Annotated in this window: 49 protein-coding genes and 2 pseudogenes (2 of these 51 only partly in view); 28 read left to right on the top strand and 23 right to left on the bottom strand. The window is 67.0% G+C overall.

All coding sequences use genetic code 11. The features are described 5' to 3' along the window. On the top strand, positions 1–907 hold the 3' portion of the coding sequence (locus tag EYZ64_RS01275; protein WP_135451525.1) for an ATP-binding protein. The gene continues 1,745 nt to the left of window position 1, outside the view; 907 of the gene's 2,652 nt are visible here — the last part of the coding sequence; the start codon falls outside the window, past its left edge; its stop codon occupies positions 905–907. A gap of 7 nt (positions 908–914) precedes the next feature. Here the strand turns inward: EYZ64_RS01275 and EYZ64_RS01270 are convergent, their stop codons facing one another. Further along, positions 915–1,481, bottom strand: a complete 567-nt coding sequence (locus EYZ64_RS01270; protein ID WP_286174543.1) for a TetR/AcrR family transcriptional regulator — start codon at positions 1,479–1,481, stop codon at positions 915–917. 85 nt (positions 1,482–1,566) lie between these two features. On the opposite strand from EYZ64_RS01270, the gene EYZ64_RS01265 reads away from it, so the two are divergent. Continuing rightward, positions 1,567–4,617, top strand: a complete 3,051-nt coding sequence (locus tag EYZ64_RS01265; protein ID WP_135451523.1) for an MMPL family transporter — start codon at positions 1,567–1,569, stop codon at positions 4,615–4,617. Positions 4,618–4,734: 117 nt separating this feature from the next. On the opposite strand, the gene EYZ64_RS01260 is transcribed toward EYZ64_RS01265, so the two are convergent. The 3 genes from EYZ64_RS01260 to EYZ64_RS01250 form a co-directional block, all read right to left on the bottom strand. Then, a complete protein-coding gene (locus EYZ64_RS01260) occupies positions 4,735–6,564 on the bottom strand; it encodes a phosphoenolpyruvate carboxykinase (GTP) (RefSeq protein WP_135451522.1) in 1,830 nt (609 codons plus the stop codon). A 156-nt stretch (positions 6,565–6,720) separates the two neighbouring features. Beyond that, positions 6,721–8,208, bottom strand: coding sequence for a hypothetical protein (locus EYZ64_RS01255; RefSeq protein WP_502702920.1), 1,488 nt, complete (start codon positions 8,206–8,208; stop codon positions 6,721–6,723). Beyond that, complete coding sequence (locus EYZ64_RS01250; RefSeq protein WP_353653656.1) at positions 8,205–9,047, bottom strand: P-loop NTPase family protein; 843 nt, start codon at positions 9,045–9,047, stop codon at positions 8,205–8,207. The genes EYZ64_RS01255 and EYZ64_RS01250 overlap by 4 nt, the downstream gene beginning before the upstream one ends. 286 nt (positions 9,048–9,333) lie before the next feature. Between EYZ64_RS01250 and trmB the strand changes: the two genes are divergently transcribed. The 3 genes and pseudogenes from trmB to mmpL3 all read left to right on the top strand — a co-directional run bounded on the left by trmB (position 9,334) and on the right by mmpL3 (position 13,716). Then, positions 9,334–10,134, top strand: a complete 801-nt coding sequence (gene trmB, locus EYZ64_RS01245) for a tRNA (guanosine(46)-N7)-methyltransferase TrmB (protein ID WP_167858062.1) — start codon at positions 9,334–9,336, stop codon at positions 10,132–10,134. Beyond that, a complete protein-coding gene (locus EYZ64_RS01240) occupies positions 10,131–10,826 on the top strand; it encodes an NYN domain-containing protein (protein WP_135451519.1) in 696 nt (231 codons plus the stop codon). The genes trmB and EYZ64_RS01240 overlap by 4 nt, the downstream gene beginning before the upstream one ends. A 78-nt stretch (positions 10,827–10,904) precedes the next feature. Beyond that, a pseudogene (mmpL3, locus tag EYZ64_RS01235) lies at positions 10,905–13,716 on the top strand (trehalose monomycolate exporter MmpL3). A 72-nt stretch (positions 13,717–13,788) separates the two neighbouring features. Here mmpL3 and EYZ64_RS01230 read toward each other — a convergent pair. Beyond that, the gene (locus tag EYZ64_RS01230; RefSeq protein WP_135451518.1) at positions 13,789–14,922 is read right to left on the bottom strand and encodes an AI-2E family transporter; all 1,134 of its coding nucleotides are present in this window, start codon (positions 14,920–14,922) and stop codon (positions 13,789–13,791) included. A gap of 71 nt (positions 14,923–14,993) precedes the next feature. Here EYZ64_RS01230 and EYZ64_RS01225 point away from each other — a divergent pair, with 71 nt between their 5' ends. From EYZ64_RS01225 to EYZ64_RS01215, 3 genes are read left to right on the top strand one after another with little or no spacing between them, the layout of a single operon-like run. After that, the gene (locus tag EYZ64_RS01225) at positions 14,994–16,088 is read left to right on the top strand and encodes a lysylphosphatidylglycerol synthase transmembrane domain-containing protein (RefSeq protein ID WP_135451517.1); all 1,095 of its coding nucleotides are present in this window, start codon (positions 14,994–14,996) and stop codon (positions 16,086–16,088) included. A 9-nt stretch (positions 16,089–16,097) separates the two neighbouring features. Beyond that, positions 16,098–17,297, top strand: coding sequence for a M23 family metallopeptidase (locus EYZ64_RS01220; protein WP_135451516.1), 1,200 nt, complete (start codon positions 16,098–16,100; stop codon positions 17,295–17,297). Beyond that, complete coding sequence (locus EYZ64_RS01215) at positions 17,284–17,649, top strand: DUF3054 domain-containing protein (protein WP_135451515.1); 366 nt, start codon at positions 17,284–17,286, stop codon at positions 17,647–17,649. Before EYZ64_RS01220 ends, EYZ64_RS01215 begins: the two co-directional genes overlap by 14 nt. On the opposite strand, the gene EYZ64_RS01210 is transcribed toward EYZ64_RS01215, so the two are convergent. Next, positions 17,643–18,644 carry a helix-turn-helix transcriptional regulator gene (locus EYZ64_RS01210; RefSeq protein ID WP_135451514.1) on the bottom strand — a complete coding sequence of 334 codons (1,002 nt, stop codon included), beginning with the start codon at positions 18,642–18,644 and terminating at the stop codon, positions 17,643–17,645. The two genes, EYZ64_RS01215 and EYZ64_RS01210, sit on opposite strands and share 7 nt — an antisense overlap. A gap of 63 nt (positions 18,645–18,707) precedes the next feature. Here EYZ64_RS01210 and EYZ64_RS01205 point away from each other — a divergent pair, with 63 nt between their 5' ends. Continuing rightward, complete coding sequence (locus tag EYZ64_RS01205; protein ID WP_135451513.1) at positions 18,708–19,952, top strand: FAD-dependent oxidoreductase; 1,245 nt, start codon at positions 18,708–18,710, stop codon at positions 19,950–19,952. 15 nt (positions 19,953–19,967) lie between these two features. Here the strand turns inward: EYZ64_RS01205 and EYZ64_RS01200 are convergent, their stop codons facing one another. The 4 genes from EYZ64_RS01200 to EYZ64_RS01185 form a co-directional block, all read right to left on the bottom strand. Continuing rightward, positions 19,968–21,305 (bottom strand): HAMP domain-containing sensor histidine kinase, encoded by a 1,338-nt coding sequence (locus EYZ64_RS01200; protein WP_135451512.1) that lies wholly within the window; start codon positions 21,303–21,305, stop codon positions 19,968–19,970. A 24-nt stretch (positions 21,306–21,329) separates the two neighbouring features. Continuing rightward, positions 21,330–21,998, bottom strand: a complete 669-nt coding sequence (locus EYZ64_RS01195; protein ID WP_167858061.1) for a response regulator transcription factor — start codon at positions 21,996–21,998, stop codon at positions 21,330–21,332. 76 nt (positions 21,999–22,074) lie between these two features. Further along, on the bottom strand, positions 22,075–22,455 hold the full coding sequence (locus EYZ64_RS01190; protein WP_167857664.1) for a heme-binding protein: 381 nt from the start codon (positions 22,453–22,455) through the stop codon (positions 22,075–22,077). A 169-nt stretch (positions 22,456–22,624) separates the two neighbouring features. Continuing rightward, positions 22,625–23,182 (bottom strand): hemophore, encoded by a 558-nt coding sequence (locus tag EYZ64_RS01185; RefSeq protein WP_135451510.1) that lies wholly within the window; start codon positions 23,180–23,182, stop codon positions 22,625–22,627. 271 nt (positions 23,183–23,453) lie between these two features. Between EYZ64_RS01185 and EYZ64_RS01180 the strand changes: the two genes are divergently transcribed. From EYZ64_RS01180 to EYZ64_RS01170, 3 genes and pseudogenes are all read left to right on the top strand, one after another. Further along, positions 23,454–26,312 carry an MMPL family transporter gene (locus tag EYZ64_RS01180; protein ID WP_135451509.1) on the top strand — a complete coding sequence of 953 codons (2,859 nt, stop codon included), beginning with the start codon at positions 23,454–23,456 and terminating at the stop codon, positions 26,310–26,312. Positions 26,313–26,704: 392 nt separating this feature from the next. Then, positions 26,705–27,187 (top strand): annotated as a pseudogene (locus EYZ64_RS01175) (XRE family transcriptional regulator); the annotation flags it as partial. A 12-nt stretch (positions 27,188–27,199) separates the two neighbouring features. Next, on the top strand, positions 27,200–27,610 hold the full coding sequence (locus EYZ64_RS01170) for a CoA-binding protein (RefSeq protein WP_135451508.1): 411 nt from the start codon (positions 27,200–27,202) through the stop codon (positions 27,608–27,610). Here EYZ64_RS01170 and EYZ64_RS01165 read toward each other — a convergent pair. Further along, positions 27,607–29,103, bottom strand: coding sequence for a PucR family transcriptional regulator (locus tag EYZ64_RS01165; RefSeq protein WP_135451507.1), 1,497 nt, complete (start codon positions 29,101–29,103; stop codon positions 27,607–27,609). The two genes, EYZ64_RS01170 and EYZ64_RS01165, sit on opposite strands and share 4 nt — an antisense overlap. 82 nt (positions 29,104–29,185) lie before the next feature. Here EYZ64_RS01165 and EYZ64_RS01160 point away from each other — a divergent pair, with 82 nt between their 5' ends. Both EYZ64_RS01160 and EYZ64_RS01155 read left to right on the top strand, forming a co-directional pair. Beyond that, positions 29,186–30,436: an NAD(P)/FAD-dependent oxidoreductase gene (locus EYZ64_RS01160; RefSeq protein ID WP_135459714.1), complete on the top strand. Its 1,251-nt coding sequence runs from the start codon at positions 29,186–29,188 to the stop codon at positions 30,434–30,436. A gap of 16 nt (positions 30,437–30,452) precedes the next feature. After that, on the top strand, positions 30,453–30,839 hold the full coding sequence (locus tag EYZ64_RS01155) for a Rid family detoxifying hydrolase (protein WP_135451506.1): 387 nt from the start codon (positions 30,453–30,455) through the stop codon (positions 30,837–30,839). A 41-nt stretch (positions 30,840–30,880) separates the two neighbouring features. Here the strand turns inward: EYZ64_RS01155 and EYZ64_RS01150 are convergent, their stop codons facing one another. Both EYZ64_RS01150 and EYZ64_RS01145 read right to left on the bottom strand, forming a co-directional pair. Beyond that, on the bottom strand, positions 30,881–31,570 hold the full coding sequence (locus EYZ64_RS01150) for a hypothetical protein (protein WP_135451505.1): 690 nt from the start codon (positions 31,568–31,570) through the stop codon (positions 30,881–30,883). Then, entirely contained in the window at positions 31,567–32,166 is a 600-nt protein-coding gene (locus tag EYZ64_RS01145) for a hypothetical protein (protein ID WP_135451504.1), read from the bottom strand. The genes EYZ64_RS01150 and EYZ64_RS01145 overlap by 4 nt, the downstream gene beginning before the upstream one ends. A 65-nt stretch (positions 32,167–32,231) precedes the next feature. On the opposite strand from EYZ64_RS01145, the gene EYZ64_RS01140 reads away from it, so the two are divergent. Then, the gene (locus EYZ64_RS01140; RefSeq protein WP_135451503.1) at positions 32,232–34,217 is read left to right on the top strand and encodes a M13 family metallopeptidase; all 1,986 of its coding nucleotides are present in this window, start codon (positions 32,232–32,234) and stop codon (positions 34,215–34,217) included. A gap of 39 nt (positions 34,218–34,256) precedes the next feature. Then, entirely contained in the window at positions 34,257–34,649 is a 393-nt protein-coding gene (locus tag EYZ64_RS01135) for a DUF4240 domain-containing protein (protein WP_167857663.1), read from the top strand. A 59-nt stretch (positions 34,650–34,708) separates the two neighbouring features. On the opposite strand, the gene EYZ64_RS01130 is transcribed toward EYZ64_RS01135, so the two are convergent. Both EYZ64_RS01130 and EYZ64_RS01125 read right to left on the bottom strand, forming a co-directional pair. Then, on the bottom strand, positions 34,709–35,719 hold the full coding sequence (locus EYZ64_RS01130) for a L,D-transpeptidase (RefSeq protein ID WP_135451501.1): 1,011 nt from the start codon (positions 35,717–35,719) through the stop codon (positions 34,709–34,711). A 142-nt stretch (positions 35,720–35,861) separates the two neighbouring features. Then, a complete protein-coding gene (locus tag EYZ64_RS01125) occupies positions 35,862–37,109 on the bottom strand; it encodes an MFS transporter (protein ID WP_135451500.1) in 1,248 nt (415 codons plus the stop codon). 188 nt (positions 37,110–37,297) lie between these two features. Between EYZ64_RS01125 and EYZ64_RS01120 the strand changes: the two genes are divergently transcribed. Then, positions 37,298–37,597 carry a thiamine-binding protein gene (locus EYZ64_RS01120; protein ID WP_135451499.1) on the top strand — a complete coding sequence of 100 codons (300 nt, stop codon included), beginning with the start codon at positions 37,298–37,300 and terminating at the stop codon, positions 37,595–37,597. On the opposite strand, the gene EYZ64_RS01115 is transcribed toward EYZ64_RS01120, so the two are convergent. Both EYZ64_RS01115 and ricR read right to left on the bottom strand, forming a co-directional pair. Then, positions 37,594–37,821 carry a hypothetical protein gene (locus tag EYZ64_RS01115; protein WP_135451498.1) on the bottom strand — a complete coding sequence of 76 codons (228 nt, stop codon included), beginning with the start codon at positions 37,819–37,821 and terminating at the stop codon, positions 37,594–37,596. The genes EYZ64_RS01120 and EYZ64_RS01115 overlap by 4 nt on opposite strands. A 2-nt stretch (positions 37,822–37,823) precedes the next feature. Further along, positions 37,824–38,129 carry a copper-sensing transcriptional repressor RicR gene (gene ricR / locus EYZ64_RS01110; protein WP_064933699.1) on the bottom strand — a complete coding sequence of 102 codons (306 nt, stop codon included), beginning with the start codon at positions 38,127–38,129 and terminating at the stop codon, positions 37,824–37,826. A 98-nt stretch (positions 38,130–38,227) separates the two neighbouring features. On the opposite strand from ricR, the gene EYZ64_RS01105 reads away from it, so the two are divergent. From EYZ64_RS01105 to EYZ64_RS01095, 3 genes are all read left to right on the top strand, one after another. Continuing rightward, positions 38,228–38,683, top strand: coding sequence for a hypothetical protein (locus tag EYZ64_RS01105; RefSeq protein ID WP_135451497.1), 456 nt, complete (start codon positions 38,228–38,230; stop codon positions 38,681–38,683). A gap of 66 nt (positions 38,684–38,749) precedes the next feature. After that, positions 38,750–40,450, top strand: a complete 1,701-nt coding sequence (ilvD, locus tag EYZ64_RS01100; protein WP_135451496.1) for a dihydroxy-acid dehydratase — start codon at positions 38,750–38,752, stop codon at positions 40,448–40,450. 185 nt (positions 40,451–40,635) lie between these two features. Beyond that, positions 40,636–41,805: an ankyrin repeat domain-containing protein gene (locus EYZ64_RS01095; RefSeq protein WP_135451495.1), complete on the top strand. Its 1,170-nt coding sequence runs from the start codon at positions 40,636–40,638 to the stop codon at positions 41,803–41,805. Here EYZ64_RS01095 and EYZ64_RS01090 read toward each other — a convergent pair. Further along, complete coding sequence (locus EYZ64_RS01090; protein WP_135451494.1) at positions 41,774–44,383, bottom strand: LuxR C-terminal-related transcriptional regulator; 2,610 nt, start codon at positions 44,381–44,383, stop codon at positions 41,774–41,776. The two genes, EYZ64_RS01095 and EYZ64_RS01090, sit on opposite strands and share 32 nt — an antisense overlap. 186 nt (positions 44,384–44,569) lie before the next feature. After that, on the bottom strand, positions 44,570–45,010 hold the full coding sequence (locus tag EYZ64_RS01085) for an SPW repeat protein (protein WP_135451493.1): 441 nt from the start codon (positions 45,008–45,010) through the stop codon (positions 44,570–44,572). A 136-nt stretch (positions 45,011–45,146) separates the two neighbouring features. Here EYZ64_RS01085 and EYZ64_RS01080 point away from each other — a divergent pair, with 136 nt between their 5' ends. Both EYZ64_RS01080 and EYZ64_RS01075 read left to right on the top strand, forming a co-directional pair. Next, positions 45,147–46,601: a hypothetical protein gene (locus tag EYZ64_RS01080; protein ID WP_135451492.1), complete on the top strand. Its 1,455-nt coding sequence runs from the start codon at positions 45,147–45,149 to the stop codon at positions 46,599–46,601. Positions 46,602–46,629: 28 nt separating this feature from the next. Beyond that, entirely contained in the window at positions 46,630–47,607 is a 978-nt protein-coding gene (locus tag EYZ64_RS01075) for an NAD(P)H-dependent flavin oxidoreductase (RefSeq protein WP_135451491.1), read from the top strand. Between the two features lie 75 nt (positions 47,608–47,682). On the opposite strand, the gene EYZ64_RS01070 is transcribed toward EYZ64_RS01075, so the two are convergent. Continuing rightward, positions 47,683–48,393 carry a TetR/AcrR family transcriptional regulator gene (locus EYZ64_RS01070; protein WP_135451490.1) on the bottom strand — a complete coding sequence of 237 codons (711 nt, stop codon included), beginning with the start codon at positions 48,391–48,393 and terminating at the stop codon, positions 47,683–47,685. Between the two features lie 28 nt (positions 48,394–48,421). On the opposite strand from EYZ64_RS01070, the gene EYZ64_RS01065 reads away from it, so the two are divergent. Genes EYZ64_RS01065 through EYZ64_RS01055 form a run of 3 tightly spaced genes read left to right on the top strand, consistent with a single transcriptional unit; the run spans position 48,422 to position 52,228 of the window. Beyond that, positions 48,422–49,570 carry an oxygenase MpaB family protein gene (locus EYZ64_RS01065; RefSeq protein ID WP_286174541.1) on the top strand — a complete coding sequence of 383 codons (1,149 nt, stop codon included), beginning with the start codon at positions 48,422–48,424 and terminating at the stop codon, positions 49,568–49,570. 1 nt (position 49,571) lies between these two features. Next, the gene (locus tag EYZ64_RS01060) at positions 49,572–51,263 is read left to right on the top strand and encodes an aldehyde dehydrogenase family protein (RefSeq protein ID WP_135451489.1); all 1,692 of its coding nucleotides are present in this window, start codon (positions 49,572–49,574) and stop codon (positions 51,261–51,263) included. A 29-nt stretch (positions 51,264–51,292) separates the two neighbouring features. Continuing rightward, positions 51,293–52,228, top strand: a complete 936-nt coding sequence (locus EYZ64_RS01055; RefSeq protein ID WP_135451488.1) for a phosphotransferase family protein — start codon at positions 51,293–51,295, stop codon at positions 52,226–52,228. Positions 52,229–52,235: 7 nt separating this feature from the next. On the opposite strand, the gene EYZ64_RS01050 is transcribed toward EYZ64_RS01055, so the two are convergent. Then, positions 52,236–52,808, bottom strand: a complete 573-nt coding sequence (locus EYZ64_RS01050; protein WP_135451487.1) for a TetR/AcrR family transcriptional regulator — start codon at positions 52,806–52,808, stop codon at positions 52,236–52,238. 139 nt (positions 52,809–52,947) lie between these two features. Here EYZ64_RS01050 and EYZ64_RS32280 point away from each other — a divergent pair, with 139 nt between their 5' ends. From EYZ64_RS32280 to EYZ64_RS01035, 3 genes are read left to right on the top strand one after another with little or no spacing between them, the layout of a single operon-like run. Continuing rightward, positions 52,948–53,670, top strand: a complete 723-nt coding sequence (locus tag EYZ64_RS32280) for a class I SAM-dependent methyltransferase (protein WP_135451486.1) — start codon at positions 52,948–52,950, stop codon at positions 53,668–53,670. Beyond that, positions 53,576–53,962: an MmpS family transport accessory protein gene (locus tag EYZ64_RS01040; RefSeq protein ID WP_286174540.1), complete on the top strand. Its 387-nt coding sequence runs from the start codon at positions 53,576–53,578 to the stop codon at positions 53,960–53,962. The genes EYZ64_RS32280 and EYZ64_RS01040 overlap by 95 nt, the downstream gene beginning before the upstream one ends. Beyond that, positions 53,959–56,859, top strand: coding sequence for an MMPL/RND family transporter (locus EYZ64_RS01035; protein WP_135451484.1), 2,901 nt, complete (start codon positions 53,959–53,961; stop codon positions 56,857–56,859). Before EYZ64_RS01040 ends, EYZ64_RS01035 begins: the two co-directional genes overlap by 4 nt. Before the next feature lie 93 nt (positions 56,860–56,952). On the opposite strand, the gene EYZ64_RS01030 is transcribed toward EYZ64_RS01035, so the two are convergent. Then, the gene (locus EYZ64_RS01030) at positions 56,953–57,609 is read right to left on the bottom strand and encodes an O-methyltransferase (RefSeq protein ID WP_135451483.1); all 657 of its coding nucleotides are present in this window, start codon (positions 57,607–57,609) and stop codon (positions 56,953–56,955) included. Positions 57,610–57,631: 22 nt separating this feature from the next. Further along, positions 57,632–57,671 carry the 3' portion of a TIGR04338 family metallohydrolase gene (locus EYZ64_RS01025; RefSeq protein ID WP_135451482.1) on the bottom strand. The gene runs 431 nt beyond the window's last position, so the window shows 40 of its 471 coding nt (coding positions 432–471); the start codon falls outside the window, past its right edge; it ends in the stop codon at positions 57,632–57,634.

Here is a 57,671-nt window from a genome sequence, read left to right as displayed (position 1 = left end):
CCTGGCCTGGGTCGAGGAGATCCTCCCGACGGCCCAAGCAGCACACCATCCGAGACTGGCTCAACTCTTCGTGGGCGCCACCAACTGTGCCGCGTTGGGACGCGTCGACGACTTCAACGAGTACGCCGAAGCCAGCCGGGCGGCGATCGGCAGCGGAGAATTCGACGATGTCGGCGACGAGTTCTCGTGCGTGGTGGCCGCCGGATACAACACGACGGGCCGGCCCGACCGGGCAATCGAGTGGTGCCGGGCAACGATCGCTCGCCTACCCCAGCGCCACACCGCCAACCAGACCGTCCTGGCGGTGACATTGGCTGTCTGCGGAGCCACCGCGGAAGCGATGAACGAGTCGGCGCGGCTGCCCACCGACGCCGAGAGCCTCGCCAACCCCGCCCTGGCGGGTGCCGCGCTGCTCGGGTACGGCTGGGCCCGCCGGGAGACTGAGCCCGCAGTTGCCTACCAGGCCCTCCGCCGAGGGTGGCAGCTCGCCCAGGAAAGCGGCGATCGACAGCAGACATCGATCTTCGCCTGCCTGCTGGCCGGGCTCGCCGCCGACCGCGGCCAGCTGACTGATGCTTTCGACTACATCACCCAAGCCATCCGGCACTACTACGACTCCGGCACCGTCGAACTGATGCGCAACGCACTGGGACTGCTCACCGCACTGCTCGACCGGCTCGGCGGACACCAACCGGCAGCCACCATCAGCGGCTTCGCCTCGACCGCGATGGCGCGCGCGGGCTTCCCCGAGATCGACGCCGCCATCGCGGATCTGAAAGAAGTTCTCGGTGAAGACCGCTACCGGTCACTTGCGTCGGCCGGCGCAAGCATGACCACCACCGAGGTTGCCGACTACGCATTCGAACAGATCGGCCGGGCCCGGTCCGAATTGGGCACCGCGGGGTAACCCCCAGTCAGTCCGCACCGATCCCACGCAGCAGCAACATCAGGCTGGTGCAGGCGTCGTCGAGGGGCTGCAGCGACCTCGCGCTGCGGCACTGGATGATGGCACCTTCCAGTGAGCTGACGATGAAGCTGCCGAGGGAGGCCGCAGTGGTGGCGTCAACACCCTTGGATTCGATCGACTCCGCGATCACCCGGGACCAATCAGCAAACACCGCGGCCGAGGCCTCCCGCACCACGAGCGCATCCGGACCGGCCTGCGCGGCCGCCACGATGGGACACCCCCCAGTGAAGTCACTGTCGATCAGGTTCTGCTTCCACCCGGCGACAAAGGCGCCGATGACGTCCTCGGCAGGCAAGGTCTGTGTCAGTTCTTGGATCCTGGCGGTGATGATCCGTCCGGCCTCCAGCGTGGCCTGTTCCATCAGTTCAGTTTTTCCGGTTGGAAAGTGCTGGTAGATCGACCCGCGAGCGGTGTTGCTGCGTTCCAGCAGATCGCTGAGACCCGTCGCGTGTACCCCGTACTCACGCATCAGCTCGATGGCGCTCTGAATGAGACGCTCGCGCGGGCCTGCCACCGCCGCCACCCTCTCCATTTCCGAAATAGACCAGTTGGTCCATCCTAGTCGACCACTCATAGACCGATTGGTCTACGATGCCCGAATGCACAATCTGGCGGTCTTCGGCAAACTCTCCAGGGTCTGCGCGAAGCATGCGTGGTTGATTCTCGGGGCGTGGCTGGCCCTGGCCGGCGTACTCAACCTGGCCATCCCCCAGCTGGAACGCACGGTGGCCGAGCACTCCGCGCCGTTCACTCCGGAAAGCCCGACCACCGAGACCCTGCGGCAGATGTCGCGCGACTTCGGCGTCCCCGATACCACCGCCGTCGGCAGCATCGTGGTGTCCAGCGACCGCGTCCTCAACCCGGCCGACACCGCGTACTACCGCGATCTGGTATCGCGGTTGGTGGCAGACAAGGACGACGTCGCGTATGTGCTCGACACTTACGGGACGCCGGGGCTCGAGGGAATCGGCCTGAGCCCCGACGGGAAAGCCATCCACCTGATCGTCGCCACCACCGGCGACGTCGGCTCCACCCGTGCGCACCGGTCCACCGAGAACGTCCGCGCCGCAGTCGATGCACTCCCCCGCCCATCGGGGCTCGATGTGCATTTCACCGGGGCCGCACCGACTCTGTCGGATCTGTTCTCCGCCATCGACACCTCGCTGGCCATCATCACGGTGGTCTCGGTGGTTCTGATCACGCTGCTGCTGCTCGCTGTCTACCGGTCGCTGATCACTTCGATGATTCCCCTTCTCACCGTGGGTATTTCGCTGGCGGTCGCGCGGCCGGTCATCTCCCTGCTTGGCGGCCATGATCTGCTGACCGTCTCGAACTTCACCATCGCCCTGGTGACCGCGATGGTGCTGGGAGCGGGGACCGACTACGGCATCTTCCTGCTGGCCAACTATCACGAGGGCAGACGCCGCGGGCTGGCCGTCGACGACGCGGTTGCCCGGTCCGGTGCGCACACCGCGGGTATCGTCATCGCCTCCGCGCTGACCATCGCCGGTGCCGGAATGGCCATGGTATTCACCAAGATCGGGATGTTCCGCACCGCGGGACCTCCGATCGCCCTGTCGATCGCGATAACCATGGCAGTCAGCCTGACGCTGACCCCCGCGATCATGGCGCTGTGGGGGCGGCGCGGATACGCCGAGCCCCGCCCGCTCGATGAACGACGCTGGCGCAAGCGCGGCGCCGCCATCATCCGTCGTGCACCGGCGCTCGTCGCGGCGTCCTTGGCGTTTCTCATCGCCATGAGCTCAGTGCTGTTCACCTTCGAACCGAACATCGACGAGAACGCGATGCAACTGCGCGCCACCGACAGCAAGCGCGGATACGAGGCCGTCTACCGCCATTGGGGCGTCAACGAGGCGGCTCCGGAGTTCATCACCATCCGGACCGACCACGACATGCGCAACACCAACGACCTGGCCGCCCTGGATCTGATCGCCATGTCGATCGGCAACCTTCCGCAGGTGGCCTACGTTCGGTCGATCACCCGGCCCGAGGGAAAACCGCTGCCCGAGACGGCCATCGGCTCGCAGACCGCGCAGGTCGGCGCCGGCCTGGCCGATGCCCACGACCGCGTCGAAGAGGCCATCCCGCAGCTGAAACGCCTCGCCTCCGGCGTGACCCAACTGCACGACGGATCAGCGGATGCGGCCGCCAGGCTCCCCGAACTCACCGACGGCGCCCGGTCCCTCGTCGACTTGGCGCGCAACCTGCTCGGCACGCTGGAATCCGCCGATCGGGTGGTCGGCAACCTCTCCGGCGGGTCACTGGACGTGGTGACCGCCGTGCGCAGCATCTCCAACGCCACCGATTCCCTGGATCGGGTGGTCGACGACATCGACTCCGCCCGAGAGCGATTGGCGGCTCCCACGGCCGCATTGCACGCTGTGTTCGATCCGCTCACCGGGCCGGAGCCGTCGGCCGCCTGCGCGGCAGACAGCTCATGCCTGCGCGCCAGGCAGGCCTTCGCCGACCTCAACGCGGCCACCGGCGGACGCGCCCAGCTGGCAATCGACGGATTGACCCTCGTCGCGCCCCTGGTCCCCGAAGGACCGGTGACCACGGCTCTGGACACGCTGCCCGACCTACGGGCGGCGATCAAGAAGCTGCGGGCCATGCTCGATCAACTCGGCACCCGCACCCCCGAGCAGACCCGTCAGGAACTGAGCCGGCTGTTGTCCGGGATCAATGAACTCACAACAGGTTTGGGCCGTCTGACCGCGGGCCTGGGCCAGGTCAAGACCGGTACCGACACCATGGTCACACTGACCACCGAACTCAGTGCGGGGCTGTCACGCGCCTCGGACTTCCTGCATCGGATGTCGGCCGACACCAGCACCGGCGCGGGGCGGGGCTTCTATCTGCCAGAGGAGGGCCGCACCGACCGCCGCCTCACCGCCGGTGAGCAATTGCTCATCTCCCCGGACGGTCGCAGTGCACGCATGATGGTGGTCTGGGCGGTGAATCCGTATGGCGCCGAGGCGATGGGCGCGGTACCCGACGTCATCGCCGCGGCGAACAATGCCGCGACGGGAACCGTGCTGGAACATGCCCAGATCGAATCAACCGGCCTGGCCTCGCTGTCCCAACGTCATGTCGACCAAACCTGGCGTGATTTCGCACTTTTCGGCGTCGTCGCGGTAGCGGCCGTGCTCCTGGTGCTGATCGTGATGCTCCGCAGCCTGGTGGCCCCGGTCCTGATGATCGCCGCGGTGGTGCTGTCCTTCGGAGCCGCGGCAGGGATGTCCACCCTGATCTGGCAACACCTGATCGGCATCAGCCTGGACTGGTCGGTGTTCCCCGTGTCGTTCATGGCACTGGTCGCGGTCGGCGCCGACTACAGCATGCTGTTCGCCGCCCGCATCCGCGAGGAATCCCACAGTGGAGTGATCAGCGGCATCATCCGCGGATTCGGCAGCACCGGCAGCGTGATCACCACCGCCGGAGTGGTTTTCGCGATCACCATGTTCGCGTTGACGAGTGGGACGGTGCTCAACTTGGTGCAGATCGGATCCACGATCGGCATCGGGTTGCTCCTCGACATCACGGTGGTGCGCACCTATCTGGTTCCCGCTGCGATGAGCCTGCTGGGCGAGCGCATGTGGTGGCCCTCCCGCGAGACGGCACGCGCGTAACGCTACGGCGGAGATTCGTGCCGAAAATCGCCACAGCGTTACATACGTGATGCGCAACGCTTTCACACAAAAACGCGCACCCTCGTGAAATCACGAGGGTGCGCGTAATGCTGAAAACTAGGACTCTTCGGCCAGGCGGTGCTTGAGGGCGTCGAACTCGTCCTTGATGCCGGTGGGCAGCTTCTCACCGACGAACTCGAACCACTCCTCGATCAGCGGGAGCTCGGCCCGCCACTCCTCGGTGTTGACGGCCAGCGCCTCGTCCACGTCGGCCGGATCCACATCGAGCCCGGACAGGTCCAGATCGGCGGCCGTCGGCACGATGCCGATCGGGGTGCTCTTACCGTCGGCCTTGTGCTCGATGCGCTCGATGGCCCACTTCAGCACGCGGCTGTTCTCGCCGAAGCCCGGCCACAGGAAGCGGCCGTCGTCGCCGCGGCGGAACCAGTTGACGAAGAACACCGCAGGCAGCTTCGACTCGTCGGCGTTCTTGCCGATGTTGATCCAGTGCTGGAAGTAGTCACCGACGTTGTAGCCCAGGAACGGCAGCATGGCCATAGGGTCGCGGCGCACTGTACCGACCTTGCCCTCGGCGGCGGCGGTCTGCTCGGAGCCGAGAGTGGCGCCGATGAACACACCGTGCTGCCAATCGCGGGCCTGGGTCACCAGCGGGACCGTGGTCTTGCGACGGCCGCCGAACAGGATCGCCGAGATCGGCACGCCCTGCGGGTCGTCCCACTCCGGCGCCAGCGTCGGGCACTGCGAGATCGGGGTGCAGTAGCGCGAGTTCGGGTGCGCGGCCTTGGATTCCGTCTCGCGCAGGAACCAGTCGTTGCCCTTCCAGTCGATCAGGTGGTCGGGTTCGCCCTCCAGGCCTTCCCACCACACGTCGTTGTCGTCGGTCTTGGCCACATTGGTGAAGACGGTGTTGCCTGCGGCGATGGTCTTCATCGCGTTGGGGTTGGAATCCCAGTTGGTGCCGGGTGCGACGCCGAAGAAACCGAACTCGGGGTTGACGGCATACAGGCGGCCGTCCTTGCCGAACCGCATCCAGGCGATGTCGTCACCGACGGTCTCGGCACGCCAGCCGGGGATGGTCGGCTGCAGCATCGCGAGGTTGGTCTTGCCGCAGGCCGACGGGAATGCCGCGGCGACGAAGTAGGCCTTGTTCTCCGGGGAGATCAGCTTGACGATCAGCATGTGTTCGGCGAGCCAGCCCTCGTCATGGGCCATCGCCGAGGCGATCCGCAGCGAGTAGCACTTCTTACCCAGCAGAGCGTTGCCGCCGTAGCCCGAGCCGAAGCTCCAGATCTCACGGGTCTCCGGGAAGTGGGTGATGTACTTGGTGTCGTTGCACGGCCACGGCACGTCCTTCTGGCCGGGCTCCAGCGGCGCACCGATCGAGTGCAGCGCCTTGACGAAGAAGCCGTCGTCGCCGATCTTGTCGAGCGCGGCCTGACCCATCCGGGTCATCGTGCGCATCGAGACCACGACGTACTCGGAGTCGGTGATCTCCACACCGAGCTTGGGATCCTCCGCGTCCAGCGGACCCATGCAGAACGGCACCACCCACATGGTGCGGCCGCGCATCGAGCCGCGGTACAGGTCGCTCATGAGCCCGCGCATCTTGGCGGGTTCCATCCAGTTGTTGGTGGGGCCGGCGTCGATCTCACGCTCGGAGCAGATGAAGGTGCGAGACTCGACGCGGGCGACGTCGGACGGATCGGAGAGCGCCAGGTACGAGTTCGGCTGCTTCTCGTCGTTCAGCTTCTGGAAGGTACCCGCCTCGACCAGGTGAGCGGCCAGCCGGTCATACTCCTCAGCGGACCCGTCGGCGAAGACCACCCGATCCGGTTGAGTCAGCTCTGCGACCTCCTGGACCCAGGCCAGCAGACCCTGATGTTTCGTCGGTGCGGTGTCCAGACCCGGAATGGTCGCTGAGGTCATCAAATTCTCCTGCGTAGGTTTGTGGAACCCAAGCCACGTCACGACGCGGTCACGGCTACCCCTTGGGTAGAGGTTAACTCGGGTGACATACCCACGGTGAACCAGTGGTATGTCCGATCACTCACAGGAACGATTCAGATCAACGTTATCAGGTGGTTACTCGCCAGTAGCGTCGCTGTTGCCGTACAGATCCGCCCGCACGGCGTTCAGCGCCCGCTGTAACGGCGGGATCCGTCGGTCTCTCTGGGCCGCCGCCCGCGCGGTCGCGATGGCATGTTCACGCAGTTCGGCGTCCATCGCGGCGGTCTTCTCGGCCACCGCGGCCGCCTCGGTTTCCTCACGGGCCGCCAGCTCGGTGGTGAGCGCAGTCTCCGCGGCCAGGACCCGCTTCGCGACGAGCTCTTCGACCGCCGAACGGAGGGTGGTGGTGATCTCGCCGACCCAGCGATCCAGCACCGCCCGGTCGTGCAACAACCCACGGGTGCCGACCACCCAGATCGCCAGCAGCAGGCCCACCACCGCCCCGACCACCAGGCCGGCCACGGCCAGTCGCGGGGCCGCACCCACCAGTACCCGGCTGACCGCCACCGCCACACCCAGCCCGAAGCCGGCGCCCAGGACGAGCATCAGCCGGGTCTCGAGGGTCCGGGATTTCAGCTGGGGCGACGGCAGGTCGGGGACCCGCGCCGGGGCGGGCGATTCAGGTTCCGTCAACTCAAGTTCGTCCGCCATTCCGCGCAGGTGGGCGGTGACGCCCTCGTCGACCTCACCGACGACCTCGTGCGCGCGTTGCCGCGCGTAGTCCTCGAACGTCTCGATCCGGCGCCGGCCGATGCCCGCGACATCCTCCTGCAATTCGGTGCGCACCGAGTTACACCGGTTGCGGGCGAAATAGCCGAGCTGAACCCTGGCCTGCTGCAATTGACTGCGCAACGCGATGCTGCGCTCGGTACGGGTCAGCCTGCGGGCCCTGGCCACCTCGGCGCGACGCTCCCGCAACACGTCGACGCGGGCCTGGCGGTCGGCGCCGGACCCGTCGGCCTCATACCGGAGGATGACCGCTTCCAGTCGAGTTTCCCAGGCGCGCAACCTGTTCCGGCGCGCGATATCGGGATCGGCGAGCTGGCCGGCGAGCAGTTCGACGAGCTCATCGAGCTGCGGCTCACCGAGATCGGGCGCCGCCGCCACCCCCACCCAGGGCATGCGTTCGTAGCGCGCGTCGCGCTCGCCCAGGATTTCCGCATCGGCGTCGCGCACATCGCGCCAGTCGCGGTACGCATCGATCTTGGACACCACGCCGATCACCAGATCGGTGTATCGCGACGCCAAATCGACCAGGGCACAATCTGATTCAGTAACCGGGGCGGCTGCCGAAACCACGAACACCACAGCCGCCGGCGCCTCGCCGGCCACCAATTCAGTGGATTCCACGAAAGTCGTCTGCGGCATCCGCTCCCGCAGTGCCGCCATCACGCTCGTCGATCCGGCCAGCCACGGACCGGCCACCAGCACCGCATCGCGGGTTTCCACCCCCGGCGAGTTCAGGCCCGGGTCGATCGCGGCCACCACGGCGTCCGCCTCGGCGATTTTTGCTCCTCGCGTGCCCGCCGCCGCCTGATCCCGGGCCGTATCCACGTCGGTCACCGTCGGCTACCCGTCGCACCCAGCAGTCGCAGGGAACCTCGCACGATGTCGTCACCGCACCGTCGATGCAGGGCATTCACCGGACCGTCGCGGTATTGCCGCCAGCGGCGGGCGCGACAGAGATGGGCATTGTGATCGTCACCGGGGCCCACCGTCAGCCCTTCGGCCTGCACGACGTCGACGGCGGCGGCCATCACCGCGATCACCGTGTCATCGGCGGCCAGGAAACGCCCCACCGCCGGGCCGCCGACCGCACGCAGCTCAGCCAGTGCCGACCGCACCCGCCGGTACCGGACCGACGCGGCCGCCGCATCGATGGCCGCCAGCACCCGGTCCACCTCGCTGAGCCGTCGCCACAGCCCCGGCAAGGTCTCGGCGTCGACGCCGCGGCTCAACGCCAGCGTGGTGTGGGCGATCCCGAACCGGTCAAGACGTTCCAGCAGCTCGGTACGCACCTCACGCTGCACCCGGTGCGAACCGGCAACGAAGCCGTCGGCCGAGGTCAGGTCGGCAGGCTCGCGGGTCAGCAGCCGCAGCGCATCGAGCAGGTGCGGCCCGGGCGCCCGGGCCACCGCCAGCAGTGCCACCATCGGCACGACCGGCACCCCGGCCGGGTTCTGCAGGCGCTGTGCCCTTCGGTGTGCGGTCGCGACCGGGCCATCCGGCCCCGACCCGGCCAGATCAGCCTTGTTGAGCACCACGACCGTCGGCCGGCCCGCCCGGCGCAGCTCCTCGAGCAGGGCCTCGTCCTCGGGTTTGAGCACCTCGGCGATCACCAGCACCGTGACGTCACCGGCCGCACCGGTCTCGAGGCCCGCACCCGCCAGAGCGGCAGTCACCGTGCTCACCCCCACGCCGCGACGCCCGCGCACATCCACACATAGCGGAGCCGACACCCGCGCACAGATCTCCGCCAACCGCGCATCGCCGTCACGGTCGGCAAAGCGTGCGAGCTCGTCTGCGAAAATCTGGCAGCCTTCCCTACGTGGTCACCGGCGCATCCGGGTGCCCCACGAAAAATCGTGACACGGGCCGCGGGCGCGCGCGAACAGAGGTTTACGCCTTAACAGTAGGAGGCAACTGTTGGGTATCAATCTCTACCACGATGCGAGCACATCGCCGCCGATAAGAGACCATGGACGGATGCACCCGTCCAGGTCCGATGTCGGTGGGCCGGCGCCGGCAGATGAAGCGGCCGACGTGCCGCCCGCCCAGCCGCACCGTTTTCCCCGGGTGACCAGCTTCCGTACCCGGCGGTCGACGCTGTCGCCCGCCCAGCAACAGACCTGGAATCGGCTGTGGCCTGAGCTGGGCATCCAAGCCCGTGACGAGGATTCGCAACCCGTCGTCGACGTTGACACCGCGGCGTGGTTCGGCCGCTCGGCCCCGCTGATCCTGGAGATCGGCTCAGGCACCGGCACCTCAACGCTTGCCATGGCCCAGGCCGAACCCGATCTCGACGTGATCGCGGTGGAGGTCTACCGCAAGGGTCTGGCCCAACTGCTCAGCGCGATCGACCGCTCCGGAGAAACCTCATCCCCCGTCACCAACATCCGCATGGTCCGCGGGGACGGCGTCGACGTGCTGGAGCACATGTTCGGCACCGGGACCCTGACCGGGGTGCGGGTGTTCTTCCCGGATCCCTGGCCCAAGGCCCGTCACCACAAGCGCCGTCTGCTGCAGCCGGCCACGGTGGCCCTGATCGCCGATCGGCTGCGGCCCGGCGGAATCCTGCATGCGGCCACCGACCACGCCGGGTATGCCGAGCACATTGCCGAGGTCGGTGACGCCGAACCACTGTTGCGCCGGGTCGACATAGGGGCCACACACCTGCCGATATCGGTCGAACGCCCGGTCACCAAGTACGAGCGCAAAGCCCTGGCCGGTCCCGACGTCACCGAGCTGGTCTGGGAGAAACGGCCATGAGTGTGACCGAAGACATGCAGAACGAGTCCGCGCAGGTGGAGGCGGGTGCCACTGCCACCCCCGCGCGCCGCGTATTGCTCGTGTGGGACGCCCCCAATCTGGACATGGGACTGGGCGCGATCCTCGGCGGCCGCCCGACCGCCGCGCACCGTCCACGGTTCGACGCTCTGGGCCGGTGGCTGCTGGGGTACACATCAGATCTGGTCTCCGAAGCCGGCGATGACGAGGATGTATCGCTGGAGCCGGAGGCCACCGTCTTCACCAACATCGCCCCAGGTAGCGCCGATGTGGTGCGCCCGTGGGTGGAGGCGTTGCGTAACGTGGGTTTCGCCGTCTTCGCCAAGCCGAAGATCGACGATGACAGCGATGTCGACAGCGACATGCTCGAGCACATCGCCCTGCGTCGCAGAGAAGGACTGGCAGCGGTCCTCGTGGCCTCGGCTGACGGGCAAGCGTTCCGCCAGCCCCTGGAAGAAATCGCCCGTGCAGGCACCCCCGTGCAGGTGCTCGGATTTCGCGAACATGCGAGCTGGGCGTTAGCGTCGGATACCTTGGAGTTTGTCGATCTGGAGGACATTCCTGGTGTGTTCCGGGAACCGTTGCCACGGATCGGACTGGACTCGCTGCCCGAGCAGGGAGCATGGCTGCAGCCGTTCCGGCCGCTGTCATCGCTACTAACCGCACGTGCGTAACAACTGAAGACCTACGTCCAGTCCGTGCGCGGGTCACCACAAGTTTTAAAGCGAAATATTGAAGCGTTAGGAGCCTAAGTGTTCGCCTGGTGGGGTCGAACGGTGTACCAGTTGAGGTACATCGTCATCGGTGTCATGGTGGCGCTGTGCCTAGGTGGCGGCCTCTATGGCGCCAGTCTCGGAGAGCACGTCACTCAGAGTGGTTTCTACGACGAGGGCAGCCAGTCGGTCCAGGCGTCGCTGTTGGGCGACGAGGTTTACGGCCGTGACCGGACCAGCCATATCGTCGCCATCCTGACGCCGCCGGATGACAAGAAGGTCACCGACAAGGCGTGGCAGAAGAAGGTCACTGCGGAACTGGACCAGGTGGTCAAGGATCACCCGGACCAGATAGTCGGTTGGGTGGGTTGGCTCAAAGCCCCCGACACCACCGACGAACTCGTCAACCAGATGAAGACGCAGGACCTGAAGCACACCTTCATCAGCGTGCCGCTCAAGGGCGACGACGACGACACGATTCTGAAGAATTACCAAGTCATCGAGCCTGACCTTCGGAAGGTCAACGACGGCGACATCAAACTGGCCGGGCTGAACCCACTGGCCAGCGAGTTGACCGGCACGATCGGCACCGACCAGAAACGCGCCGAGCTGGCAATTGTGCCATTGGTCGCCGTGGTGCTGTTCTTTGTGTTCGGCGGAGCGGTCGCTGCGGCCCTGCCCGCCATCATCGGTGGCCTGACGATCGCCGGCGCTCTGGGCATCCTGAGACTCACCGCCGAGTTCGGGCCCGTGCACTTCTTCGCCCAGCCGGTGGTGACGATGATGGGCTTCGGCATCGCCATCGACTACGGCCTGTTCATCGTCAGCCGGTTCCGAGAGGAGCTGGCCGAGGGCTATGACACCGAGGCCGCGGTACGAAGATCGGTGATGACGTCGGGACGAACCGTCGCGTTCTCCTCGGTGATCATCGTGGCGTCCTCGCTGCCGCTGCTGCTGATCCCGCTCGGCTTCCTGAAATCGATCACCTACGCCATCATCGCCTCAGTACTGCTGGCGGCATTCCTGTCGATCACCGTGCTGCCCGCAGTGCTGGCCATCCTGGGACCCAGAGTCGACGCACTGGGTGTGACGACATTGCTGAAGGTGCCGTTCCTGGCCAACTGGCCGTTCTCCCGGAAGATCATCGACTGGTTCGCCGAGAAGACCCAGAAGACGAAAACCCGCGAAGAAGTCGAACAGGGCTTCTGGGGCAAGCTCGTCAACGTCGTGATGAAGCGGCCCATCGCCTTCGCCACCCCGATCCTGGTCGTGATGACCCTCCTCGTCATCCCGCTCGGCCAGCTCGCGCTTGGCGGTATGAGCGAGAAGTACCTGCCGCCGGACAACTCGGTGCGCATGGCCCAGGAGGAGTTCGACAAACTCTTCTCCAGTTTCCGGACCGAGCCGCTGACCATGGTCATCCAAAGTGACGACGGCAAACCGGTCACCGACCAGCAGCTCGCCGAGCTACGTTCCAAGGCCGCGACGGTCTCCGGCTTCACCGACGCCGACAACCCGTCCAAGATGTGGCAGGAACGCAACGCACAGGAAAGCGGAACCAAGGATCCGTCGGTGCGCAGTATCCAGAACGGCCTGGTCAACAGCAGCGACGCACCCGCGAAGATCAACGAACTGCGAGCCCTGCCCGCACCCCACGGCACTCAGGTCTACGTGGGCGGCACGCCGGCTCTGGCGCAGGACAGTATTCAGAGCCTGTTCGACAACCTGCCGCTGCTGGCGGTGATCCTGGTCCTCACCACGACGGTGCTGATGTTCCTGGCGTTCGGATCCATCGTGCTGCCGATCAAGGCCGCCCTCATGAGCGCACTGACACTCGGGTCCACGATGGGCATCCTGACCTGGATGTTCGTCGAAGGTGGTCATGGATCCGGGCTGCTCAACTACACCCCGCAACCACTGATGGCACCGATGATCGGGTTGATCATCGCAGTGATCTGGGGTCTGTCCACCGACTACGAGGTCTTTCTCGTATCCCGCATGGTGGAGGCCCGGGAACGCGGCATGTCCACCGCGGAGGCCATCCGGATCGGTACCGCGACCACCGGCCGCCTGATCACCGGTGCGGCCCTGGTGCTGGCAGTGGTGGTCGGTGCATTCGCCTTCTCCGACCTGGTGATGATGAAGTACCTGGCCTTCGGTCTGCTCATCGCTCTGCTGTTGGACGCCACGGTCATCCGTATGTTCCTGGTGCCCGCCATCATGAAGCTGCTCGGTGACGATTGCTGGTGGGCTCCGCACTGGATGAAACGCGTCCAGGAGAAGCTCGGCCTCGGTGAGACCGAACTGCCCGACGAGCGCAAGCGTCCGATGGCTCAGGAGTCCGGCGAGGACCCACGCGCCCTGGCCGGCGTCGGCGCCCTGCCGGCACCGCGGCCGCACGATCCGACCCATCCCGCGGCCGAGCCCATGCGCCCGCAGATGCCGCGGACCAATGCGCCCTCGGCCGCAGGTACCGCGCGGATCAACCCGCCCCAGGCCCAACCCCAGGCCCAGGCCCACCAGCAGCCCAATCAAGAACCGGCCACCACCAAGTTCGCGATGGCGCGCAACGCCGTGCGCAACGCGGTGAACACGGCGGTCAACACGGTCAACACCGCGGCGGGTAACACCAGCGCCGGCACCGAGCGCACGCCGCAGCCGACCGGACGGTGAGAGCGCACCGACGACGGCGTTCGGCGCACAGCGGCCGGGGCCGGTGCCGGGTCCGAATCCGCGCCAGCGTGATCAGGACCCGTCGACCCAGAAGTTCGACCGCCGCGACGACGAACCCCCTCGTCGCGGCGGCGGGATGAGCGCGCAGGATCTGCTGCGTCGCGAGGGCCGGCTGTAAGAACTCGCCGATCGAATGTCGGCTTGTGCTCGATGATTCGCTGGAATCTCGACGACAAGCCGACATTCGGCGCTAGTCGTCTGCTTCGTCCGGAGGAACCCCGACGACGACACCCTCTGCCTCCGCCAGTTGCGCTTCCTCGGCGTCCGGGTCCTCGGCCAGCAGGACCCGGGTCGCGCTGTTGATGAACGCCACCGTGGGCACCGCGAGCAGAGCGCCGACAATGCCGGCCAGCACACCGCCGCCCGCGATGGCCAACACCACCGCCAGCGGGTGGATCGACACCGCGCGCCCCATCACCAGTGGTTGCAGCACATGGCCTTCCAGCTGCTGCACCGCGATGATCAGCCCCAGCGTGATCAGGGCGTAGACGAATCCCTTGGCCAGCAGCGCCACCACCACCGCCAGGAATCCGGCGACGACGGCACCGACCAGCGGGATGAAGGCACCCATGAACACCAGCGAGGCCAGCGGCAGCGCCAGTGGGATACCCATGATCGCCAAGCCGGTACCGATGCCGAGCGCGTCGACCAGGGCCACCAGGAACGTCGCTCGCATGTAGCCGCCCAACGAGTGGAAGCCGGCCCGCCCGGCGTCACGAACCCGCTCACGCACATGGGTCGGAAACACCTTGGTGACGAACGCGAAGATGTTGCGGCCGCCCTGGAGCAGGAAGATCAGCGTGAACAGCACCAAGAGCGCGCCGGTGAGAAGTTCGGTGAGGGTGCCCGCGGTGGACAACGCCCCGGTGGTGAGCTTCTCCTGGTTGCGTTGCAGCGCCTCGATCGCGGTGTTGCCGGCCTGGTCGATCTGCTCCTTGCTCAGCTGCAGCGGGCCGTTGATCAGCCAGTTGCGCAGCCCGTCGATGCTTCGGGTCACCTGCTCCACGAGTTGTGGTGCGCCCTCGATGAATTGGGAGATGACGAAGCTCAGGATGCCGCCCACCACAGCGAAGCTCGCGAGCAGAACCAGCGCAACGGCGGCGCCGCGCGGGGCACCGCGGCGGTCCATGAAGTCGACGGCGGGCAGCAGCAACGCCGCGACCATGGTGGCCAGCGCCACCGGCACCACGATCACCTCAAGGTGTTTGATGAGCCACAGCAGTGCCACGACGGCCGCGAATATGACGAGCAGCCGCCATGACCAGGCCGCAACCTTGCGGACGAACGGCGTAACGGCCTCATCAGCAACAGGATCCAGTGCCATCTCGGTAGCGTAATGCGGCGCGCCCAGCAACCGGCGATGTCGACACGACCTGCGCGGTTACCCTGTAGGGCGTGTCACAGGACGCGCCGGCCGACACGGCCCGGGCCCGGGCCGGCTCAACGCGCGGCAAGTACTGGTGGGCCCGATGGGTGGTCATCGCACTCGCGGTCACGGTTCTCGCCGTCGAAGTGACCCTGGTCTGGGACCAGCTCGCGAAGGCATGGCGCAGCCTGCTGACCGCAAATGGATGGTGGGTGCTTGCGGCGGTGGGCGCAGCGATGGCCTCGATGCACAGCTTCGCCCAGATCCAGCGGACCCTGCTGCGCTCGGCGGGTGTGCCCGTCAAGCAGTGGCGGTCGGAGGCCGCGTTCTACGCCGGTAACGCACTGTCGACCACCATGCCCGGCGGCCCGGTGCTCTCGGCGACGTTCGTATACCGCCAACAACGCATCTGGGGTGCCTCACCACTGGTGGCCTCGTGGCAGCTGGTGATGTCGGGCGTGCTGCAGGTCGTGGGCCTGGCACTGCTCGGCCTCGGTGGAGCACTCCTGCTCGGCGCCAGCAAGAACCCGCTGTCACTGATCTTCTCGCTCGGCGCGTTCCTCGCGATCATCTTGCTGGCCCAGGCCGTGGCCACCAGACCCGAGCTGATCGACGGCATCGGGGCCAAGGTGCTGTCGTGGGTTAATTCGTTGCGCGGCAAGCCTTCAGACGCCGGGCTGACCAAATGGCGCGAGATCCTGCAGCAGTTGGAGTCCGTCAACCTGGGCCGACGGGACCTCGCGGTGGCGTTCAGTTGGTCGATGTTCAACTGGATCGCCGACGTGGCCTGCCTGGCGTTCGCCTGCTACGCCGCGGGCGGTCACCCGTCACTGGCCGGCGTCACCGTCGCCTACGCCGCGGCCCGGGCGGTGGGCTCGATCCCGTTGATGCCGGGCGGTCTACTGGTGGTGGAGGCCGTCCTCGTGCCCGGGCTGGTCTCCTCCGGACTGACGCTGGCCTCTGCCATCTCCGCGATGCTCATCTACCGGCTGGTCAGCTGGATCTTCATCTCCACGATCGGCTGGGTGGTGTTCTTCTTCATGTTCCGCACCGAGAAGGACATCGACCCCGACGTGAACACGGACACGGCAACCGACTCTTCAAAACCCGAATCCGAATGCTAGGAGACGTCTATGCGAGTCCGGTACCCGATCGCAGTACTCGTCCTGACTTTGGCCGGGTGCTCGTCGGCGCAGACTCCCCAGTCGGAGTCCACCACAACCACCACCCCGCCGCCGGCTGTCACACCGGTAGTGGGATCAGTTCTGGCAGAACCGGTTCCGGTTGCGGCCACCGACGGCCGCACCCACCTGGCCTACGAGCTGATGTTGACCAACACCTCGCCGGCCAATGTCACCCTCAACTCGCTGAGCGCCACCACGGCCGACCGCAAACTACTCACCCTGTCCGGGGACAGCCTCAAGTACTGGACCAGGGCCGTGGGTAATTCCGCCGTCGGAACCAACGTGCTCGGCCCCGGCCAGAGCGCCTACGTGTGGCTGGACGTCGTCGCCGACGATCCGACGCAGGTGCCGGGAGAACTCAACCACGAACTCGGGATCACCATGGCCAAGCCGATGCCGCCACTGGTCCCGCCGACCCTGACCGAGTCGGTGGCGCCGGTGGCGGTGCAGACCCGAAAGCCGGTATCCATCGTCCCGCCGCTGACCGGCGAGAACTGGTTGGACGCCAACAGTTGCTGCGATATGACGCCGCACCGCATGGCGCTGAATCCGATCAACGGAAAAGTCTGGGCTGCAGAACGATTCGCGATCGACTATGTGCAGCTCGGCGCCGATGGGCGGCTGTTCACCGGGGATCGGGCCAAGGTCGCGAGCTACCCGTATTTCGGCTCCGAGATCCACGCGGTGGCCGACGGACCGGTGGTCGCGGTGCTCGACGGACTGAACGAGCAGGTCCCCGGTGTCACGCCGAGCGGCCTCACCTTGCAGCAGTACGGCGGCAACCACATCGTGCAGGACATCGGGGACGGCAACTACGCCTTCTACGCCCACCTGCAACCGAACAGCCTCAAGGTCAAGCCCGGAGACAAACTCAGCGCCGGGCAGGTCATCGGCGCCTTGGGCAACTCCGGCAACTCCGATGCACCGCACCTGCACTTCCATGTGATGGACGGGCCGGATCCGTTGGCGTCCAATGGCTTACCATTTACCTTCAAATCGTTCCGGCTCGATTCGCGGCTGACCTCGCTGGCCGCCGCCGATGCGCTCTTCGACGGCAAGCCGGCCGCACGGCAACCGGGCTTCGCCGAGCGCGACCAAACCGACGTCAGCCCACTGGTACTGGATGTGATGACCTATGCGACGAGCTAGCGCACTAGCCCTCCTCACCGACCTCATCTGCGTCGTCGTGTTCTGCACGATCGGACGGCGCAGCCACGCCGAGGGCCTCACGGTGGCCGGCGTGGCCGAGACAGCGTGGCCGTTTCTGACCGGGACCCTGGTGGGTTGGCTGCTTTCCCGCGGCTGGCAGCGTCCGACGTCGTTGGCGCCCACCGGCATCGTGGTGTGGATCAGCACGGTGGTGGTCGGCATGGTGCTGCGCAAACTGACCTCGGCCGGCGTGGCCGTCAGCTTCATCGTCGTCGCCTCCCTGACAACCGCGCTGCTGCTGTTGGGCTGGCGCGCGGTGGCCATGGCCGGGGATCGAATCCGGAATCACTGACAGCTTCCGGCGACAGCTTCCCATCTCCGGATGAGGCGGCGGCAGGCCTGGACGAGCTCAGCGGGTCTCACCTCGGTGAGGTCGGTATCGAAGGTGGCGAGAATTCCCGCCACACCAGCCCAGGACCAAGCGCCGACGGTCAGTCGACAATGCTCCGCATCGAGGTGCTCGACGACCGATCCTCCGGGCGCAAAGCGCGCGACCGTTTCGGTGGGCAGGTTGAGTCGAGCTGTTCCCGTGCACTCCCATCTGGCCGGGGTATCCCCTCTGTCGTGGCTGGTCATGACAAACTGCGCGACGTCCCCGCCGGGCAGATCTCTCGGTGTGAACGGGATGCCGGTCGGTGGGTGCAGATGCAGACGGTCGAGGCGATGTACGCGCCACGCGCCTCCTGCCGGATCACGGCCGACCAGGTACCAGCGGGCGGCCCAGACCACCAGGTGGTGGGGTTCGATGCGGCGGGCCGGGGCGAAATCGGCATCGGCCGGGTCCGCGCGGGTGCCGTCGGATCTGAGCGTCTCGGCGACGAGCAGGTGGCGGTTCCGGACTGCGCTGCCCACCGCCCTCAGCGCCTCGGTGTCAATCGGGGGCGCGGCGAACTCCCAGTAGTTCTGCACGCTGGTCAGCTGCAGCGACTCCATGGCAGCGCGCAACCTGGCAGGCACGATCTGCTTGAGAGTCTCCAGAGCCCGGGCGGCGTCGTCTCCGAGCCCGAAAACGGTGCCGGGGGCGGTCTGTAACGCCACCGCGACCGCGAGGGCCTGACCGTCATCGAACAACTGCGGCGGCAGCGCGTGACCGGCGCCCAGCTGATACCCACCCTCCGGGCCGTGCACAGTCGCGATCGGATAGTCGAGCAGGCGCAATGTCTCGATGTCGCGCCTGACCGTACGTTCGCTCACGCCGAGCCGGGAGGCGAGTTCACCCAGCGGCCAACGACGCCGGGTCGCGAGCAATGAGAGCAGACGCAGCGTTCGCCGTGAGGTATCGGCCATCGTCACATCATGCTGCCCCGGTCGTGGCCATTTGGTGTCCACTACTGGTGACACTGTCGCGGGATGCGCATCGTGGTTGTCGGAGGCGGGATCGGTGGGCTGGCGCTGGCCGCCGGACTGCGTCGGAACGGGTTCGCCGTGAAGGTCTTCGAACGTGACATCGACGTGGCGGCGACCGGCGGTTATCACATCACGCTCGACAGTCGGGCCCAGGACGCGTTGCGGAAACTGGTCGCGCCCAACGTATTCGAACGACTGTTGACATCGGCTTCGGCTCTGCGACTGCGGGAGCGCGACGTGTTCTGGGACCGGCGCGGCCGGCTACTGGGGCGAGGGCCGGATCTGAGCGAGAGCCGAAGCGTGGACATCGACCGCATCACCCTGAGAACGCTCCTGGCCGAAGCGGTAGGCGCCGACCTTGTGTTGGGGCGGACCGTCTCCGGCGTCGGCCGCACCGACGACGGCCACCCACTGGTCGAGTTCTCCGACGGTTCGACAGTCGGGTGCGACGTACTGGTAGGCGCGGACGGCACCCACTCACTGGTTGCCCGTCACCTGGCCGGCAGCCAGACGAACGAACCGGCCGGCATCATCGGCTTCTCGGGGCGAACCGCCGCCGGCGACCTCAATCCGCTTGAGCGGCAACGGTTCGGACCGCGATCAGCCTTCGCCATCGGTCCTCGGGGCGCGGCGCTGTATGTCGGTTTTCTCGACCCGGTGGGCAACGCCGTACTCGAGGCAAAGGAACCCCGCGCGGCGTTGACTACCGGGCCCACCTATATCTGGGGTGCGATGTTCACCGAATCCGCAACCACCGATGCCCTGCGCGAACTACGCGGCGCCCACCTGCAGACTGCGCTGCTGGACGGCTTCCGGGGCAACGGGTGGAGCATGCGCCCACTCGAGATCATTGCCAAATCCGATCCCGGCAGCATCGCCGCATTCCGGTTCAACGCGGCGTCGTCGCGGGCCGCCGACCTCGCGCCGTGGCCGGCCGGTCCCATCACCGCCCTCGGCGATGCTGTGCACGCGACCCCGCCGACCGCCGGGATGGGGGCCGGCGCCGCCATTCGCGACGCGGCGAGCCTGGTTGCACACATGTGTGAGTTCGCCGCCGGTGATCTTTCCCTCGCCGTCGCCATCAGCCGGTTCGAGGCAGACATGCGGATTCGCGGCAGCGAGGTGTTGACCATGGCCATGAAGACCGTCCGCCTCATCCGGGCCACGGATACCCGGCTCGGAGCACCCGTCGCGGCGGCGGCCGCCCCCGTACTTGCCGCCGTCAACCGGCTCACGCACAGACGCTGAAGCCGCTCGCCGGAGTCAGTCGATTTGATCGGGCTCTGCCGACGAGATCGCTACCGTCAAGGTGGCCCGCAGGCCGCCGAGCGGCCCGTCGGACAACGTGATCTCACCGCCGTGCAATTGAGCCTGCTGGGCGACCAGGGCCAGGCCGAGCCCGGATCCGCCCGCCATCGCGGTGCTGCCCCGGCGGAACCGGCCCAGTACGGTCTCGTGCTCCTCGACCGGTAGTCCACGCCCGTTGTCATCGACGATGATGATGAGGTGCCCGTCGCCGCGGTGGGCGGTCAGGGTGATCCGGGTCGCCTCGCCATGGACGATCGCGTTACGCACCAGGTTGTCCACCGCGATACGCAGCCCACCGGGCCAGCCCATCACCAGGCCGATGTCGTCGGCCACGTGCACGTCGATCTGGATATGCTCGCTCCCCCGGGCGTTCTCCCTGACCACCCGGTCGAGCAGATCGGCGATGTCGATCAATTCGCGGTCCTCGGCCTGGGCCAGTTGCCCCGACGCGAGTTGACCCAGCGCGGTGATGATGGCCTCGACCCGGCGTTGCGCCCTGGACAGGTCGGCCACCACTTCGTCGCGCTCGGATTCCGGCAGGCTGTGAATGCGCAGCGTGTCCAGGTCGGCGCGCATCGCGGTGAGCGGCGTGCGCAGCTCATGCGCGGCGTTGGCGGCGAAATCCTGAGCGGCCTGAAGGGAATTGGTGGTGGCACGCTGCGCGGCGGCCAAGCGGGTGAGCATGCCTGACATGGCCTCCGACAAGTCCTCGGCCTCCCGCACGCCGCGCACCTTCGGCATCGTGTCGGTGCCGCTGTCCAGCTTCGAGGTGTGCTCGGTGAGCTTGCGCAGCGGCCGGATGGCCGGCCCGGCGAGTAGCCACCCCAGCCCGCCTGCCACCAGCACGGTGGCCACACCGAATCCGGTGTACAGCGGAATCCTGTTGGGGCTCAGCAAGATACTGTCCGCGCGGATGCCGATGGACATCAGTACCCCGCCGTGCTGGTCCACATGGACGGTGCGCACCCGGTAGTCGACTCCGTTGACCTGGACGGTCTCGGTGCCCGGCGGCAGCGCCGGCAACTGGAAACCCCGCTGGAACACCACCTGCCCCGTCGACCGCGACCGGCCGGTGGTCAGCACCCCGCGCGTGGGATCCTGCAGATGCTCGGGGTTGATGCTGGCGTCGACGATCGAATCGAGCCTGCGGTCCAACTGCGCGGAATCGTTGTTGGCCAGCACCACCGAGGTCAGGATGGTGAACAACGCCACCACGGCGGCGGCCGCCAGCGCCGCGGCCACCGCGACCCTGGTACGCAGTGACGCCGAGCGGATCAGGCTGAAAAGCCTCACCTGACTCCGGTTCTCATGGCGTCCTCACGCGTCTTCCCGCAGCACGTACCCGATCCCGCGAACGGTATGGATGACGCGCGGCACGTCAGGCCCTTCGAGCTTGCGCCGCAGGTACGAGATGAAGACGTCGGCCACGTTGGTGTCGACGTCGAAGTCGTATCCCCAGACCAACTCGAGGAGCCGCTGCCGGGACAGCACCACACCGGTGTTCTCCGCCAGCACGGCCAGCAGGTCGAACTCGCGCTTGGTCAGGTCGACGCGTTCCCCGCCGACGAACACCAGTCGGCGGGCGGTGTCGATGGTCAACGGCCCGACGGTCATCGTGTCCGACGGCCGCTCGGCATGGCTGGCCCGGCGCAGCAGTGCGTTGAGCCGGGCCACGAGCTCGCCGAGGTCGAACGGCTTCGTCAGGTAATCGTCCGCGCCGGCTTCCAGTCCCGCGATGCGGTCGTTGACCGTGTCGCGGGCCGAGAGCACGCAGATCGGGATCTCATTGCCCAATGCCCGCAGCGCGGTGACCACGGCGACACCGTCGAGTTCCGGCATCTGGACGTCGAGAACGAGCGCGTCGTGCGACTCGTTCGACAACAGGCGCAGTGCCTCCTTGCCGGACGCCGCGACCCGGACGTCGAACCCCGAATGCCGCAGTCCGCGGGCAACCGAAGTACGCACATCCGGGTCGTCGTCGACCATCAGCACTGTGCGATTCGCACTCTCGGGCGTCACGTGTCCTTCACCGCTGGCGGGGGTTACTTCCACCCGCACTCGGTTACGGGATGGCCGGAGCCGGAGCTTCGCCGCAGCGGTTCTTCAGGTCTACCAGGGGCTGGCGGATACCGGTCAGCTCGGCCTTCGTCTGGGGGTTCGCTTCCAGGTAGTCGTGAACCTTGGTCTTGACCTCTTCGCGCGGCAGGCCTTCGAGGCTGGTGAAGAAATTGTTCACATCGGGATGGGTGAACAGGTACGCAGAGGTTGATGCCGATACACCCGAAGCCACGCCGGCCAGATCGGCCGCGGTGCAGTTGGGGGGATTGTTCGCCGGGTCGGCAAGCGCCGACGGGATGGCGCCGAACAGCATCGCACCGGCTACGGCGCCGGCGCCGGCCACGCCAGCTACCACGCGCCGCGCATTTCGGGCCGAGAGCAACATGGTCAAGCTCCTTCATCGGATGGGGAAGGCCGTAACCCCAAACGGTTATCGGCTCAGGAAAGCTAAGCAGAATCCGGGACGACTTTCCTGCCTTGCGCGCAAACCGACGTGTCGGCTGGTGAACCCGCAGTTCAGCGGTATCACCGTCGACGACGCGACGGCGGCTGATCTAGCGGGTCGAGGCCGTCGCGGGTCCGGGAAGCGGACCGGCGCCCGACGTCACCGCCGAGGCCGGCGACGACTGCGCAGGCACCGCGACGCTGGGCACCCCGACGTTCTGCGCCGAGGGCAGCCCGGCCGGCAAACCACCGGCAGCCGTCCCGCCGCCCTGTTCGGTGGCCTGCATGAGTCCCATCAGTTGCGGCAGGCTGACCGGCAACTTGCAGCGCGTTCCCAGGTTCGCCAGCGGCTGCTGCAACCGCTGGATGTCCTTGGCGGCCTGCGGGTTGGCGTCGAAGTAGGTCTTGAGGGCGGCGATCGACTGGGGTCCGCCCTGCTGCTGACTGATCGCGGTCAGGGCCTGGTTGGTCTGCGGATGCGTGTCCAGATAGTTGCCGATGTTGGTGGCCACACCACCCGCGGTGCGGGCGACCTCACTGGCCGCGCACGGATCGGTCGCAGCGGTGGCGGACGGGACCATGAGCGCGGCCACCATTGCACCGCCGGCCCCCGTCACCGCGAGGGCGACAGCCAGACTGCGGCGCAATCCACCGTTGGTCGGTTGCATGGGGTACTCCTTCAGCGTGGGCCCCGGCGCACACGTCAGCCGGGGTCGTCCTTGGCTATGTCGCCGGGCTGAGAGATTTCGTTAGCACTGCCGCGCCGACGACACCGGCGCAACGCTACGGATATCAGCTGTGAGATGTCTCAGCGCGATCTCAGAACCACAAGAGAGCGGGCCACATTACACCGGTGGAGGTACGCTCTCGCTGGTACGAGCCAGGACACGCCCAGCCATGTTGGGGGGGAGAAAGCGGGGACCTCGCATCCAGCAGTTCATGATGCGCTTGAGCAGCTATCTGCGCAGATTCCGCTGGGCGGTTTTCGCGACATGGTTGTTGCTTCTGGTGCCCTCGATCTACCTCGCGATCAACCAGTCGTCCAATCTGACCGGCGGCGGGTTCGACGTCGAAGGTTCACAGTCGCTCCACGTCCAGCTGCAGCTCGAGGACCATTTCCCGGACCAGGGCGCGTCCCCGCTTGCCCTGATCGCAGCTCCCCGCGCCGACGCCTCGTTCCAAGACATGAACGCCGCGGTCGTGTGGCTGGAGAAGGTCGCGGGCCAGGTCCCCAGCGTCAAGATCGTGCCGAATCCGCAACAGCCTGCCCCGCAGCCGGACCGGCCCTACGTCATCACACTGCAACTGGACTTCAACAACACCGGCGCGGTGGATGTGGCCAAGCAGCTCCGCCAGAAGGTCGGTGTGCACGGCGAAGAGCCGGGCGAGAGCGAGAACGGCAAGGTCAAGTTCTACGTCATCGGGCAGGGCGCACTCGGTGCGGCCGCCACCCAGGCCACCAAGCACGACATCGCCGCGGCCGAGAAGTGGAACCTGCCGATCGTGTTGATCGTGCTGCTGGCGGTGTTCGGCTCGCTGGCCGCCGCGGCGCTGCCGCTCGTGCTCGGCATCTGCACCGTGGTGGTGACCATGGGCCTGGTCTATCTGCTGTCGATGTACACGCAGATGAGCGTGTTCGTCACCTCGACGGTGTCGATGTTCGGCATCGCCCTGGCCATCGACTACTCCCTGTTCATCCTGATGCGGTACCGCGAGGAGCTGCGGGCGGGCCGTGATCCGGCCGATGCGGTCGACGCGGCGATGGCCACGTCCGGCTTGGCGGTGGCCCTGTCCGGCCTCACCGTCATCGCCTCCGTCACCGGCATCTACATCATCGACACCCCGGTGCTGGTGTCGATGGCCACCGGCGCGATCCTGGCCGTGGCGGTCGCGGTGCTGACCTCCACCACCCTGACCCCGGCGGTGCTGGCGACGTTCGGCCAGGCGGCGGCCAAGCGCTCGTCGTACCTGCACTGGTCCCGCCGCGCCGAGGCGACCCAGTCGCGGTTCTGGACCCGATGGACGGGCGCGGTGATGCGCCGGCCGTGGGCTTCGGCCGTTGCCGCGACGATCCTGTTGTTGATTCTGGCGGCACCGGCGTTCGGCATGGTGCTGGGCAACAGCATGCAGCGCCAGTTCGAGCCCACCCACGAGATCCGCGGCGGGGTCAACGCCGCGGCCGACGCGTTGGGTCCCGGAGCACTCGGGCCGGTGCGGGTGCTGGTGACCTTCCCGGAAGGCAACGCCGACAGCCCCAAGGCCACCGCCGCACTCGACGCGGTACGCCAGGAGATGACCCGGGCACCCCAGGTGCAGACCGTGCAGCCACCGGTGTTCGCCGACAACAACACCAGCGCGCTGCTCTCGGCGGTGTTGTCGGTGGACCCCGAGGATCTGGCCGCGCGCGAGTCCATCGACTGGATGCGGGACAAACTGCCGCAGGCCGCGGGCCCGAACGCCCGGGTCGACGTGGGTGGTCCGACCGCACTGATCAAGGACTTCGACGATCGGGTTTCCAGCACCCAGCCGCTGGTGTTCCTGTTCGTCGCGTTGATCGCCTTCGTGATGCTGCTGGTGTCGATCCGATCGGTGTTCTTGGCACTCAAGGGTGTGCTGATGACGGTGCTGTCGGTGGCCGCGGCCTACGGCAGCCTGGTTGTCGTCTTCCAGTGGGGCTGGTTCGAGGGGCTGGGCTTCGAGAAGATCAGCTCGCTCGACAGCACCGTTCCGCCGCTCGTCCTGGCGATGACCTTCGGTCTGTCGATGGACTACGAGATCTTTCTGCTCACCCGGATTCGGGAGCGGTTCCTGCAGACCAACAGCACCCGTGACGCGGTTGCCTACGGCGTCAGCACGAGCGCGCGCACCATCACCAGCGCCGCGCTGATCATGATCGCGGTGTTCATCGGCTTCGCTTTTGCCGGCATGCCGTTGGTGGCGCAGCTCGGTGTGGCGTGTGCGGTGGCCATCGCGGTCGACGCGACCGTGGTCCGGCTGATCCTGGTGCCCGCCCTGATGGCCATGTTCGACGAGTGGAACTGGTGGCTGCCGCACTGGCTGGATCGGCTGCTGCCCGAGGTCGATTTCGAGAAGCCGTTGCCCAAGGTCGAGGTCACCGATCTGGTGATCATTCCCGACGACATCTCCGCGTTGGGGCCGAGCGGATCTGATCTACGCATGATGGTGCGGACCGCCGCACGAATGAAAACTCTTGCTCCGCAAACGATCATCGTCACCGACCCGCTGGCCTTCAGCGGTTGCGGCAAACCGTCCTCCCGGCTGGCGGCCCGGCGGCCCGGCGGCCCGAAGCGATGCCCCGGGGTGCATCCGGTGACGATGTGGCGCGGCAGGCTTTCGGTGGCCGTGGACGCCCTGGAGACCGAGGCCGACGCAGATCGCGCACCGATGGAACGACTCGGCCCGGTGGAGACCACCAATGTGCAACTGCCGACCGGCGACCGGCTGCAGATCCCGACAGGCGCGGAAACGCTGCGGCTGAAAAGTTATCTGATCATGTGCCGTAACAGCGCCAAAGACTTTGAAGAGTTTGCTGATCTCGTCGAATCGGTGGAAACCGAGACCGCTGCTCTGGTGTTGTCGGGCATGGACCGGTATTACTGTGGGCAGAACCCGAAGAGCAGATGGGTGGCCACGCAGCTGGTGCGCCGGCTGGCCGACCCGCAGCCGTCCGATGAACACGACGTCGTGTTGTCGGACCCGGATGCAGCTGCCGAATGGGAGAAGGTCAGGCAGCGCTGCCTGTCAGTTGCGGTAGCGATGCTGGAGGAGGCGAAGTGACGTTGGCCCCCGACGTCCGGGAACCGAGGGATGCGCGGATCGCGCGCCGCGAAGAGATTCAGCCGGTTCAATCGTCTGCTCGACGTCCTGCGGGACAACGTGTCCAAGGACCCCAGACACAACGCACCGCGGCCCAGCGGACCACTGCGCAGCGCACTGCCGCGGCAGAACGGACGCCGACCAAGCCGCGCGCGACGGCGCCTCGCACTTCGGCACAAGACAGTTCCGCGCAGCGCAGTTCCGCACAACGCCCCCAAAAAGCGCCTGCCCAGGTACAACGGACACAGGAGCAACGCGCTCCCGGGCAGGACACAAAGGCACAGCGCACACAGGGGCAGGGCACGCAGACACCACGCACACCGGTACAGCGTTCGCAGCAGCCGGCACAGCCGCGACAACCACGTCCGGCCAAGGCCGCACCGCCGCAACGTCAACCCGCATTCGACGACCGGCCGGTCGAGTACTGGCCGACCGCGGCGATCCGTGCGGCGTTGGAGACCGACGACATGGTGGTTTGGCAGCGCATCGTCGCCGCGATCAAACGTGATCCGTACGGCCGGACCGCCCGACAGGTAGAGGAAGTGCTGCAGACCGCCCGCCCCTACGGGGTGTCCAAGGCACTGTCGGAAGTGCTGGTGCGCACCCGTGAGCACCTGGAGGCCACCGAGCGCGCCGAGGTGGCCCGTCAGATCCAGGCCATGCTGCGTCGTTCCGAACTGCAGGCACCTGAGTTCGCTTCGCGCGTCGGGGTGTCCAACGAGTCCTTCGCCGACTATCTGGAAGGCACCGTCAGCCCGCCGGCCTCGCTGCTGCTGCGCATGCAACGGCTCTCGGACCGGTTCGCGAAACTCTCCGCGCAGCGTTCCGCGAAGTAGTCGCCGCCGCAGATGACGTCCCAGTCAGTCGCGACGGTGCAACGTGTTCTGCGGGAGACCCGGTCGGTGGCCATCGTCGGCGCCTCGGCCAACCCGGCGCGGGCCAGTCACGAGGTCTGGACGTACCTGAAGGCGGCCACCGACTACACGCTGTACCTGGTGAACCCGACGATAACCGAAGTCGACGGCACCCCCGTCTATCCCAGCCTGGCCGCCCTTCCGGAGGTACCCGACCTCGTCGACGTGTTCCGTCGACGCGACGAGCTTCCGCACGTGCTCGCCGACGCCATCGCGGTCGGAGCCAAGACGCTGTGGCTGCAGCTGGGCCTGAGCCATGAGCAGGTGGCGCACGATGGCGCCGCCGCCGGCCTCACCGTCATCCAGGACCTCTGCCTGAAGGTCGAGTACGCCCGCTTCGCTTAGCGCTGCCAGCCACGCAGCAGCAGTAGGGCAGCGATCCGCTGGGTCGGGGTGTCCAGCCGCCCCTGCAGAATCCGGTCGACTTTTTTCATCCGCAGCCGCACGGTGTTCGGATGTACGTTCAGCGCCGCTGCGGTGGCGTTGACGTCACCCCAGTTCTCCAGCCAGGTGCGCAGCGTGATGGTCAGTTCAGTCCCGTCCGTGCGGTCGAAGTCGCGCACCCGCTGCAGTTCGCTGTGTGCCACGGACTGCACGGCGGTGGTGGCACGGCTCAGAACAATGGTGTCCCAAACCTGCTCGTGCGTCGCAGATCTGAGGTCGAGGTGCAGCGCGGCGGCAAGAGTCTCGTCCGCTTCCACGCGGGCGGCCGGCAGCCCCGCGTGGCCCGGACTCAATCTGCTCGCGCCCACCGCCCCAGGCGATGCGGATCCGACGATCTCGCACAGCCAGGGCCAGCCGCCCGGCCCCGCGCGTTGCCCGACCACCGCGTAGACGGCATCGCCGATGTCGACGAGCACCGGATCCTCCCACGACTTCTTTCGCAGGAAGGTACGCCACAGAGCCAGGTCCTCTCGGGCATCTGCCGTCGAGAGTCTTTGCAACGCAACGACTCTGACAGGTTCAGACAGCAGCGGCACATCTTGACCGGCATCGCCGGCCGCTCCGGTCAGCGCCGCGCGTAGTTGACCCACCGAATACCTGCCGGTCAACTCGAGTTCGGCGCAGAACCGTACGAGGTGCAAAGCGACCGCGGTACTCGCCGCCGAGAGTCTCGCCTCGAGATCCGAGTCGACGCGTCCATCGAAAATCGCCCAGATGGAACCGACGAGTTGTCCACCGACGCGCAACGGGATGACGAGACGCTGCGCAAAACCGGGCTCTTCGGCGGGCACCAGAAACGGACGGCTCTCCCGGGCCAGTCGTTTCAATGCCCCGCTGGCCCGCAGTCGCTTCAGGACATCGGTGGGCACGGCTCGGCCCATGATGGTGGAGGTGCGGGCGATGTCGGCGGTCTGCGTCGTTGCCGAGTAGGCGATCACGCGGCTTCGGGCATCTTCGATGGTGACCGAGGAATTCAAGATCGTCGCGACCACTTCGGCCAAGGCGAACAGCCCCTGCTGCGCCGACGCCGCCCCGGCTACCGCCGACTGCCCCTCAAGCAGCAGACCCCGCGCGAACCAGATGAAGTGCGACCATTCCATTTGCGGGTTCAGGCCCGCCAATGTGACACCTCGCGCGGCGCTGTGGGCGCAGACGTCGGGCGGAACCGGCTGCGGCAGCACCACGGCAGCAGCCCCGGTGGCCACCGCCACGTCGATGATCTCCATCTGCACCCGCTCGTCGGTGGCCCCGATGGCGGCGATGAGCGAACCAGCGCCGGGCGGCTGGCGATCGCCCCACAGATGCACGGCGGATACCGCCCGTGGAGCTCCCTCCACCAGCGTGGTTACCACCCCTGCGCCCAGCGCTTCGCAAAGGTCTACACCTTGGAGCATGAGCGGATTGTAGATACCGCACAGTCGAGCGAGGGCATGGTGTCAGTTCCGAACAGGGGTGGATCCTGTTGCAGGCCACAGTATTGAATCCGTGAACTCACGCAACAGTGTCCCGCGGAAGCAAGTGGCCGTGATCGGCGCCGGCATGGTGGGGTTGTGCACCGCCTGGTACCTCCAGGAGTACGACATCGAAGTCACGGTCTTCGACCGAGATGACGTCGCCGCAGGCTCGAGCTGGGGCAATGCCGGATGGCTGACACCGAGCATCGCCACTCCCCTGCCGGAACCGGCGGTACTGAAGTACGGCCTCGGCGCCCTGCTGAGCCACTCGTCGCCGGTGTATGTCCCGCCGACCGCCAACCCGAAGCTGTTGCGTTTCCTTGCACAGTTCGCCCGCAACAGCACCGCGAAGCGGTGGCAGAAGGCGATGCAGGCCCTGATCCCGCTCAACAACGAGGCGCTCGCCGCCTTCGCTGAGATGGAGCTGGATCTCGCTGAAAAATCCGCTCCTGCAGCACCTTTCATCGCCGCATACCGCACCTCCGCTGATCGGGAGGTGCTGCTCGACGAGATCAAGCACATCCGGGCGGCAGGCCAGTCCGTCAACTTCGAGCTGCTCGACGGAGCCGAGGCTCGCGCACAGGAACCCGCGCTCTCGTCGGAGATCAATGCCGCGATCAAGATTCTCGATGAGCGGTTCCTCAACCCCGCCGCCTTCGTTCACTCTGTCGCCGACGCCGTGGTGGCCCGCGGCGGAAAGATCGTGCGGGATACGGACGTAGACCGCATCGACGGCGGCGCCGGCCCGGTCCGCATCGCCGGCCGCTCCTTCGACGCCGCGGTGCTCGCGACCGGGGCCAGGCTCAACCGCCTCGCCCGGCCTTTCGGTGTCAAACGGCTGGTCCAGGCCGGACGCGGATACAGCTTCACCGTCAAGGTCGACCATTTGCCGATCGGACCGGTGTACTTCCCCGCCCAGCGCGTGGCATGCACACCCGTCGGCGATCGCCTTCGCATCGCCGGAATGATGGAATTCCGCGACGTAGAAGCCCCACTGGATCCCCGGCGAATCCGAGTACTGCGCGACGCGGCATCGGGTTTGCTTGCCGGTGCCCACCTCGACCAGCGTGAGGATGAGTGGGTGGGAGCCCGCCCGTGTACCGCTGACGGACTGCCGCTGATCGGACAATCGAACGATCCGCGAGTGTTCATCGCCGGCGGCCACGGCATGTGGGGCATCACGCTGGGCCCCGTCACCGGAAAGCTCCTTGCTCGACAGATCGCCACCGGCCAGACCTCGGCAGCGTTGCGCGCTGTCGACCCCCTTCGATGAACGGACGTGGATTCCAATGACTGAACTGAAAACGATCGCCTCACCCGTGGCCCCGAAAGCAGTAGGCCCGTACGTTCAGGCCGTCGCGCACGCGGGCGTCCTCTACTGTTCCGGCTCACTGCCGCTGAACCCGGCCACCGGAACGATCGAGGCCGCCGACATCGCCGCCGAAGTGCGCCAGAGCCTGGCCAATCTCGCGGCGGTGTGCGCCGAAGCCGGCACCAACCTCGGCCGTACCCTGCGGACCACGATCTACACCACCCAGCTGAGCTCGTTCGCCGACATCAATGCCGCATACGCAGAGTTCTTCGATGCGCGGTTCCCGGCTCGGACCACCATCGAAGTGGCGGCGCTGCCTCTGGGCGCCACGGTCGAGATCGACGCGATCGTCGCACTGAGCTGACCCCCGGGAGCCGGCCTTGTGCCGGCTCCTAACGGGCGTTCCTACCGGGAGTGCAGCGGGGTCACATTGTCGACGAGCCAGCGCCCGTCGGTCTTGCTCAGGGCGACCCGCAGTGCCATCACGGCGTTGTCGGTCGGTTTGCCCGGCGCGCTCTGAGTTCCGCGCAGGACCACGGCCACACTGGCCACCTGCGGACCCAGCGCCTCCACGCCTGCCGAGATCGTGGCCGCGGTGGCCGAGACGTTCTTGCTCGTCAATTCCTTTGCCACGTTGGCGAATTCGTTCTTGAACTGCTCGGCCTGCTGCGGCGACATCATCCCGGTAGCGCGGTCGATCGAGGCGGTCGGGCTCTGCGGGCTGAACGTGGCGGTGGCCTCCGAGACGCTGCTGGCGATACGCACCACCTCGTCGCGGTCGTTGTTGAAGGTGCGGTCGGGCACGGTCCAGCGCAGGTAGCCCACCGTCACCGCGGCCACCAGGGCTGCGGCGGCCACGCCGGCGACCGCGAGCCGCAACCCGGGCGCATCGTCGTCGGTGCCCAGCGTCACGCCGTCGCGGCGGGCCAGCACGATGTTGACGATGACGCCCTGCACGATCAGCAGGCACAGCACCGAGCACAGCGATACCCACCACAGCGGCCAGGACAGCGCGAGGCCGATGTACAGCAGCGCCGCGATCGCGCCCAGCGGAGCCGCGATGTCGAAAGCCAGGACGCGCAACCGGTTTCTCATCGGATCGGCTCCAACCGCGAGACCATCAGGGTGCCGTCGACGTCGGAGACGTCCAGCCGCAACGTCCAGCGCACGGTCTGGGGCTTGTCACTGCCCGCGTTCTCGCTGACCGAGGTGGCCACCACCAGCACCGTGTCGGTGCGGGAAACCATCCCGGCCAGGTCCGTCTTGGGTGCGGACACCGGGCGGCCGTCCGGGCCTGGCGGTGGGTGGTACAGCGATTCGATGGCCACCGAGTCGATCTGGCCGGTGGTGCGGGCCTGCAGCCGCTGCACCAGGTCGCGGTAAGGCTGCACGGCCGCATCGAAGTCGGAATTGAGCTGGCCCACGGTGCCCTCGCGCAGCTTCTGCATACCGGCCTCGACCGAGTCCTTGTTGATGTTGATCAGGACATTCGTCCAGTCGACGGCGGTCCGCAGCACCCGCGTCTGGTACGCGCGCTCGGCGGCCTCGTCGCGGTGCCCGGTCCACACCATGACGGCCAGGACCACCGCGACGACCGCGATCAGGCCCGCGACCGCCGAGGCGAAACCGAAGCCGGTGAAAACGCCATTGGGGTGGTCGGCTGTGCTGTCCTTGCTCGGCGCCTCGGGCATGGCCGTGAGGGTACCGGCAGCGAAACCCACCCAGCGCACCCGCGGCCTTCTGGAAGAATGTCGGGGTGACGGTAGAAGCGATCAAATCGGGTATCGACCTGAGCCATGTCGACCCGCAGGCCCGCCCGCAAGACGACCTCTTCGGCCACGTCAATGGCCGTTGGTTGACCGACTACGAGATTCCCGCCGACCGTGCCACCGACGGCGCCTTCCGGCTGCTGCACGATCGTGCCGAGGAGCAGATCCGCGATCTGATCACCCAGGCGGCCGATACCGGCGCCGCCGCGGGCACCGAGGAGCAGCGCATCGGCGATCTGTACGCCAGCTTCATGGACGAGCAGACCATCGCCACGCGTGGCCTGGCGCCGCTGCTGGCGGAGCTCGCCCTGATCGACGGTGCGGCCGACAGCGATGCGCTGGCCGCCGTGCTGGGCGGGCTGGAGCGCACCGGGGTGTCCGGCGGCGCCGGTGTGTACGTGGACACCGATTCCAAGGATTCGACGCGCTACCTGCTGCACATGAGCCAGTCCGGAATCGGGCTGCCCGACGAGTCCTACTACCGCGATGAGCAGCACGCCGAGATCCTGGCGGCCTACCCGGGACACATCGCCCGGATGTTCGCGCTCGTCTACGGAGACACTGCCGGTGATCCCGTCGACACCGCGGCCCGGATCGTCGCACTGGAATCCAAGCTGGCCGCCGCGCACTGGGATGTGGTGAAGCGGCGCGACGCCGATCTGACGTACAACCTGCGCACGTTCGCCGACCTGTCCGGCGATGCCCCCGGGTTCGACTGGACCGGCTGGTTGGGCGCGCTCGGCACCACCCCCGAGAAGGTCTCCGAGCTGGTGCTGCGTCAGCCCGACTTCGTGACGGCGTTCGCGGCGCTGTGGGCGAGCGAGGATCTGGAGGACTGGAAGGCCTGGACCCGCTGGCGCGTCATCCATTCGCGTGCCGGGCTGCTGACCGAGGATCTGGTGGCCGAGAACTTCGACTTCTACGGCCGCACCCTGAGCGGCACCGAGCAGAACCGCGACCGCTGGAAGCGCGGCGTCTCCCTGGTGGAGGGCCTGATGGGTGATGCGCTGGGCAAGCTCTACGTCCAGCGGTACTTCCCGCCCGAGGCCAAGTCCCGGATGGACGAGCTGGTGGCCAACCTGCGCGAGGCCTACCGGGTCAGCATCAACGAGCTGGACTGGATGACGCCGGAGACCCGGGCCAAGGCGCTGGTGAAGCTCGACAAGTTCACCCCCAAGATCGGCTATCCGGCCCGCTGGCGGGACTACTCGGCGCTGGTGGTCGAGCGTGACGACCTGTACGGCAACTACCGCCGCGGCCATGTGGTGAACTCCGACCGCGAGCTGGCCAAGTTGGGCGGCCCGGTGGACCGCGACGAGTGGTTCATGACGCCGCAGACGGTCAATGCCTACTACAACCCGGGGATGAACGAAATCGTCTTTCCCGCAGCCATTCTGCAGCCGCCGTTCTTCGACGCCGCGGCCGACGACGCGGCCAACTACGGCGGTATCGGCGCGGTGATCGGGCACGAGATCGGCCACGGCTTCGACGACCAGGGCGCCAAGTACGACGGTGACGGCAACCTGGTGGACTGGTGGACCGATGCCGACCGCGCTGAATTCGGGGTCCGCACAAAGGCTTTGATCGATCAGTACGAAGAGTTCAGTCCGCGCTCACTGGATCCATCCCACCACGTGAACGGCGCATTCACCGTCGGGGAGAACATCGGCGATCTCGGCGGACTGTCCATCGCACTGCTGGCTTACGAGCTGTCGCTGAAGGGTCAGGAGGCGCCGGTGATCGACGGGTTGACCGGCGTGCAGCGCGTCTACTTCGGCTGGGCGCAGGTGTGGCGGACCAAATCCCGTGACGCTGAGGCGATCCGACGTCTGGCGGTGGACCCGCACTCGCCGCCGGAGTTCCGCTGCAACGGTGTCATCCGCAACATCGACTCGTTCTACGAGGCGTTCGAGGTGGCTGATTCCGACGAGCTGTATCTGGAACCGGCCCAGCGGGTCCGAATCTGGAACTAGAGCCGGTAGGCCTGTTCGTGTGGAAGATTGGGAGCGGCTTTGGTTGACGATGTTCGTCACGACGAGGGTCCGGACGTCGACTGGTTCTGGGACGTCATAGCGGAGGCCTCGCAGAGCCGCGATCACCTTCGTGAAATTCTTGGACGACTACCGAAGGGCGCCGTCTACAAGTTCCAAGATCTATTCTTGGACTTCGCTGCCGAGCTCCAAGACGAGCCATATCGGTCCAATCTCGGGCCCGACGAGTCTGAAGATGGCCTGGAAGACGCCGCACACTGGGTAGTCAGCCAAGGTCGGGTGAGATATGAAGCGGTCCTCGCAGAGCCAAGCCGGATGCCGTCACACGTCGACGTCGGTGATCCAGCCAACCTTGGTGGGCTCGCATACGAGGTCTACTTTCAGCGGTTCGGGGAGCCGCTGGACCTGATCTAGCCGCGCATACAACAAAACCCCTGCCAACGCGGCAGGGGTTTTGTTGTATCGACGTTCGGCTAGAACATCTGCCAGTCGGACGCGCCGTCAGGCGTGTTGTACCAGCCGCCACCGGTGTTCTTGATCACCACCGGGTCGCCGCTGCCGAAGTTGTCGTAGAACCACTGGGCGTTCTCCGGGCTCAGGTTGATGCAACCGTGGCTGGTATTGCTCTTGCCCTGCTGGGCCACCGACCACGGGGCGCTGTGCACGAAGACGCCGCTGTTGTCGATGCGGACGGCGTCCTGCACCTTGAGCTTGTAGCCCTCCTTGGAGTCCACCGGCACACCGTAGGTGGACGAATCCATGATGATGTCGGGGAACTTCTCCAGCACGTAGTAGGTGCCGTTCTTGGTCTCATGCTTGCCGTCGGGCTTGCCCATCGACACCGGGAAGGTCTTCTCCAGCTTCCCGTTGCGCAGGATCTCCATCTGATGGGCCTTGTCGTCGACCGTCGCCACCAGGTAGTCGCCGACCCGGAAGCTCGACTTGGTGCCGGCCGCGTCGATGTTCACCACGGTGTTGGACGGCCAGAAGTCCTGCGGGCGCCAGCGCAGCTGCGTGTCGGTGACCCAGTAGAAGCGGCCCGCCACCGGCGGGTTCGAGGTGATCCGGATGGCATCCTGGGCCATCTGCCGGTTGGCGATCGGCCGCTGGAAGTTGATGTAGATGGGCTTGGCGACACCCACCATCGACCCGTTGACCGGGTTGAACGACGGCGGCAGGAACGGTGCCTCACCGGTGAACGGCTCGGAGCTCTGCCCGGGCGCGGTGCCCTCGAACGGGATGGTCGGGGAACCGTAGTTGATGATCGGCGCGGGCCCCGCCGGAGCGCCCGGGGCAGCGGCGGCCGGAGCCGCAGCGTCGACCGGCGGCGCGAACGGATCGGCCGCGGGTGCCGGGACCGCAGGATCGACGGGTGCCGGCGGCACCTCGGGGTCTGCGTAGGCGGATGGGCTGAGCACCATTCCACCGACCACTCCGGCGGCCATGAATGCGGTGATCAGTGCACGTTTTGCCGATTTCGGCATGAGTAACCTCCAGACAGCACAACTCGATCCAGTGTCTCACAACGCAATGACCAGCTACTGCTGCGAGAAGCCGTGATTCCCCCACAGCGGCCGATTCCACAGCGCTGAACTGCGGTGTTTATCGACTGTGAGCGTGATCGCGTTACATCTCGGTGGTAGCGCAGGAAACGGTGAATACGCCACGGGACAGCGCGACGCCGCACATCGCGACGATGATCAGCACCGCGGCGGCTCCGACGGTCGGCGCCGCACCGCCGTGGTCGTAGATGCCACCGCCGATGAGCGCACCGCCCATGATGCCGACCTGGAAGGCCGCGACGTACCGGCCCGACGCGCCGTCGGGGTCGTCCGGAGCAGTGCGCATCGCCGAGGCCTGCAGCATCGGCGGCAAAGCCGTGGATGCCGCGCCCCAGACGACCACCGCCACCGCGCCGAGCGCCACGGCAGCCCGTCCGGACCACGAGTCGAGGGCCAGCACCGACAAGGTCAGCAGCGCAGCGGCCAGCGCGGCCAGACAGCCCAGCACCGAGGCTTTGGGCCACAGGTCCAGGGGCCTGGCCATGGCAGCCATCCCGGCCAGACCGGCGATCCCGAACCCCGCCAGCAGCCAGGCCAGATGCGGGCCGTGTATCCCGACCACGTCCCGGATGATCACCACGATGAAGGTGTAGGCGATGAAGTGCCCGGTGACGCCGATGAGTGTGAGCACCGACAAGGCGAGCAGCCGGCGGTTGTGCCGGTGGCCGTGCGGTGACCCGGCGGCCGGCCTGGCGCCGGGGGCAGGCGGTAGCGGCGGCAGCATCGTCCACGCGGCCAGGGCCACCACGGCCGCGGCCCCGGCGATGACCGCCACCGCCGGCCGCCACCCCCACACCGCGCTCAGCGCCGCGGCGAGCGGGTTGCCCACCACCAGGGCCAGGCCGGTGCCCACATAGACCGCCGCGGTGGCCCTGCCGGCGTGGCTGGCCGGGACCAGCCGGGCCCCGATCGGTGCGATCACCGACCACATCAGCCCGTGGGCCAGCGCGCACAGCACCCGGCCGCCGGCCAGCACCGCGAAGTTCGGCGCGAGCGCCGAGATCACCTGTGAGACCGTCAGGCACACGAGGGTCGCGACCAGGGTCCGGCGTCGCGGCCACCGTGCCGTCAGCCGCACCAGGGCGACGGTGGTGAGCGCGGCAACCAGGGCGTAGCTCGCCATGAGCGTGGCGACCAGCCCCTCGCTGACCTGAAGATCTGTGGCGATCGCCGGCAGGGCACCGATCGGGAGCATCTCGGCGGTGACGTAGATGAACGCCGCCGCCGCGAGTACGGCGAGTTGCGTGGCAACACGCGGTGTCCACGGGCTGGTGTGGGCGGGGAGCGATTCGCCGGTGACGCTGAAGGTCATGCTGGAATGCCACGGTAGTGCCATAACGTCGCCGTGCGCGGTTGCCGACCCGAGCGGATGCGCAATGGTTGCTGCACCGTGCACTAGCCGTCGCCCACCAGCCCCGGCCGCCGCATTCGTAACGCCATGGCGGAATTTCGGCGCTCCGGCCACCACTGCGTTACGAACGTGAGCGCACAATCGATTCCGTGATTGTCGCGTTCAGCATCAGCCCGACGGGCGGGGATGAAACCGGAAGTGTCGGCGCCGCGGTGGCCGAAGCGGTGCGGGTGGTGCGGGCTTCGGGCCTGCCCAACGAGACCAATGCCATGTTCACCAACATCGAAGGTGAATGGGACGAGGTGATGGCCGTGGTGAAGCAGGCCGTGGAAGTTGTGTCCGCCGTGTCGCCACGCGTCAGCCTGGTATTGAAGGCCGATATCCGTCCCGGCTATACCGGGCAGCTCACCGCGAAGGTCGAGCGCATCGAGCAGGCATTGGCCGACTAGCTCGATTTCGGGTCGTCATCGAGCGGTTCCTCGGCGACAATCTGGACGTTGTCCTCGATCGGCGGGGTCCAGTTGCCCGCCATCGGCGCTCCGTAGCGCGCCGCGTAGGGAACGCTGAGGTCCACCAGGCCCGGGTCCTTTCGCCACCGCCGGAGGCCCGTGGCGGCGATGAAGAGCAGTGCCGCCACGATGAAGACGATGAGGGCGATCTTCAGGACCAGCATGCTCAGGAGCGGACCAGGCGGGCGATGGCAGCCGATGCCTCGGCCAGCTTGGCCTCGGCCTGATCCCCACCTTCGGAGACGGCCTGCGTCACGCAATGTCCGAGGTGCTCGTCCAGCAGGCCGAGTGCCACGGACTGCAGCGCACTGTTGACGGCGCTGATCTGGGTGAGGACGTCGATGCAGTACTTGTCCTCGTCGATCATCTTGGCGATGCCCCGGACCTGGCCTTCGATCCGGCGCAGCCGTTTGGCGTAGTTCTCCTTCTGCGCCGAGTAGCCATGTGCACCCGAGTTGTCAGCCACGTCCATGACATCAGTATACGGGTACCCCACAGGGGTATCCATATTCTTTTGGCCGGGCGAAATGGTGCGAACGGGCCGCCCCTGGGCCGGATACGCTCGACGCGATGTCACAGCCACCCTGGCCTGGCCCGTACGGCGGGCCGCCGGCCTATCCCCCGCCCGGTTGGCCCGCTCAACCGCAACCCCAGCCGGCGAACGCAGGCACCCGCTCCGGGTTCGGTACCGCCGTCACCGTGGTCAGCATCGTCCTCACCGTCGCGCTGTGGATCGTGGCCGTGCTCGGCGCCGCCGCTGCCGCGTGGTTGTCGTTGTTCTTCGGCATGTCGACCGACACCTGCCATGCGACCTGCGGCCCGACCCCCTATGACGATCAGGTCTATCCGACCACCTTCGGCTGGATCGGCGGCGGACTGGTTGCGGGGTTCAGCGGGAGCGTCATCATGGTGTTCTTCACCCGCCGGTGGCTGTGGGTATGGCCCCTCGTGTCGATCGTGTGCACCATCGTGGGATTCCTGATGGGGCTCGACCTCACCATCAAGTCCACCGAGTGGACCGGCTGAACACATACCCCCTTGGGTATCAGAAGAATTTGGGCGGCTAACAAAGCGGGAGGCATACTTACCTGCATGTCTGCCGAGACCCCTGACATCAAGCCCCGCAGCCGCGACGTCACCGACGGCCTGGAGAGGACCGCAGCCCGCGGAATGCTCCGCGCGGTAGGGATGGGCGACGACGACTGGGTCAAGCCGCAGATCGGCGTCGGGTCGTCATGGAACGAGATCACCCCCTGCAACATGTCCTTGCAGCGCCTGGCGCAAGACGTCAAGAACGGTGTGCACGAGGCCGGCGGCTACCCGCTGGAGTTCGGCACCATCTCGGTGTCCGATGGCATCTCGATGGGCCATGAGGGCATGCACTTCTCGCTGGTCTCCCGCGAGGTGATCGCCGACAGCGTCGAGACCGTGATCCAGGCCGAGCGCCTGGACGGCTCGGTCCTGCTGGCGGGTTGCGACAAGTCGATCCCCGGCATGCTCATGGCCGCGGCCCGGCTGGATCTGGCCTCGGTGTTCTTCTACAACGGCTCGATTATGCCCGGCGTCGCCAAGCTGACCGACGGCACCGAGAAGGAAGTCACCATCATCGACGCCTTCGAGGCGGTCGGCGCATGTGCGCGCGGGCTGATGTCGCGCGAGGACGTCGACATCATCGAGCGGGCCATCTGTCCGGGTGAGGGCGCCTGCGGCGGCATGTACACCGCCAACACCATGGCGTCCGCCGCCGAGGCCCTCGGTATGTCGCTGCCGGGCAGCGCATCTCCGGTGGCCGTGGACAAGCGGCGCGGCGAGTACGCCCGCAAGTCGGGCGAGGCGGTCGTCGAGATGCTGCGCCGCGGCATCACGGCGCGCGACATCCTCACCAAGGAAGCCTTCGAGAACGCCATCGCCGTCGTGATGGCCTTCGGCGGTTCCACCAACGCGGTGCTGCACCTGCTTGCGATCGCCCGCGAGGCCGAGGTCGAGCTGACGCTGGACGACTTCACCCGCATCGGGGCCAAGGTCCCGCACCTGGCCGACGTGAAGCCCTTCGGCCGTCACGTGATGAAGGACGTCGACCAGATCGGTGGTGTGCCGGTGGTGATGCGTGCGCTGCTGGATGCCGGTCTGCTGCACGGTGATTGCCTGACCGTCACCGGCAAGACCATGGCCGAGAACCTCGCTCACATCGCGCCGCCCGACCCGGACGGCAAGGTGCTGCGGGCGATGAACAACCCGATCCACCCCACGGGCGGGATCACGATCCTGCACGGCTCGCTGGCCCCCGAGGGTGCCGTGGTGAAGTCCGCAGGGTTCGAGTCCGACGTGTTCGAAGGCACCGCAAGGGTTTTCGAGCGCGAGCGGGCTGCCCTGGATGCGCTGGAGGACGGCACCATCACCCACGGCGACGTCGTGGTGATCCGCTACGAGGGCCCCAAGGGCGGCCCTGGCATGCGCGAGATGCTGGCCATCACCGGCGCCATCAAGGGCGCCGGGCTGGGCAAAGACGTGCTGCTGATGACCGACGGCCGGTTCTCCGGCGGGACGACGGGCCTGTGCGTCGGGCACATCGCCCCGGAGGCCGTCGACGGCGGGCCGATCGCGTTTGTGCGCGACGGCGACCGGATCCGCCTCGACGTGGCGAACGGGACGCTCGACGTGCTGGTCGACGAGGCCGAGTTCGAGGCCCGCAAGGCCGGTTTCGAACCGCTGCCCCCGCGCTACAAGACCGGCGTGCTGGCCAAGTACACCAAACTGGTCCAGTCCGCCGCCGTCGGCGCTGTCTGCAACTAAAGAACCCGGTACGCTACGGACCGTCGGCATTTCGCCGACGGTCGCGGGCCGGTAGAGTGACGTCGGGCGTGCAGGAACGCCCGACGTCCGCTCGAAGAGGCTCAGCCTCCCTGCACACTGAGTTGCCTTGTGACCGACCTCTTCTCAGCCCGATTGCGGACGCGGGTGCGTGAGAGGAGGCCGTCATGGCCAGCCGTCTGCCGAGCAATCCCTCGATCGACCACCTACGGGTGGAAGCCCGCAAGCTGCAGCGCGCGAATCGCATCCCACTGCACGAAGCCCAGTTCGCCGTCGCTCGCGACTACGGTTTCAGCAGCTGGCCCAGGCTCGTGCACTACCTGCGCGACGCGGCCGCACTCAGCGTCGACCCCGGCGCACTCGATGAGGACACCCTGGGTGCCGCGGACCGGTTCAGTTCATGGGCATCGTTGCGCTACAACGAAACCGACGCACCGCCGCGCCGGGATGCCGCCGCGGCCCTACTCGCCGCCGAGCCCGATCTGGTCGACGCCCATGTCTGGGCCGCCGCGTCGGCGGCAGATCCGGTGGCGCTGGCCCGCCATCTGACAACCCGGCCCGCACTGGCGAACACCGGTGGCGGTCCGTTCGGCTGGGTTCCGCTGATGTACCTGTGCTATTCACGAGTTCCGTTGAGCCGCAACGCTGACGAGGTGCTCGTGGCCGCAACCCTGCTGCTCGATGCCGGTGCCGACCCGAATGCCGGATACCTGTGGTGCGGGCTGTCGACACCCTTCACGGTGCTGACCGGAGTTTTCGGCGAGGGCGAGCAAGGTCCACGGCGTCAGCCCCGGCACCCGTTCGCCCCCGAACTGGCCACGTTGCTGCTGACCAGAGGCGCACACCCGGTCGACCAGCAGACGCTGTACAACCGGATGTTTCGCGCCGACGATTCACACCTGGAACTGCTGTTCGCGCACCGACTCATCGACGCCGGGCCGAGCCCGTGGGAGCTGCGGCTGGGCGAGGCAATGGAATCCCGTGACGAGATGTGGCGGCGCCAGGTCACCTGGGCTGCCGAGCACGCCTTCACCGATCGGCTCGACCTGCTCGCCCGGCACGGAATCGACGTATCCGGAGTGGATGTGGTCGCTCCGGTGTTCCCCGACGACCCGAACGCCGTCGACGACGAAGGTGCGACAGCCCTGCACCAGGCCGCCTGGGCCGGCGACCTCCCGCTGATCCGGCGCCTCCTCGACGCCGGGGCCGATACGACGATCACCGACCGGCGCTTCGGCTCGACGCCGCTGGCCTGGGCCGAGCACGCCTACCAGACCGAGGCCGCGGACGTGCTGCGTCGGCACGTCATGCCGGCCCCTTCGGACCACGACGGATGATGGCGGCGAGCTGCTCACGTGAGCTGGCGCCCACCCGCTGGCAGGCCCGGTAGAGGTGACCTTCCACGCTGCGCACCGACATCACCAGCCGCTCGGCAATCTGCTTGTTGGACAGGCCCGCAACGACGAGTTCGACGATCTCGCGCTGCCTGCCGGTCAGCGGCTGACCGGCCGGGTTGCGCAGCGCCGGGGTACACAGCCCGCCGCATTCGTCGGCGCCCTCCTGCGCCACGGCAGCCGCATAGGCGCTGCGCTTGCCCTGACCATGGCGACCGAACGCGACCGCGGCCTGCGCGGTGGCGTCGGTGGCGGTGGCCCGGTCACCGATCACGCGGTAACCCTCTGCGGCAGCAAGCAATCCGGCACCATCGTCGGCCGCCAGTGCCTCGATGTGGCGCGCCACCGTTTCGGCCAGCGGTAGTTTCAGCGTGTCCGCCAGCTCCCGTGCGCGCGCCGCGCCCGCGGTGTCTCCCCACTGCGCGGCCGTCTGCAGGCACAGCAGTTCATGCGTCGGCTGTTCACGTCGCGCCGCGTCGCGGCCCGCTTTGCGCACCATCTCGATGGCGTCGGTCAACGCGCCGCCGGCGGCCAGCGTCCACCCGGTGGCCACCGACATCGCGGTACCCATGAACACGTAATCCTCCGGCACCCGCTGCCGGGCCCGGGCCAGCGCTTCGGTGGCCGCGTCGGCCTGGCCGAGTTTGGCGTACGCCTCGGCCAGAGAAAAGCAGCTGGCAACCCGTAAACCTGTTGTTATTTCATGTGTTTCGGCACCGGCATACGCCTCGTGCAGGTGCTTGACGGCAGCGGCGAGATCGGCCCGGACCAATTCAGCGTGGCCGAGCAGGTAGGCGAGGTTGGCATAGGCGAGGCCGGGAACATCACGTGCCGACTCGTCCAACCGGGCTGCCATCGCCAGACATTCGTCGATGCGGCCGGTCAGTCGGCAAGCACGGCCGTGAACCGCGCCGAACCAGAATCGTATCGGCGAGGATTCGAATGATGTGATGGCACGCGCGATAGCCTGCTCGGCGACGTCGGGGATCTCATCGACGTGTCCGAGCGCGCCGAGCGCCATCATCAACGCGAGCGAGGCCATCATCGCGTGCAGGTCGGGCAGCCCACCGGAATCCAGGGCGGCCCTGGCATTCTTCTCGGCACTCGCACATTGCCCGAGTACGGCGTCGACACAAGCCTGCATCGCCAGGCGTTCCATCCGCTGCTCATCGGATTCGTTTGTGCCAGTCAGGTTTTCCAATATGGCACCGGCACCACGAGGCCTGCCCAGGATCCAGGCCAGGTTCGCCGCCCGCACTGTCGCCCAATGATGGCTGTCCGGCCTGCCGTCGGTGCTGATGTCACTCAGGACCGCCTCGGCGTCGTCACCTCGGCTCAGCAAGAACAACGTCATGGCCCGCATCGGCGCGGCCTCCGGTGCACCGCATTCGCCTGCAGCAGCGGCGAATCGGTTCGCTGCATCGGGATCGAGCAGGACTGCGGCGCACCGTGCCGCAGTCAGATACAGCTCAGGATCAGGTGGCAGGTCGGAGTGCAGCGTCAGGAGCGCCCGGCGCACCGTCGCGCGCATATCCCCGTCGGGCTCCGACGCCAGCCGCCGCGCGAGCTCCCCACGGATTTTCGACAGGTGTATCTCACCGGCGGTGGCCCTACGCAATTCGCCGTACAGCGGATGAGCAAGCGTGGCCACCAGACCACGTCCGGCGCGTTCGACCGTGACCAGATGCATCTGCTCGGCGGCCTCCAGGTCGGCCTGATCGACCAGGTCAACCAGGACGTCGACGCTCAGCGGCTCGCACTGCGAAAGCGTGTCCAGCACCAGCGCCATACCGGGTTCGAGTTCGCCCAGTCGGCGTCCGACCATGTCGGTGATGCTCTGGGATACCGCCACATCTCCGTCCCACATCCACACCCCGGCGGATTTGTGCATCCGCCCGGCGGCGATCTGGTCCTTGACCAATTGCAGCAGGTACAGCGCGTTGCCTCCGGTGAGTTTCCAGAAGCGGCGCGTGCTGCGGCTGTCGACCGGTCCGGCGACCGCGGATTCGACCAGCACGGCGGCCGCGGTGGCGGACAGCGGTTCGAGGTCTATCCGGTCGAGCAGGCTGTCCTTCCACAAGGCGGTCACCGCGTCGGGTTCCGGACCGCCGGAACGCGCGGTGACCACGAGACGCACCCCCTGCGTCTGCGCCAGTTGGTGTACGACATGCGCGGACAGCGGGTCGAGCAGGTGGGCGTCGTCGATGCCGATGACGACCTTGCCCATGCGCTGCTGAGCGACGAAGGAATCGATCACGCGCCGCACGTCCGGCAACGGGTCGCACATGCCCTGGCTGATCGATCCGGTGAATGCCCCGAGCGGGATGGCCCGCGCCGATTCGGTTCCGACGAACCAATTGGTCCGGTGCCCGGACGCCGCGGCGTGACTGAGGGCCTCCCGGGCCAACCTGGTCTTGCCGACGCCGGCACTGCCGACGATCACCACACCGTGATGGGTTCCCGGCCCACCAAGGGAACGACGGATTGCCGCCAGTTCTTCTTCCCGCCCCGCCAGCTTCATCTCAGCAGTTCGTACCCGCCATCGCCGTCATCGGAAGTCCTGCGTTTGCCCAGGATATGGCGCGAAACCCGGACCGGGGCGCAAATTGACGCATCCTCAGATACCAGGGTCGGCCCGGCGCGCAGATCTCCCTCCCAGCCGGGATCCGGCTGGCCTCTCAGCGGCGCCTACCGGCCACTGTGCCGGTCAGGCATGCCGCGCTTCAGAATTGCGCACCCGCATCCCGAAATACATCGCGTTGAAGCCCAGCACCATCACGAGCGCACCGCTGATCACGTGCGACCAGATCATGCCTGCGGTCGGTCCACTGACAAACACCCACGGCGAGATGATCAGCCACACACCGAAGATCGGCAGTGTCCAGGTCATGCCGTGCGCCCGGTCCAGCGCGAAGCTGAAGCACATTGACAGGAACGCGATCGCCCCTCCGACGATCAGATCGTTGACCGTCAGCCTGTTGAAGGCGTCGAAGCCGACGATCCAGGGTGACAGCGCGACGTACATCGCCGTCAGCAACGTCAGGCCGAAGGTGACCTGCGCGGCCATCGACTCTGCGACACGGTCATAGCTCGCCCTCAGGGCCATGATGTCCGGGTGTAGGTCGATTGATGAATGGACTGTACTCATTTCATATCCTTTCCGTTACACGGCAAGGCGTTTGGGCCCCACCGCACCCATCCATCGCCTTCCAGATTACGCCGCAAACGGCCTGGCGGCGCCGGCTGAAGACGACCCCGGACGGCCGCCCGGTACAGTCGTCTCAATGCGGTGGCGCAGCAACGCCCGAACGGACGACCCCACCGGCGCACGTCAGCAACTCGGCTGGTTCGCAACGCTGTTCGCGATGGCGTTGGTTTTCCACTACTCCGACAGCCAGCCCCTCGCGGTGGCGCCGGCATTGGTGGCCGGCCTGCCCGCCCTGATCTTTCCGGGCTCGGTGGCCGCCGCCGGTATGGCTGTGGCGGCCGGCGCCACGGTGGCCGTGCTGAGCCTGCCTGCCGCGTCGAACCATCTGATGTTGAGCCTGCTGGTCGCGGTCGCGCTCGCGACGGCGGCGTTATGGGCGCTGGCGGTCCGGAACCGGCCGGGTGTGCCGGACAGCTTTGCCGAGCGCTGGCTGGATGCCGCACGCAGCCCGGTCGGCCTGGTATTGCTCGTCGTCTACCTGTTCACCGTCTTCGACAAGTTGAACACCGCCTACTTCACCCCGGCTACCTCATGTGGTGGCGACCTGCTCGGCCAGCTGATCTGGCTCAACGGCTTCGGCAACGTGGTGCCGGGTCCGGCTGTCGGGCAGTTCGTCGCCGTTGTCGCGGTCGTGATCGAGGCCGCCATTCTCGGGTTGCTGGCGGTTCCACGCCTGCGGTTCTGGGGCGTGCTGCTGGGTGTGGGCTTCCACTCGATCCTGGCGCTGGCCTCGTTCTATGACTTCGCCACGGTCGTGTTCGCGGTGTACGTGCTGTTGGTCCCGACCGAGGTGTTCGCGACCCTGGCGCCCCGAACCACTGAGCTGCGCCGGGTAGCGCTCACGGGTTTCGCGGCCCATGTGCTGCTGAGTGTGGTGTCGAGTTCGGCCGAGTCGCCGGCCAGCCCGATCGGCCTGCCGTGGCACACCCTGCTCGTACTCACCTGGGCCATCGCCGTGATCCCGTTCATGGTCGCGCTGCTGCGCGGCTACCGCACCGCACAGGCGACCGGCGTCCGCGCCCCGAACTGGCACCTGCGCCCCCTGGTGCTGCTCGTCGCGCCGCTGCTGGCGCTCGCCAACGGGGTCACCCCGTATGTGGGGCTCAAGACCGTCGCGAACTTCTCGATGTTCAGCAACCTGCACACCGAGGAAGGCACCGCCAACCACCTGCTCCCGGGCGTCACCGCCCTAGAGCTCGCGGGTTACCAGCGCGACACCGTCACCGTGGTCGGGCTGGAGTTGCCCGCGCATCCGGGCGACATGACATACCTTCGCCGGCAGACCCGCTGGATGTCCGAAGATCCTCCGGTCCGCATCCCCTGGCTCGAGCTGCGCCGCACGGTGCTGCTGTGGCGGGACGCCGGCCTCACCGGCATCCGGATCGCCTACCTGCACGACGGACCGCCGCAGGTGGTGAACGACGCGACGAACGATCCGGTTCTCGCTGCGCCCCTGCCGTGGTGGCAGCGGCACCTGCTCGCCTTCCGCGCCGTCGACTCCGGTTCGGGCGCCGACGTCTGCCGCTGGTAACCCGGCACCGCGGGTGCAGAATCGCGGAATGGACATCGCAGATCGGCTGAAACTCGATGTACCGGTGCTCCAGGCGGGCATGCCCAGTATTGCGGGTGCGCCGCTGGCAGCCGCGGTGTCAGCGGCCGGCGGACTGGGCACCTTGGGGCTCATGCCGCCCAGGCAGCTCAAGTCGGCCATCTCGACGGTCCGAGAACAGGCTCCCGGCCGTGCGGTTGCGGTGAATCTGTTGATGCCGTTCACCCGCCGCCCCCACATCGACGTCTGCCTGGAAGCCAGGATCGATATCGCCGTGATGGCCTTCGCGATCGATCGAGCTTTGATCCAACGCCTGTCAGACGGTGGCGTGTTCGTCATGGTGTTGGTCGGCACCGAAGAGCAGGCCACCGAGGCGCTGGCCTACGGAGCCGACGGATTGATCGCACAGGGCCGTGAGGCGGGCGGGCACCTCGTCGGCACCGAGGCGCAGGCCGATTTCTTGCCAAAGGCATTGGCATTGGCCGGTTCCCGACCGGTCTTCGCCGCAGGTGGCATCGCCACGGCGGCCGATACCCGCGCGGCGCTCGGCGCCGGCGCCGCGGGTGCGCTGGCGGGCACGCGGTTCCTGCTCACCCACGAGTCCGGTGCCCATCCGGTGTACCGGCAGCGAATCATCGATGCGGACAGCACAATCGAGACGACCGTGTTCGGTCTGGCCTGGCCGGAACGACACCGCGTGATCCCGAACGCCATGACCCGGCGCTGGTGCCGCCCGGACGGGAGCGCACGCCGGCTGCCAGCGGCGATCAACAAATACAGTGCGCCGCTTTCCCGGATTCCCGACCGCGGCGACGGTGCGCAGCTGCACCTGCAACACCCGGCGCTGCCGTTCCTCACCCCGATCACGCTCACCGCGGACATGCCGGCGCACTGGGCGGACCGGGCCGCGCTGTACGCCGGCGAGACCGCGTTGCGATTGGACCGCGTCACGTCGGCCGCGCAGGCTGTCGCCGATCTCGCCCCGTAGACCACAACGCCGCGTTCGTAGCGCAGTGGCGGCGTCCGGCCCGATATTCCGCCGTGGCGCTACGTACGCGAAACGTCAGGCGACGCCGACGCGTTGCGGGTTTCGGTAGATCTCGGCCTGCGCGGCGATCACATCGGGGGTGGGTAGCGGCTCGGCGCTGTCCAGGTACACGCCGCCGGCCCGCAGGGTGTCGTCGACCAGCAGCCAGATCCACCGCACCAAATCGGCCGCCAGCCGGTCCTGCGCGGTGGAGCCGGGCTGGTCGAGCCACCGGCCGGTCGTCGATTCGACCAGCCCGACGATGGCGAATGCCAACGGCTGCGGATCGGTGTCGACCCCAAAAGCGTTGAGGTACACCGTGAACAGCGCACCGAGCTGGGTACCGATGGTCAGCCTGATGTCCGCGATGGCGTCGGGCGCGGAGCCGTCTTCGCCGAGTGAGCACCGGGCCAGGTAGCGGTAGAGGTTGCGGTGCTCGACGAGGAACCGCACGTGGGCGCCGACGCTGGCTTCGATGATCTGGGCCATCGAACCGTGCGGTGTCCACAGTGGGGCGAGTTCGGTGTTGAGCATCTCGGCGGCGCGCTGCGCGATCGCGCGCTGCAGGTCGGCGGCGCCGGCGAAGTGCCGGTAGAGCTTGGTGCGGGTGACACCGACGTGGGCGGCGATCTGCTCGGTCGAGGTCTGCGGACCGTGTTCGGCGATCGCGGACAGTGCGGCGTCGACGAATTCCGCCCGCCGGCGTTCCCGCTGGCCCGCCCATCTCCCAGTTGTGCCGCTTTCCACAGATACACCCTAGCCAATCAAGTGGTACATGACGTACCATTCGCGTGACTGGTACGTCATGTACCACTTGATTTTGAAGGGAACGACGCAGATGGACGCGGTAATCGCACTTCGCAAAGCAGCGGGCCTGCCGGCCGTCGCCGAACCGTTGGCGCCGGCCGAGGACTACGGCTTCTTCGGCCCGGATTCGGCCACCTGGAAGGTGTGGAGCTACCCCACCTCGCTGCTGATCGGCTTCTCCCGCGCGGTGACCATCGAGCACCTCGACCCGTTCCTGGCCGCCGCGGTCGACGCCACCGGGCAGGTCTACGCGCGCACGCGACTGCGCTACGACCGGACCATGCAGTACTTCGCCCTCGTGGCCTTCGGCGATGCCGAGTCGGTCCTCGATGCGTCCGAGATCCTGGTCAAGATCCACTCCAAGGCCGTCGGCACCGAGCCGATCACCAAGCGCCCGTTCGACGCCAACGATCCGCACTCCCAGCTGTGGATCCACCTGACCGCGTGGCACTCGATCCTGTACAGCTACGAGATGTTCGGCCCGGGCAAGCTCTCGCCGGCCGAGGAGAGCCAGTACTGGGAGGAATGCGCGCGAGCCGCCGAGTTCCAGACCATCAATCCCGACGACGTGCCGCGCACCCGTGAGGGCATCCGCGAGTACTTCGAGAGCAACCGGGCCGATCTGGTCGGCTCCGAAGTTGCCCAGCGGATGATGGATTACCTGGTCGACCTGGGCTATCACATCCTGCCCGAGCGGATGCCGCACTGGCTGCGCAAGGCATTCAACGTCCCGATGCGCGCCGCCATCATCGCGACCATGCCGCAGTGGATGCGGCGGTTGGGAGGTATCCCGCAACGCCGGATAGCCGACGTCGCGGCACGCGCTGTGGTGCGCCCCTTCCTGAAGGCCGTCGCCGCCTATCCGCGGTTGGAACTGGCGATGCTGGACCTGACCACGCCGCACACCACCGCGATCGTCGGCCCCACACTGCTGGGTATCCCGGCCAAGAACACCGTGACCTACTCCCCGGCCGAGGCCAGGGCCAAATGGGACCGGACCACTCCGTTCGAGCAGTACGCTGCGATCGTGGCCAAACGGGAGACGGGCGACGGCCCCACCCCGTATGCCCACAACCACCACGACGCACTGGTGCAATTCGACAAGAGCGCGAGCTGAGATGACCGAAACGCAGATCGACGAGGCCCTCGAGGAACTCGTCGAGGGCGAAAAGACCTGGGCTTCCCTGTCATTGGCGGCCCGCCGCGGATTGCTCGACGAGGTGCGCGCACTGACGGTGCGCCATGCCGCCGAGTGGGTCGACGCTGCCGTCGGGATCAAACAACTGGACCCGTCCTCGCCGCTGGTCGGCGAGGAGTGGATGTCCGGCCCGTACTCGCTGGCTGCCGGGCTGGGCGCCCTGTCGGAAAGCCTGGCGAAACTCGAATCGGGCCGCAGCCCGCTCGACGGTGCCGAGTTCGGTTACGCCCCGAGCGGCCGGACCACGGTAAAGGCCCTGCCGCTCAACACCTTCGACCAGCTGCTGTTGTCCGGGTTCAGCGCTGAGGTATGGCTGCAACCCGGGATCGAGAAGGCCGAGGCAATTCGGTCGGCCGGTCTGGCCCAACGCGACCCGTCCCGCACCAACGGCGTGGGCGCGGTTCTGGGCGCGGGCAACATCTTCTCGATCGCCCCGCTGGACACCATCTACGAGCTCTACGCCAACAACCGCGTCGTGGCCCTCAAGCTCAACCCGATAACCGATCCGTTGCTGCCGGTGCTGACCAAGGTGCTGGCCCCGTTCATCGCGATCGGCGCGGTACGCATTCTGACCGGCGGCGCCGAGGCCGGCACATATCTGGTGCGGCACAAGCTCGTCGACCACGTGCACATGACGGGTAGCGCCCTGACCTACGACGCCATCGTGTTCGGCACCGGGGAAGAGGGTGCCCGGCGCAAGGCGGCCGACGAGCCGGTGCTCGACAAGGAGATGACCGCCGAACTCGGCGGGGTGTCGCCGACGATCGTCTTGCCCGGCACGTGGAGCAGGGCCGACATCGAGTTTCAGGCCAATCACGTTGCCACGCAACGACTGCACAACAACGGTTACAACTGTGTGGCCGCGCAGGTGGTGGTGCTGCCCAAGCACTGGGCGCAGCGCGACGAGTTCATCGCCGCCGTCCGCAAGGCCGTCAACGACGCGCCGGCCCGGGCCGCCTACTACCCCGGCTCCGACGTCAGGGTGGCCAGCGCGGACACGTCGTATCCGGATGCACAGCACCTGGGCTCGCGGGGTGCCCGGGTCCTGGTGGTCGATCCAGCCGATCGCGAAGCACTGTTGTGCACCGAGTACTTCGGCCCGGTGCTCGGTGTGATCGAACTCGACGTCCCGGATGAGCAGTTCGCCGAGGAGGCCGTTCGGGTCGCCAACGACGAGTTCGTCGGCACCCTCGGAGTGAACATCATCGCCCACCCGGACACCCTCGCCGGCCTCGGCGAGAAGTTCGACCGGCTCGTCGAGCAGCTGCGCTACGGCACCATCGCGATCAACGCCTGGACCGGCGTCGGCTACCTGACACCGACGGCCACCTGGGGAGCGTTCCCCGGACACAAACGCAACGACATCCAGAGCGGAACCGGCGTGGTGCACAACGCTTTTCTGCTCGACCGCCCGGAGCGCACCGTGGTCCGGGGCCCGTTCCGGCCCGCGCCGCGTTCGGTGTTCCGCGGCGAGTGGTCGTTGTCGCCGAAGCCGCCGTGGTTCGTCAACAACCGCACCGCGGCGACGACAGGCCGATTGCTGGTGGACTTCGCCGGAGCACCCGGATGGGGCAAGCTGCCGGCGATCTTCGCGTCGGCGCTGCGGGGATGATTGCCTCCGCCTGAATATTATTGGCGGACATGCGCACCCCTCCGGCGTCGGTCAATGACGAACTGATCGCCCAAGCCCTTGCCGACCATTGGTCGCTGGCCGTCGAAGACATCGAGCACCTTCCGGTGGGCGGCGGCGCCCACCATTGGCGGGCCACCGGGGCCGGGGGCACACTGTTCGTCACCCTGGATCAGCTCGGGACACGGCACTCGGCAGCATCATTGGAAGACGCGTATGCCACGGCCGCCGAGCTTGCGGCCGGCGGCCTGGAGATGGTGTGCGCCCCGTTGCGTAACGGGCTGGGGCGGTTCACCCTCGATGCCGGCGTCGGCATTCTCAGCGCGACGCCCTGGCTGGACGGTCATTCGCCCACCGAAGTCGAGTACCGCGCACCGGCGCACCTGACGAAGGTCATCAACGCACTCGACTCGCTTCACGCAACGACCGCCCGCGGGCCGCTGCGGGATTGGTCGCCGCGCGTCGCGTCCGACTTCGCCCAGGAGGTGCGGTTTCGCACTGAGCACCCGTGGCACTCGGGGCCGTTCGCCGAAGCGGCCCGCACCGCGCTGGCCGCGCACGGTTCCGACATCGAATGCTGGACCCAGCGCTACCACGAACTCACGCAGCAGGCGCAAAGCCGACGGCACACCTGGGTACCGACGCATGGGGAGCCGCACGAGGGCAATCAGGTGGTGCACGGTACTTTCCTGAAACTCGTTGACTGGGAGACCGTTCGGCTGGCTCCCCGGGAACGGGACTACTCAGATCTGATCGCCGCGGGCTGCTCCGACCGGCTGGGTGCCGACCCGCTCATGGTCGAGTTGTTTGCGCTCGATTGGCGACTCAGCGAGATCACCGAGTACGCGGACTGGTTCGCCGGGCATCACGTCGGCAGCGAGGACGACGAGGAGGCGATACAAGGGCTGCACGAGGAGTTGTCCACCCAGCTACCGCTCGGCGACTGATCACAGGCTAGGCAGGAACGACGGGCGTGCGCAGCAACCGCTGCGCACAGTCCAGCAGTACCCGGTGCAGCTCCTCGTCGGTGACGTCGTTGAGCGCCGGATCGGTCGCGCTGCCGTAGACACCGGCGGCGAGCACCGACATACAGATCCGGTCGGCGGCGTCGGGGTCGGGACCCAGCAGGATCCCGGTGAGCCGTTCGATCGTGTCCTGGAGTTCGGCGCGACTGTGCACCAGGCTGTCGATGACCGGATCGCCGTGGAACACCGCGGTCACCCGGCGATGCCGCACCGCCATCTCCACCATGCCGCTGACCGCGGCCTCCCGCCGGGCCTCCGGCGTGGACATCGCCTCGGCGATGCGGACCAACCGCATCATGTCGTCGAAGACCGGCTGGATGACCGCCAGCGCGATCTCGTCCTTGGAATGGAACTGGTAATAGACAGCAGCCTTGCTGACGCCGAGGCGGTCGGCGATCATCTGCAGCGACGTGCCGTTGACACCGTGCTCGGCGAACAGGCTCAACGCCGCTTCCAGCACCCGCTCGCGGGCAAAGCCACGCGGCGCCACAGCCTTTGCCACACCTGTCCCTTCGTCGCGCTGAGCGTACCCAAGGGTGCTAGATCACACCGTCAATTAAACGAACTAACTTGATCGAAGTTAGCCGACTGTATAGGTTTCACTTTACATCCGGCAAGGAGAGCTGCGGGGAGGAGTGCTGATGTCGAGCTCATGCGTGGCGCACCCGTCGGACCTCCTCGACACCTATCTGATGACAGCCGTCGAGACCGGCGCCGAGCAGGTGGTTTTCCTGGCCTCCGATCTGGACCCGCGTCCATATCAACTGCCCTGGCCCGCCGGCACCACCGTCTACGTCGTCGACGACCCGGCGATCCTCGAGGTCAAGACCGACGCCCTGGCCGGCACCACACCCACGGCTGACGTGCGCGGTGTCCCCGCCAACATCAGCGGAAACTGGCCCGCCGCGCTCACCGGGGCCGGATTCGACGCCGACCGGACCACCCTGTGGAGCGTGGAAGGCGTACTACCCTTCATCCCATTGGATGAGCAGCGTCGGCTCGTCTCCGACATCACCGCCATGAGCGCGCCGGGCAGCCGGCTGATCTCGGAGATATCGGTCAGTCCCTTCCGGGACGATTCCGGCGAGGAAGTCGCCGCTGATGTCGACGTAGAAAGAAGTTGGCGGGAATCCGCCGACGCCGACATGATCACGAAGTGGCAATGGAGCTTCGCAGCTAGCCGGTACGTCACCGCGTACCTGACCTCCGAAAGGCCGACCAGCGAATATGAAGCTGTTGAGACGGTTCTGGATTCCGTTCATCATCATCGTGGTGGTGTTGGTGGGCGGGTTCACGGTGATGCGGGTACGCACGTTCTTCGGCGCAGGCGGCGGCTCCGGCATCTCCAGCGCCAAGGTCGATGACACCAAACCGTTCGACCCCAAAGTCGTGGTCTATGAGATCTACGGCGAGCCCGGCGCGACCGCGGACGTGAACTATCTCGATCTCGACGCTCAGCCCCAGCGCATCGATGGGGTGACCCTGCCGTGGACGCTGCGGTTGGAATCCACTGCCCCGTCGGTGTTCCCCAACATCGTGGCCCAGGGCGACGGCAGCACGATCAGCTGCCGCATCACCGTCGATGACGAACTCAAGGACGAGAGAACCTCCAACGGCGTGAACGCCCAGACCTTCTGCTTGGTGAAATCTGCATGAGCAATTACGACACCCCGACCGACTCGATCCCGGTCGCCTCCACACCGCAGCACAGCAACCACGGCGGGATCGCCAAGTGGATCCGGCGCCTGGCCATCCCGATCATCCTGGCGTGGATCGCCGTCATCGCGTTCCTGAACGTGATCGTTCCCCAGCTCGAGGAAGTGGGGAAGATGCGTTCGGTGTCGATGACGCCGGACGATGCGCCGTCGATGATCGCCATGAAGCGCGTCGGCGAGGTGTTCCAGGAGTTCAAGTCCAACAGCTCGGTCATGGTCGTCATCGAGGGCGACAAGCCGCTGGGCGATGACGCACACAAGTACTACGACCAGATCGTCGAAAAGCTCGAGGCCGACAAGAAGCACATCGAGCACGTCCAGGATTTCTGGGGCGACCCGCTGACCGCCTCCGGCGCGCAGAGCTCCGACGGCCTGTCGGCCTACGTGCAGGTCTACACCGCCGGTAACCAGGGCGAGGCGCTGGCCAACGAATCGGTCGAGGCCACCGAGAAGATCGTCCAGAGCGTCCAGGCGCCGGACGGCGTCAAGGCCTACGTGACCGGCCCGGCGGCGATGGCCGCCGATCAGGAGATCGCCGGTAACCGCAGCCTTGAGATGATCACCGCGCTGACGTTCGTGGTCATCATCGTCATGTTGCTGTCGGTCTACCGCTCCATCGTGACCGTGATCCTCACCCTGTTCATGGTGGTGTTGTCACTGTCGGCCGCCCGCGGCCTGGTGGCGTTTCTGGGCTACTACAACATCATCGGGCTCTCGACATTCGCCACCAACCTGTTGGTGATGCTGGCCATCGCGGCCTCCACGGACTACGCGATCTTCCTGATAGGCCGATATCAAGAGGCCCGAAGTGTCGGTGAAGACCGAGAGTCGGCGTACTACACGATGTTCCACGGCACCGCCCACGTCATCCTGGGCTCGGGCCTGACCATCGCCGGCGCCACGTTCTGTCTGCACTTCACGCGCCTGCCCTACTTCCAGTCGCTCGGTATCCCGCTGGCCATCGGCATGGTCATGGTGGTGCTGGTCGCGCTCACCCTCGGCTCGGCGATCATCACGGTGGCCACCAAATTCGGCAAGACGCTGGAACCCAAGCGGGCCATGCGGACCCGCGGTTGGCGCAAGATCGGTGCCGCGGTGGTGCGCTGGCCCGGACCGATCCTGATCGCCACCATCGCCATCTCGCTGATCGGTCTGTTGACCCTGCCCGGGTACAAGACCAACTACAACGACCGCAAGTACCTGCCTGCCGATCTGCCGGCCAACACCGGCTACGCCGCCGCCGACCGGCACTTCTCCCCGGCCCGGATGAACCCCGAACTGCTGCTGATCGAGAGCGATCACGATCTGCGCAATTCCGCCGACTTCCTGGTGATCGAGCGGATCGCGAAACGCATCGTCGGAGTGCCGGGCGTCTCCCGGGTCCAGGCCATCACGCGCCCGCAGGGAACGCCGATCGAGCACACCTCGATCCCGTTCAACATCAGCATGCAGGGCACGACCCAGACCATGAATCAGAAGTACATGCAGGACCGCATGGCCGACATGCTCAAGCAGGCCGACGAAATGCAGATCACCATCGACACGATGGACAAGATGATCGCGCTCATGGAGCAGATGCGCGACGTCATGAACAGCATGGTCGGCAAGATGCACGGCATGGTCGACGACATCAAGGAACTCCGCGACCACATCTCGGATTTCGACGATTTCTTCCGGCCGATCCGCAACTACCTGTACTGGGAACCGCACTGCTACGACATCCCGATGTGCTGGTCGATGCGCTCGGTGTTCGACACCCTCGACGGCGTCGACACCATGACAGCCGATTTCGAGCAGATCGTCCCGGACATGGACAAGATGAACGCCCTCATCCCGGTGATGATCGCGAACATGCAACCCATGATCGCGACCATGAAGACGATGAAGACCATGATGCTGACCATGCAGGCCACCCAGGGCGGCATGCAGGATCAGATGGCGGCGATGCAGGACAACTCCACCGCCATGGGGCAGGCCTTCGACAAGGCGAAGAACGACGACTCGTTCTACCTGCCGCCGGAGACCTTCGACAATCCGGACTTCAAGCGCGGCATGAAGATGTTCCTGTCCCCGGACGGGCATGCGGTGCGGTTCATCATCAGCCACGAGGGCGACCCGATGAGCCCCGAAGGGGTCGCTCACGTCGAACCCATCAAGCTGGCCGCCAAGGAGGCGATCAAGGGCACCCCACTGGAGGGATCCAAGATCTACCTCGGCGGTACCGCGGCCATGTTCAAGGACATGCAGGAAGGCGCCAACTACGACCTGCTGATCGCCGGAATCGCCTCGCTCTGCCTGATTTTCATCATCATGCTGATCCTCACGCGCAGCATGGTGGCCGCCGCGGTCATCGTCGGCACGGTGGTGCTGTCCCTCGGCGCATCCTTCGGTCTGTCGGTGCTGATCTGGCAGCACCTGATCGGCCTGGAACTGCACTGGATGGTGCTGGCCATGTCGGTGATCATCCTGTTGGCCGTCGGTGCGGACTACAACCTGCTACTGGTCGCCCGGTTCAAGGAGGAGATCCACGCCGGCTTGAACACCGGCATCATCCGCGCCATGGGCGGCACCGGGTCGGTGGTCACCTCGGCGGGCCTGGTGTTCGCGTTCACCATGATGTCGATGGCGGTCAGCGAGCTCGCCGTGATCGGCCAGGTCGGCACCACGATCGGCCTGGGCCTGCTGTTCGACACCCTGGTCATCCGGTCCTTCATGACCCCGTCGATCGCGGCCCTGATGGGCAAGTGGTTCTGGTGGCCGCAACGGGTGCGTCAGCGGCCCAAGCCCGAGCCCTGGCCCAAGCCGGTCCAGCGCGAGCCGCAGGACTCCCTGGCCTAGTAGCTCCCCCAGCACCCCGAGCGACCGTGTCTGTACGCCAACACACTGTGAATTGCGTACATTCGCGGTCGCTCGCGGTGTTTGAGGGGGCGGTTACCTAACCAGCGCGACAGCGAAGCCGTCCCAGCCCTTGGTACCCACGGTTTGGATGGCGGCCGTATCCAGTCGCGGATGGCTACCCATCATCTCCAGCATGTCGCGCACGGCACGCGCCTGCTGGTCGTCGGCTGCGGGCGCCAGTACCCGCCCGAACCGGGTTACGTTGTCCACCACGATGATCGAGCCCGGCCGGCCCAGTTTGATGGCCCACTCGACGTAGTGGACGTTGTTCTCCTTGTCGGCGTCGATGAAGGCGAGGTCGAAGACATCGCCACGCTCGGCCAACCGGGGCAGCGTGTCGAGGGCGGCACCGACGATCACCTCGACGCGGTCGGCGACACCGGCCCGGACCAGATTGGCCTGGGCCACCTCGGCATGGCGCGGCTCGTACTCGAGCGTGACGACGCTGCCGTCCGGTCCGACGCCGCGGGCCAGGTTGATGGTGCTGTAACCGGCGAGTGTGCCGATCTCGAGCGCCCGTCGCGCCCCGGAGATCGTGGCCAGCAGCGACAACAGCTTGCCGTGCTGGGCCGACACCTCGATGGCGGGCATGTCGGCGTCCTGTGCGGATTGGCGCGCCGCGACCAGCGCCTCGTCCTCGGTGCGCAGTACCTCGTTGAACATGAGGTCGACATCGCGGGGTTCGGTCATGTGCGCCAGGCTAGCCGCAGATTCAGACCACACCTTCTTTTCCGTAGACCATCCGAAGCACC

Origin of the sequence: Mycobacterium sp. DL99 (assembly GCF_004762045.1) — a bacterium.
Taxonomy (GTDB): domain Bacteria; phylum Actinomycetota; class Actinomycetes; order Mycobacteriales; family Mycobacteriaceae; genus Mycobacterium.
Note: the sequence above shows the minus strand (reverse complement) of the source record. Positions and strands in the feature narration are given on the sequence as shown.

Bases quoted from the DNA above. Each gene is read 5' to 3' on its own strand.
- EYZ64_RS01210 (WP_135451514.1), bottom strand. From the start codon at position 18,644: ATGGCCGATACCTCACGGCGAACGCTGCGTCTGCTCTCATTGCTCGCG.
- EYZ64_RS01115 (WP_135451498.1), bottom strand. From the start codon at position 37,821: ATGCTGGTCCTGAAGATCGCCCTCATCGTCTTCATCGTGGCGGCACTG.
- EYZ64_RS01105 (WP_135451497.1), top strand. From the start codon at position 38,228: ATGTCACAGCCACCCTGGCCTGGCCCGTACGGCGGGCCGCCGGCCTAT.
- EYZ64_RS01130 (WP_135451501.1), bottom strand. From the start codon at position 35,719: ATGCCGAAATCGGCAAAACGTGCACTGATCACCGCATTCATGGCCGCC.
- EYZ64_RS01080 (WP_135451492.1), top strand. From the start codon at position 45,147: ATGCGGTGGCGCAGCAACGCCCGAACGGACGACCCCACCGGCGCACGT.
- EYZ64_RS01055 (WP_135451488.1), top strand. From the start codon at position 51,293: ATGCGCACCCCTCCGGCGTCGGTCAATGACGAACTGATCGCCCAAGCC.
- EYZ64_RS01030 (WP_135451483.1), bottom strand. From the start codon at position 57,609: ATGACCGAACCCCGCGATGTCGACCTCATGTTCAACGAGGTACTGCGC.
- EYZ64_RS01150 (WP_135451505.1), bottom strand. From the start codon at position 31,570: ATGAGAAACCGGTTGCGCGTCCTGGCTTTCGACATCGCGGCTCCGCTG.
- EYZ64_RS01260 (WP_135451522.1), bottom strand. From the start codon at position 6,564: ATGACCTCAGCGACCATTCCGGGTCTGGACACCGCACCGACGAAACAT.
- EYZ64_RS01190 (WP_167857664.1), bottom strand. From the start codon at position 22,455: ATGTTGCTCTCGGCCCGAAATGCGCGGCGCGTGGTAGCTGGCGTGGCC.
- EYZ64_RS01065 (WP_286174541.1), top strand. From the start codon at position 48,422: ATGACGTACCATTCGCGTGACTGGTACGTCATGTACCACTTGATTTTG.
- EYZ64_RS01170 (WP_135451508.1), top strand. From the start codon at position 27,200: ATGACGTCCCAGTCAGTCGCGACGGTGCAACGTGTTCTGCGGGAGACC.
- EYZ64_RS01185 (WP_135451510.1), bottom strand. From the start codon at position 23,182: ATGCAACCGACCAACGGTGGATTGCGCCGCAGTCTGGCTGTCGCCCTC.
- EYZ64_RS01230 (WP_135451518.1), bottom strand. From the start codon at position 14,922: ATGGCACTGGATCCTGTTGCTGATGAGGCCGTTACGCCGTTCGTCCGC.
- EYZ64_RS01265 (WP_135451523.1), top strand. From the start codon at position 1,567: ATGCACAATCTGGCGGTCTTCGGCAAACTCTCCAGGGTCTGCGCGAAG.
- EYZ64_RS01220 (WP_135451516.1), top strand. From the start codon at position 16,098: ATGCGAGTCCGGTACCCGATCGCAGTACTCGTCCTGACTTTGGCCGGG.
- EYZ64_RS01155 (WP_135451506.1), top strand. From the start codon at position 30,453: ATGACTGAACTGAAAACGATCGCCTCACCCGTGGCCCCGAAAGCAGTA.
- ricR (WP_064933699.1), bottom strand. From the start codon at position 38,129: ATGGACGTGGCTGACAACTCGGGTGCACATGGCTACTCGGCGCAGAAG.
- EYZ64_RS01125 (WP_135451500.1), bottom strand. From the start codon at position 37,109: ATGACCTTCAGCGTCACCGGCGAATCGCTCCCCGCCCACACCAGCCCG.
- ilvD (WP_135451496.1), top strand. From the start codon at position 38,750: ATGTCTGCCGAGACCCCTGACATCAAGCCCCGCAGCCGCGACGTCACC.
- EYZ64_RS01085 (WP_135451493.1), bottom strand. From the start codon at position 45,010: ATGAGTACAGTCCATTCATCAATCGACCTACACCCGGACATCATGGCC.
- EYZ64_RS01090 (WP_135451494.1), bottom strand. From the start codon at position 44,383: ATGAAGCTGGCGGGGCGGGAAGAAGAACTGGCGGCAATCCGTCGTTCC.
- EYZ64_RS01095 (WP_135451495.1), top strand. From the start codon at position 40,636: ATGGCCAGCCGTCTGCCGAGCAATCCCTCGATCGACCACCTACGGGTG.
- EYZ64_RS01075 (WP_135451491.1), top strand. From the start codon at position 46,630: ATGGACATCGCAGATCGGCTGAAACTCGATGTACCGGTGCTCCAGGCG.
- EYZ64_RS01165 (WP_135451507.1), bottom strand. From the start codon at position 29,103: ATGCTCCAAGGTGTAGACCTTTGCGAAGCGCTGGGCGCAGGGGTGGTA.
- EYZ64_RS01180 (WP_135451509.1), top strand. From the start codon at position 23,454: ATGATGCGCTTGAGCAGCTATCTGCGCAGATTCCGCTGGGCGGTTTTC.
- EYZ64_RS32280 (WP_135451486.1), top strand. From the start codon at position 52,948: ATGTCGAGCTCATGCGTGGCGCACCCGTCGGACCTCCTCGACACCTAT.
- EYZ64_RS01195 (WP_167858061.1), bottom strand. From the start codon at position 21,998: ATGGTCGACGACGACCCGGATGTGCGTACTTCGGTTGCCCGCGGACTG.
- EYZ64_RS01215 (WP_135451515.1), top strand. From the start codon at position 17,284: ATGCGACGAGCTAGCGCACTAGCCCTCCTCACCGACCTCATCTGCGTC.
- EYZ64_RS01205 (WP_135451513.1), top strand. From the start codon at position 18,708: ATGCGCATCGTGGTTGTCGGAGGCGGGATCGGTGGGCTGGCGCTGGCC.
- EYZ64_RS01060 (WP_135451489.1), top strand. From the start codon at position 49,572: ATGACCGAAACGCAGATCGACGAGGCCCTCGAGGAACTCGTCGAGGGC.
- EYZ64_RS01240 (WP_135451519.1), top strand. From the start codon at position 10,131: ATGAGTGTGACCGAAGACATGCAGAACGAGTCCGCGCAGGTGGAGGCG.
- EYZ64_RS01145 (WP_135451504.1), bottom strand. From the start codon at position 32,166: ATGCCCGAGGCGCCGAGCAAGGACAGCACAGCCGACCACCCCAATGGC.
- EYZ64_RS01035 (WP_135451484.1), top strand. From the start codon at position 53,959: ATGAGCAATTACGACACCCCGACCGACTCGATCCCGGTCGCCTCCACA.